This window comes from Vibrio ostreicida, from assembly GCF_013074385.2.
Lineage (GTDB): Bacteria > Pseudomonadota > Gammaproteobacteria > Enterobacterales > Vibrionaceae > Vibrio > Vibrio ostreicida.
In genome coordinates, this window is record NZ_JABEYA020000001.1 from 576,715 (window position 1) to 634,385 (window position 57,671).

Here is a 57,671-nt window from a genome sequence, read left to right on the forward strand (position 1 = left end):
GATAATGTTAACGTCTTCAACAGGCTTACCTAAAATATTGGCACATTCACGTGTAATAAATAGGTGTGAGGTGCCATGCATGCCATAACGACGAATGCCGTGTTCTTTATAAAGATGGTATGGCAGGGCGTATAGGTATGACTCTTCAGGCATTGTTTGGTGGAACGCCGTGTCGAAGACGGCGACATTTTTCAGTGCGGGGAATGCTTTTTGCGCCGCTTTAATACCGATAATGTGAGCAGGGTTGTGAAGCGGTGCTAACGTTGCACAGTCTTCAATGCCTTTAAGAACATCAGCAGTAATCAGTGCTGATTGAGTGAACTTCTCACCGCCGTGGACAACACGATGGCCGATTGCAGCTAGATTTTCTGAGAGTTCTGGTTTCGAAGCCAGAATAGTTTCTACCATAAATGCGAGCGCCTCTTCATGCGCTGCGCCGTTACCTAGTTGGGCTTCATGTTTGCCATCAAGCTTCCACTTAATTCGAGCTTCTGGAAGGTGCAGACACTCTGCGAGACCAGTGAGATGCTCATCACCGCTTTGGGCATCAACAACTGCAAATTTAAGAGAAGAACTACCGCAGTTTAAAACTAAAACTAGCTTAGACATGAGTGACTACCTGTAATAATCGGTTTAGATAAAAATTAACCACAAGAATAGACGAAGCGTAAAAATACTGCGTACTAACCTTGGTCAATAAAACGTCGAATTCCGTATATAAGAGCCAGTAACCGTGGTTAACTGGCCTTGCATCCGCTGCAGAAAGGTCCCTAGAGTTGCTTAAATTGCAAATTACGGCAACAATGAGGTTGTGGGCCTGCAAAGGATAACGACAATTGCTAATGATAACAAAAAAATTTTAAATAATATTAATTTTCGTCAATTTATTGCGGTATTAGTTGAAGTTTTCAACTAAATTTTAGGTTCAGGCCTTGAGCTGGAGTGAGGGAGTGCTATGAGTAATAAAGTCGGTTTAGTTCATAACTTACGTGATGGGCAGAAGTACATGGAAATTTGGCCGATGCGTAAGGAGCTTAATATGTTGTTTCCTGAACAACGCATCGTTAAGGCGACTAAGTTTGGTATTAAGGTTATGCCAGCGAGTGCGGCTATTAGTCTGTTGACCCAAATGGCGTTCAATAACTATCAGGCGATGCCTCAATCCATCATCATTGCCCTGTTTGCGATTACCATGCCCATTCAAGGTATGTGGTGGTTAGGTAATCGTGCCAATACCCAGTTACCGCCGTCTTTAGCGGGCTGGTATCGTGAAATTCATCAAAAAATTGTTGAAAGTGGTTTTGCGCTGGAGCCGTTGAAAACTCGCCCACGCTACAAAGAGTTGGCCAAGATACTCAATCGGGCGTTTAACCAATTGGATAAATCGGCGTTAGAACGTTGGTTTTAAAACAGCACGTCAGTCTCAAACATGCCGTTGCGCTCAAGTTAACTCAGTGAGAGGTTGGCGGGTCAATCAGAGACGCTTACGCCACTGGATCGTCGCTGGACGGACACTTGCTGTTGATTGCTTGAAGCGAGATTATCTTAGAGGAATAAAAAAAGGCGCTAAAGTGAGCTTTAGCGCCTTTTTGATGTCTATGAATAATTAATTAAACATCGCGATAGCGTCAGCGGGATCGACGTACTCTAAATTAAAGCTTTCTGCGACCTCTTTACATGTAACCTTACCATGGATAACGTTAAGACCTTCTAGGAAGCCACCATCAGAAAGTAGGGCCTCACGGTAACCTTTGTTGGCCAATTTGACGATGTAGGGAAGAGTGGCATTATTCAGCGCAAATGTGGAGGTTCGGGCGACCGCACCTGGCATATTCGCCACACAGTAGTGTACGACTTCATCGACAATGTAAGTCGGTTCTGCGTGAGTGGTTGCGTGTGAGGTTTCGAAACAGCCACCTTGGTCGATGGCGACGTCTACTACCGCGGCACCAGGCTTCATCTTAGCAATGTGCTCTTTCGTGACGAGCTTAGGCGCTGCTGCACCTGGTATAAGAACCGCACCGATCACGAGGTCTGCCTCGAGTACGTGTTTTTCAATGGCGTCTTCCGTGGAGTAAACCACTTTCGCGCGGCCTTGGAATTCTTCATCAAGACGACGCAGTGTATCGACATTGCGATCAAGGATAGTCACATCAGCGCGAAGCCCAACCGCCATCCGTGCAGCATTAGCACCGACGACACCACCGCCGACAACAACAACTTTCGCTGGCTCAACCCCTGGCACGCCACCAAGCAACAGACCGCGGCCACCATGCGACTTTTCTAGAGTTTGTGCGCCAGCCTGAATGGACATACGACCTGCGACCTCAGACATAGGAGCAAGTAGTGGTAAGCGACCCATATTATCTGTTACAGTCTCGTAAGCGATACAGACGGCTTTGCTTTTGATTAACTCATCAGTTTGTGGGAAATCTGGAGCGAGGTGCAAATAGGTGAATAATATTTGTCCCTCACGGAGCATGGCTCTCTCAACAGCTTGAGGTTCTTTGACCTTTACAATCATTTCTGCTTGCGCGAAAACGTCGGCAGCGGTAGGAAGAATGGATGCACCGACAGCGATGTAATCATCGTCTGAAAACCCGATGCCAGAACCGGCAAGGGTTTCTACAAACACTTGGTGTCCTTGCGAGATTAGCTCGCGAACGCTTGCTGGAATCATACCAACACGGTATTCGTGGTTTTTGATTTCCTTAGGTACGCCAATGATCATCCTGAATCCTCATTTTATATTGGTTGTATAAACTATATTAGTTGTATTAACTGTGTGTAGGGTAATTCTGTCGAATTAATGCCTAGTATAGATACGATTAAATAAAATTTGATACTGAATATTAAAAAGTTGTAGTATATTTTTTTGCAAGGAAGTAATAAGGTGGAATAAAAAATGGCAGACAACAATAAGAAGCCGTCTAAGGATCTAGACCGTATCGATCGCAACATTCTTAACGAACTGCAGAAAGACGGTCGAATTTCAAACGTTGAATTGTCTAAACGTGTTGGTCTTTCGCCCACACCATGTTTAGAACGTGTTCGTCGTCTTGAGCGTCAAGGATACATCAATGGCTATACAGCGCTGTTGAATCCGCAGTTTCTTGACGCGTCACTGTTGGTTTTTGTAGAAATTACGCTTAACCGTGGTGCGCCTGACGTGTTTGAACAATTTAACTCAGCGGTTCAGAAACTTGATGACATCCAAGAATGTCATTTGGTGTCAGGTGATTTCGATTACCTGTTGAAAACTCGGGTTTCGGACATGAGTGCTTATCGAAAGCTCCTTGGCGATACGCTTTTGCGTCTTCCTGGTGTTAATGACACACGTACGTATGTTGTTATGGAAGAGGTGAAGCAAACAAACCAGTTAGTGATCAAAACTCGTTAATGAGTCATAGATAGCGAAATACCTTTCGATATTCTGACTCAAGGCAATTGGGTTTTAAGTCCTGATATGGTTAAATCAATAGTCCTAGTGGCATCGCCACTAGGACTATTTTTTTTATTGACTGATTTGCACGGTATCATTTTGGTTTTGAGAGAAGCATCGAGCTTTTATCAACCATACCTATCAAGCAAACTGGTATCACGAAGCAGAAAGTGAGTTATGCTCAGAGAGAATAAGAAAACAGTTGAAACCATAGTCAAAACCGGAGAAGAGCCTCAGTCTTCTCGTCTTAATGGCCCTCAACGTCTTAAAGAGTCCAGTCTGATAGTGATTGTGCTGTTTTCGATATTAATGTCGGTCGCATTACTGACCTTTAGCCCCGCTGATCCTTCATGGTCTCAGACGGCATGGGGGGGAGAGATCGCTAATGCGGGCGGAATCGTCGGTGCTTGGATAGCGGATACGTTATTTTTTACATTGGGGTCTTTGGCATATTTTATGCCCTTTGTTCTTACGTTTACTGCTTGGGTTATGTTGAGAAAACGCGGTGAGAATGAATCGATTAACTTGATGTTGTGGGGAACCCGCTTGCTTGGACTGACCATCCTGATTCTAACCAGTTGCGGTTTAGCGGACATTAACTTTGATGATCTGTGGTATTTTTCCTCAGGGGGGGTGATTGGTGATGTGCTGACCAGCTTGGCGCTACCGACATTAAATGTGCTGGGGACTATTTTAGTTTTCTTGTTCTTGTGGGGAGCTGGCTTTACATTGTTAACGGGGATTTCTTGGTTAACCATTGTTGACTGGATTGGGGAGCGCGTGATAAATGCGATCACTCAAGGGGTGAATAGACTGCGAGGGGAAACAGGAGAAGAAGTCCTTGAACCACAACTGACCAGCCAGCACGTGAATGCCTCAGAAGACGAACAGACTCAGATAAGCAGTGACGTGGATAGCCCTTTCAATGAGATTCGACCACGCCGTTTTAATATCCATCTACCTGAGACCCCTGTGCAAGCAGAAACTAGGTTCGTTGAGCGTACAGAACCCGCGGCTGAACTCCTTCTTAGTGACACTGAAGAGCAGCCAGTGCCGACAAAGATTGACTCTCTACCGGCCCCAGAACCCGCGCTTACTGAACAACTAAATGCCACCATAGAACAACTTGAAGCCGCTGCACAAGTTGATGATGATTACGCGATACAAGAGCAAGACCTTGACCACAGCGATGACGAGGAGCTGTCGATTTCAAAGGTCACCGATCCCGTTGAGACTGATCAGCTCGTAGAAAGTATGCCTTGGCGTCGAGAAGAGCCCCTGTGCCTTGATGAGGTTAAACCGGCAGTGACCCCGACAGATTTGGCCCCAATATCGGCAGAACCTCAACCTGAGCTTCAGCGTCAGGAACCGTTGATTTCGACTTTTGATGTCAATGAAGACGATGAAGATGTGACTGCTTTTCAAAATATTGTGGCTGAGGCGCAGGACAAAACTGTCGCGCAGCAGAATCCATTCCTTGTCCAGAAAGGCACTGATTTACCGATACCTAAAGAGCCAATGCCAACACTCGAATTGTTATATCACCCAGAAAAGCGTGAAAACTTTATCGATCGAGCCGCGCTAGAAGACATTGCTCGTCTTGTGGAAGCAAAATTGGCCGATTACAAAATCAAAGCAGAAGTGGTGGACATCTTCCCAGGACCTGTCATTACACGATTTGAACTGGATTTAGCACCGGGTGTTAAGGTTAGCCGTATCTCGGGACTTTCTATGGACTTAGCCCGTTCGCTATCTGCAATGGCAGTGCGTGTGGTTGAAGTGATTCCTGGCAAGCCTTATGTGGGTCTTGAGTTGCCCAATATGAGCCGTCAAACCGTGTATTTCTCAGACGTTATAGGTAGCCAACACTTTATTGAAGCCAAATCACCAACGACGGTGGTTTTAGGGCAGGACATTGCTGGCGAAGCCGTGGTCGCTGATTTAGCAAAAATGCCTCATGTTCTTGTGGCGGGGACGACAGGTTCTGGTAAATCGGTTGGGGTCAATGTGATGATCCTTAGCATGCTCTACAAATCGACACCAGAAGACGTGCGCTTCATAATGATTGACCCGAAAATGCTGGAGCTTTCTGTCTACGAAGGGATCCCTCATTTGTTGTCAGAAGTGGTCACAGATATGAAGGATGCGTCTAACGCTTTGCGTTGGTGTGTAGGAGAGATGGAACGACGCTATAAGTTAATGTCCGCTCTCGGGGTCCGTAATATTAAAGGCTTTAACGATAAGCTAAAAATGGCCGCGGAGGCTGGTCACCCTATCCATGATCCGTTGTGGCAATCAGGGGACAGTATGGACGAACATGCCCCTCTTCTGGAAAAACTGCCTTACATTGTCGTGATTGTTGATGAATTCGCTGATTTGATGATGGTCGTGGGCAAGAAAGTTGAAGAACTTATCGCACGTCTTGCTCAAAAGGCGCGGGCTGCGGGCATTCATTTGATTCTCGCTACTCAACGCCCATCGGTCGATGTTATCACTGGTCTTATCAAAGCAAATATTCCAGCGCGTGTTGCTTTCACCGTATCAACCAAGACAGACTCGAGAACTATCCTTGACCAAGGAGGTGCAGAGTCACTATTGGGTATGGGGGATATGCTTTATTTACCGCCGGGTTCGAGTCATACCGTGCGTGTCCATGGGGCTTTTGCATCCGACGATGACGTTCATGCGGTAGTGAACAACTGGAAAGCACGCGGTAAACCTAACTATATTGAAGACATTATCAGTGGCGATCAAAATCCTGAGACGCTTTTGCCCGGTGAAAAACCGGATGGTGAAGAGGAGATGGACCCATTATTCGATCAAGTTGTCGAACATGTTGTTCAGTCACGACGTGGTTCGGTTTCAGGGGTTCAGCGTCGCTTCAAAATTGGTTATAACCGTGCGGCGCGTATTGTTGAACAACTTGAAACTCAAGGAATCGTTAGCGCACCCGGCCATAACGGTAACCGAGAAGTACTTGCCCCAGCCCCGGGACGTGAAATGAACTAACTCAGGTTTAATGGTACCAAATAAAAAAGCGCAGGTTTGTTGACCTGCGCTTTTTTGTTATCCGCCCTGAGTTACCGTTTTTGAGCGATAAATTGTGCGATTACAATGACCGAAAAGACAACCAAGTTGGTGGCGAAAATGATGACCAGCCATTGCGGCATTGATAGTGAAAGGAATTGCCAGACAACTTCACTGCAATCGCCAAAGGCTTCAAAGATGGAAGGGAACCAAGTATTGAGCGGAGCCCAATCTGGGAACCTGACAAAAAGATCACAGGTTGCAAAGGGTGAGGGATTGAATTGGTAATCAACATGTTCCTGCGCGAGCATAAAACCTTTCAATGAACTCAAGCCCCATGTTGCTAAGCCCAACCATCGAACGCTTTTGTTTTGAGGTGATAGCAAGCCAATCACAGCCGCGAGGCCAATACCAAACATTGCCACGCGCTCATAGATACACATCACGCAAGGCGCGAGCATAGTGACATGCTGAAAGTAAAGCGCCATGGCTTGGAAAAAGACCACAAATGCGAGCAGTAGTAACCAAGACTGACGAGTTTGTGAGAATGACTTGATTCGATTAAGAAGGTTCACAGCAATATCCTGTATATAAAAAAGCTCTGACTAATCAGAGCTTTTTAACGCGTAAAAGTTTCCCTTTCAACTGAAACTTTTCAATATTAGCGATCAGTGACCAGCTGATACGGCGTCGATGACCTCGCCAGTATGCTGAGAAATCCATCCTGCATCATAAAACCAGATGGTCATCGGTTCGACTAAAAAGACGATGCCTGCCAGTCCAACGAGTGCAAGAACAATCGTATAAGGCAACGCCATAATGACCATGCGTCCATAAGACAGTCGAATCAGCGGCGCGAGAGCTGACGTCAGCAAAAATAGAAACGCCGCTTGTCCATTGGGTGTTGCTACTGAGGGAAGGTTTGTCCCAGTATTGATTGCCACGGCGAGCAGATCAAACTGATCACGTGTAATCAAGCCCTCAACTAAGGCGGTTTTGACTTCATTGATATAAACGGTGCCGACAAACACGTTGTCTGAGACCATAGATAACACGCCGTTGGCCATATAAAATAGCGCGAGTTGCATTCCTTTGTCTTCAACATGCAGTACCGCGTCTATGACGGGTTTAAACAATGATTGATCAATGATCACGGCCACAACGGAAAAGAACACCGCCAAAAGAGCGGTAAAAGGTAAGGCTTCTTCAAACGCTTTCCCAAGGGAATGCTCTTCAATTACGCCCGTGAAGGCGGTTGCGAGGATAATCACGGATAGACCGATAAGCCCAACCGCGGCAAGATGAAGGGCTAAACCTACGATCAACCAAACTGCAATCGCCCCTTGAACCCACAGCTTAGCGACATCTTGTTTGGTGCGGTTGCGTTTTTCTGCGTTATTGAAGTCAACCAGAATTTTGCGAACGTTGTCTGGCAGACGAGCACCATAACCACAAATCTGCAATTTTTCGACCATGACACAGGTCATTAAACCACAGATAAAGACGGGAACGGTCACGGGCAGCATTCGAACGATAAACTCCCCAAACTGCCAGCCAGCTTGGTCAGCGATAATCAGGTTTTGAGGCTCGCCAACCATGGTCATAACACCGCCAAGCGCCGTGCCGACACCAGCATGCATCAATAGAGAACGCAGGAAAGATCGATAGTTTTCAAGATCGTCTCGAGTCAGTTCACAAAGGTGTTCGTCGCGAGTGTGGTCGTGGGAAGCGGTTGAACCTTTACCCGAAGCGACTTTGTGATAAATGGCGTAGAAACCGACGGCAACGCTTATGACGACCGCTATCACGGTTAACGCATCGAGGAAGGCGGAAAGAAAAGCAGCGGCAAAGCAGAAAGCCGCAGACAGAAGGCTTTTTGAGCGAATACCCAACAGGATTTTCGTAAAAATGAACAGCAACAGCTGTTTCATGAAATAGATACCCGCCACCATAAAGACAAGAAGTAATAAAACTTCAATATTGGCGACCAATTCGTGTTTCACTTGTTCCGCACTGGTCATTCCGATTGCTACGGCTTCTATTGCCAGCAATCCGCCGGGTTGAAGTGGGTAACACTTTAGGGCCATCGCCAAGGTAAAAATAAACTCTGCGACCAGCAACCATCCTGCCATAAATGGGTCTACGAAGAAGAAGACAAAAGGGTTGATAACGAGAAATGAAATAATGGCAACTTTATACCAATCTGGGGCTTTTCCTAAGAAATTCTTAATGAAAGCATTCCCGAGCGACATCGGCATGATACTAATACTCTTAAATGTTGTAATGATTAGACACTGCGTGTGCTTGTATCTATGTGTTTGCGTAACGGATTCGGGATCATCGCGCGAAAGGATGAGCCTTGAAACAATGGTTAGCAATACATTTAATTCAACAGTGACTTAGAAAAACGACACGAGGATATGTGTTATGTGGTTTTACTAAGTTACTCCCTGAGAAAGACAAGCACTCCTTACTTTGGTCGCAACTCTACTCCTCAAGTTAATTTAGTCAATAATTAACTTTATATTGATAAAAGACTCATTGGACTTTTGTTTGAAAACGGGATCTGAGTGGCGTAAAAGTGAGGTGATAGTTGTGAAAAAAGACAATTCGTGAGACTTGCTTGATGAAGAGCTTAAATTCCCATTGTTATGTCATAATAATGCATGAAAACAACGACTACATACTGTTATTTTTAGAATAGACATCAGGACTGCATTTCATTTAAATTCGGTGCCTGTGGCGTATTTTAAAAAAAATAAATGCTCAAATCTAGGCATTGGCTGTCAGCCATAAAAACGCAAACGCTCAACTTATTTTAGAGCAAATAAACTACTGGTAAGAAGCCTTCACTTTCATTGAGCATGGTTTCCGATATCCGTTAACTAGTGGTATGATGAGTGCTATCCGAACCCATAAGTAAAAAGATTGGACAAATAAATTAATGGTCATTAAGGCAAAGAGCCCTGCAGGTTTTGCAGAAAAATACATCATTGAAAGTATTTGGAAAGGGCGCTTCCCTCCTGGTTCGATACTTCCCGCTGAGCGTGAACTCTCTGAACTCATTGGTGTTACCCGCACCACGTTGCGTGAGGTACTTCAACGTCTTGCCCGTGATGGTTGGTTAACCATTCAACATGGTAAACCGACTAAGGTGAATCAATTCATGGAAACGTCGGGGTTGCATATCCTCGATACGCTGATGACATTAGATGCAGAGAACGCGACCTCTATTGTTGAGGACCTGCTTGCTGCGCGCACCAATATTAGTCCCATATTTATGCGTTACGCTTTTAAGGTCAATAAAGATAACGTAGAGAGAACGATAACCAGTGTGATTGACTCTTGTCAAAGTCTACTGGCTGCGGATTCTTGGGATACGTTTATGGCGTCTTCGCCTTATGCTGAAAAAATTCAGCAGCATATCAAAGATGATGGCGGCAAGGATGAAGCGAAGCGTCAGTCAATACTGCTAGCTAAGACGTTCAACTTTTATGACTACATGCTGTTTCAACGGTTGGCGTTCCATTCAGGAAACCAAATTTATGGGCTCATTTTTAATGGCCTGAAGAAATTGTATGATCGGGTTGGCAGTTTCTATTTTTCCAACCCACAGGCGCGTAATCTGGCGCTCAAGTTCTATGCTGATTTATTGGACGTTTGTGAAACAGGTGAGCGTGAACGCATTACGACTGTGGTTCGCCAATACGGTCTGGAAAGTGCTCAGATTTGGAATGAGATGAAAACCTCTCTCCCTACTGATTTTACAGAAGACGATTGTTAAGTCTCAGTTGAAATAAAAACCGCCTTATCAAAAGGCGGTTTTTTATCGTACGGCACGTTCTGAAGAATTAATAGACGGTCTCCTCACCACCGCCTGCGGCCTTAAACCAAAGTGATAAATTAGTGTAGAGGTCTTTGAGCTCATCAGGGCCAATTAACGCGAGGCCGAGATCTTCTGCTCGGGTGATATCGTTATAACGCAGCGGACGAAAGCTGACTAGCATGGCGCGGGCCTGCAATCCACCTAATAAATCACGCAAAGATTCGAGTTTGTAAAGGGTGTCATCACCATCGTCTCTCATCCCCTTGGTTTTACACTCTATAATATGCAATTTATTGTTAACAACCGAGGCGACGTCGAGCTCATTGCGTACTTCCCGATCCCCAAGTTGACGATATACTTGGACGTTGAGCGAGTGGTCCTGAATCGTCGGCATATCTTTTTGTATCTGACGCACGGTGCTATGAACCAGTGTCTCCAGCCATTCTCCGTTGGAGAAACGGCGAGCATCTTCGTTGGCAAATGTCAGTATTCCCTCATCATAAATTGCGATTTCCGCTTCGACCAAATCATTGATGAGCATATTGAGTTCGCGGTAGCCCTGCTGTTTCTCAGACAAGGCAACGTTGAGTTTCTGTTCTTTTCGGCAAGTCGTGGCAAGGTAGTTCAAGGTTGCAAGCCCGGGTCCGAGCTCAAGAGCATTGCTCGCCCAGCGTTCGCCCAGCTGGTAGAGCTTACGATCCAATTGGGGGGGGAGTTGCTGCTGGTTGAACTCGCCTCTTGCACCAAAAATAGTCAGATAGTCTTCGATTGTAATCCAATCTTCGACTTGTATATCCTCTTTTCCATCAGGATAGAGCCAGCATAGGCGATCACTACTCGGCTCGACAACAAAGATAGGCCAGTGAAAAGTGCGGAACACTTCATAAACGGACAATAGGCGATGACGTAGGCCGCAGCTGGCATTTAACTTTACATCTTCGCCCCGTGCATTGAGATCGTCGGCCAAGATGCCGATAGCACGCTTTATTCTTGAGGTATTTGCAACATGAGGTATTTCGAAAAACTCTGATGTTATGCTTCGTTTGGCGAGCACACTGTTCAGACGTTGATAGATACCTATTTGATCTTTGACGCCGATAAAAACGATATGACGGCTGACGGTCCGAAGATCGAGAAGTGGGGTGATGAGACGAATCGGATCTTGATCAATAATGCCAACATGGACGGCCATATATTTTCCTCATGGTTGGCTTGCAATAGGGGGTGAGTTAAAAGTGGGCAAGCCTCAACAACGGATATAACGATACGAGCCCTAAAAAACAAGGCCATTGAAAAAAATTAACCGTGTTCGGGAAATTATTTGCCGTATCTTTACAAAGAAAAGATGAGAAACTCTCTTTTTGGTTTTTCGATGGGTTGCTGTCAAATGAGGTGTAAAGGTCAGTCGTTTGATTTACGGCGTTATTTGAAATAATAGAGTCAGTCGTATTGAAAGTGAGACCTAACGTGTTCTATTAGTAGGAAATGCGTCACTATTGATGAATAAGAGTAGGTTATTTGCTCGAAGTGAACACTGTTTTTATTGTGATCTTGCTGAGCTTGGCGCATAATTCTGGCAAACGATTAATGAAAACAATACCTAATGGAGTCCTTCATGGCTGAAGAAACCATTTTCAGTAAAATCATACGCAAAGAAGTCCCTGCCGATGTCCTCTATGAAGATGAACTGGTGACCGCATTTCGTGATATTAACGCTCGTGCACCTAGTCATATCTTGATTATTCCGAACAAGCTGATACCAACAGCAAATGATGTTGAACAAGAAGATGAAGCCACCATGGGGCGGATGTTTACCGTGGCGCGTAAGTTGGCCAAAGCAGAGGGGATCGACCAAGATGGTTACCGACTGATCGTCAATTGTAATGCACATGGTCGCCAAGAAGTATACCATCTTCACATGCATTTAGTTGGCGGACGCCCTCTTGGTCCTATGCTCATGAGTTAAGTTCGATTCTGTGTCTGGGGCAGTGTTGAAATCCGTTTTTCAACGTGCTGCTTATCGGAAACGACGATGAATTAATGTCAATATTTAACTTGGAATACGAAGTGCATAAACCCATTCGGCTCGCATTAGTGGTGCTTAGTTCTGCTGTGCTCTCTGCATGCGCCAACCTTTCGGCAGGCAATTTGTTTAGCCACTATAGCGCGCAAAATAATCAGGTATACCAAGCTGTCAAGATGGGACAGTATCAAGAAGCTCAGGAAGCTTTGCCCGAAGACGTCGCCGGAGATATCCTTGATAGTTTTGAAAAAGGCAGGGTATATCTACTCAATCAGCAATATCCACAAAGTAAATCTGCGTTTGAATTAGGTGATAAAGCGGTTCGAGTTCAGCAGGATAGCGCCACGATTTCTTTGTCCGAGACGGCGGCGAGCGTGACAGCTTTAGCGGTAAACGACAATCTAAGCATTTATCAACCCGCAGATTATGAACTGGGTTTTTTGCACCTTTACCTCGGACTCAATTACCTGAAAAAGAACAGTTTAGAAGGGGCTTTGATTGAGATGAGACGCGCCAATAAGGTGCAAGAGCAGGCTCGTAAAGATAGGCAAAAGGAGCTCGAATCGGCGCAAAAAGATATGCAAGCTCAAGGTTTAACATCAAATCTTGGCAGTGTATTGTCTCATTACCCTGATGCGGGCAAGACGTTACAAGCGGTGCAGAATGGTTATTTGTTGTATCTATCGGCGCTATTGTATGAGGCCGACAATGCATTAAATGATGCCTACGTCGATTATCGACGAGCATTGGCGGTGATACCGAATAATGCCGAGGTGATTGACGGGGCAATGCGTGTTGCCAAGCGGCTCGGTATGAATGACGATCTGGCCAAATTGCAAAAGCGTTATGGTCAGGTCCATTTATTGGATAAAAGTAAAGGTCGGGTGATTGTCTTGCAAGAACAGGGCATTGTTGAAGCTCTTCAGGGCTGGAAACAAGCTTTACCTCTCTATGACAGTCACGGAAAATCGGCTGTCTATACTCTCGCCATTCCCTACTATCCGGATGCGATTAGTGAGTCTTATTCGGCGGTTCAATTGGATCAACAACCGCTTAAAAGCCACTTGTTGACCGACGTTAATCTGATGGCGCAACGTAATCTGACCGAGCGCATGCCCACCATCATCATTCGACAGGCGCTGCGAGTTTGGGCAAAAGATGAACTGCGAAAGTCAGCCGTGCAAGATGACCAACTTGCTAATGCTCTAATGAATATCTGGAACACGCTTACTGAGCAACCCGATACGCGAAGCTGGGTGACCTTACCGAGCAACATTAGAAGCAGCAGTTCGGTGGTTGACGCTGGTGATCACTCTTTGTCTTTGGGTGAGAAAACGTATCAATTTAATGTAGAGGCGGGGCAGACCGTCTTAGTTTGGGCCTCTCGTCAGGGCGGCAACGCAACAATTTGGCATAAACAACTAGGAAAAATTAGATGAAAAAATGGCTAATCACAGCAATCGCTGCCTTAATGATAGTGGGCTGCGCTAGCAACACGTCTGGGCTTCGTATCGATGGAGCGTCACAGACCGTCTTATTCGGTGACAACACGCTTTCGGGGCGTTTACAAATTGAAGACATTTCCACGGTAGAGGCCGAAGGAAGAACGCGTGGTATCGTGCGCTTAGCCAGCCAATATAAGGGGAATCAATCTATCCAGTATCGCTTTTATTGGTATGACGATAATGGTTTGGAGGTCAATAATAAACCGGGTCCTTGGCGTCAGGCTATTGTCCGTGGTTTAGAAACAATGGCAATTTCTGAAGTTTCTGTGAATCCGCAAGGGACTCAATTCCGAGTTCAGATTCGTGAAAACAACAACTAGATAGAACCAAGGTTGTCAGCTTTAGTTCTATATTTACAACATAAAATCTTACACAACTTTGAGGAACCAAGAATGAAAAAAGGTGTTATCGCATTACTTGGCTTGGCGGTTATTTTGGGCGGTTGTTCAAATAAAGTCAGCTATGGTGATGCACAGGCAGTGGAAACGACCACGATTGATTTTGGTTCGACAGATTTGCAAAAAATCGCCGGTGAAATGGTCGACAGCATGTTGTCATCTGGATCGGTGACCGCTATCACGCGCAATGCTCGCCCTATTGTTTTTGTCGAGCGTATTAAAAATAAGACCAGCGAGCATATTGATACAGAATCGATTACCGATACCATTAGCACTAAGATGCTGAACTCTGGCAGCTTCCGATTTGTTGATATGGGGCGTGTTGAGTCTGTTCGTGAACAATTGAATTTCCAGAATAATGACCAACTTGTTAATCAAAGCACGGCGATTCAGTTTGGTAAAATGGTCGGTGCACAGTATATGTTATACGGTAACTTATCCAGTATCGCTAAAGCGGATGGCAGCGATAAGGACGTCTACTATAAGATGACTATGCGCCTTATGGACTTGGAAACGGGCTTGATCGAATGGGCTGACGAAACTGAGATCCGTAAACAGGGCTCAAAGAGCTTTTTAGGCCTTTAAGGAATAAGGGGTGATTTATGGCTAGAATGTCTTGGCATGAAGCATGTCAGCTAGACCATTCATTAGTGTCACTTAATCACTTCTTTACGCCCGCACCGGACTATGCTCAAACGCTGGCCGGAGGGCTAACCAATCGCTGCTGGAGGGTCGTCACCCTCAGCGGCGACAGTTACGTTTGGCGGCCAACCACCGCTATCACTCAAGCCTTTTCTCTTTCGCGTTTCCAAGAATATCAAATATTATCGGCAATAGAAGATTGCCATATCGCACCCAAGGCCATTCATATTAACCCACAGGGTTTGCTGGTTGAGTGGCTAGAAGGAGAGTCGATGACCGAATCGGTATCGTTTGATTCGATACTCAAGGTTTTGTGCGATATTCATAATTTAGAGACAGGTTCAATACCGGTGGCGCCGTTCAATTACACCGCGCGAATTGATCACTATTGGATGCGCTTAAAAGATCAATTTAAGTCTGAAGAGTATGCCCAGCTTTACCATCAGTGGCGATCAGCACCAGCCTTAGCGGATATTGGCCAAGCCTTATGCCATTTTGACCTTGCTGGATATAACATGGTGAGACAGGATGATGGCCCTAAAGTGATTGATTGGGAATATTCAGCGATTGGCGACCCTCGACTTGATCTGACACTCAGTATTGCCAGCTCGGGAGAGCCATTACTTGAATCCGTATACCGCTATTGCCAGCTTAGAAGTGTTGAGGGGGTGGATGACTGGGTTGAAGGCGTCATGGCTTGGCAACCTCGAGTGACGATGATGACCATGCTGTGGTACTTGCTGGCGTATCAGTTATGGGGAGAAGAAGACTACTTGATTCAAGCTGAGAAGTTACGTGATACATTTTGTCGTTAACTTCACGGTTCGAATACCTGAGCGAGAGAAATCCCTTCTTTGACTGTAAAGCCCTACTTTTTTTGCTAGATTAAGTGGGCAGACAATAGAGGGTAGGAAAAGGATTGTTTATTTACACGACTTTGACGCAACCGGTTCAAGCAACGACGAAAAAATCCATCAATTACAGTTTATTGACGATGAAGTGCTCATCTGTGGGGTTGGGCTAGGTGGTTATTGGTCCGAGCAAGTTGGATTTTTGTGTGGAATCAAACAGGTGATGATTGACCCGAACCTTTATCCGGAAAAGACCATGATTGGCCTTATTGATAGACCCGAAGAGTATCAGGATATAGGCACCAAATGTATCGAAGGCTTTCGTTTTAAAAACACAGGGCGCGCTTTGGTGATCCTATCCAACAACGATGAAATTGACGACAACATTCACAGCGAGCAAGAGCTTGAACGTTTCTACGATATCATCTGGGATAGCAATCAGTCTCATCAATTTCCCAGTCTGACTAAGCATTTACAAGCAATTAAAGCGTTTAAACTCGCCAATTAATTATTCCTTCTTATCAGCGGTATTCCTGCTTTTCTGCTCTTCACCACCCCTTTCCAATCTTTAGTTGCGTGACGTATTTTGGCCGATATAATGGCTAGGTTCTCACATTCTAATAATTAAGAGTAAGTCGTAAACTTACCCAATTGGTTCATACATGCCGAGATGTTTGGCGCCGAGCCTCAAGATGACTTTACCCAAATAATGTGTCTTAGATAAACCTCTGTGGTCCCCAGCTCGTAAGACTGAAGTATGTTCAGCCGACGGACCTAAAATGTGCACTATTTCATCATGCTGACGGATTAGCGTGATACAGATTTATTTATTTTTAGAGGAAAGTTGCTATGACTCGAATTATCGTAGTAGGCGGTGGGGCAGGTGGATTGGAGCTTGTGACGAAACTTGGTCGTACACTGGGTCGGAAAAGACGTGCACAAGTCACCTTAGTTGATCGCAAGTCCAGTCATTTATGGAAACCCTTATTGCATGAAGTTGCGACAGGTTCATTGGATGAAGGTGTGGACGCGCTTAGCTATCGAGCTCATGCGAAAAATCATCACTTTGACTTTCAATTGGGCAGTGTGGAGGATGTCGACAGAGAACGGAAAGTGATTAGGTTAGGGGAGCTCAAAGATGAACACGGTGAACTGCTTATGCCTTGCCGTGAACTGGAATATGATATTTTAGTTATGGCGCTCGGGTCTACGTCAAACGATTTCAACACTCCGGGCGTAAGAGAGCATTGTATTTTCCTTGATACGCCTGATCAGGCTCGTAAATTCCGCACGGAAATGAACAACGAATTTCTCAAACTCCATGCCAAAAATGGCCATGGTACGGTAGATATTGCCATTGTTGGCGCTGGTGCGACAGGTGTAGAACTGTCTGCCGAATTGCATAATGCGATTAAAGAACTTCGCACTTATGGTTTTGGCGACTTAGATTCAAGCAAACTCAAAGTGAATTTAATCGAAGCCGGTGAACGCATTCTTCCAGCGTTGCCCCCTCGAATTTCTAGCGCTGCCCATCATGAATTGACCAAATTAGGTGTTAATGTCCGGACCATGACGATGGTCACCGAAGCGAATAGCCAAAGTTTGCTCACAAAAGACGGTGAGAAAATACCGGCGCAAATCATGGTCTGGGCCGCGGGCATAAAAGCCCCCGATTTTATCAAAGATTTAGCTGGGCTCGAAACCAATCGTATTAATCAGTTGGTGGTCAAAGATACCCTTCAAACGACGCGCGATGATGATATATTTGTGATTGGTGATTTGGCTCAGTGTGCTCAAGCCGATGGTTCCTTCGTCCCTCCACGAGCCCAAGCGGCCCATCAAATGGCCAGTTGTGCGTTTTCTAATATTGTGGCTAAATTGAATGGCCGTGATTTACGGTCTTATGTGTATAAGGACAAAGGCTCTTTAGTGTCATTGAGTCGTTTTTCGACCGTCGGCAGTCTAATGGGGAATCTGACCAAAGGGTCAATGATGGTCGAAGGGCGTATTGCACGTATGGTGTATATTTCACTGTATCGTCTTCACCAAATGGCTCTGCATGGTGTGTTTAAAACCGCATTGATCATTTTGATGGGTCGAATTAATCGGGTGTTACGTCCCAACCTTAAATTGCACTAAAGTGTATCGGTGGTTCGACACGATTAAACATGAAAGAGTACGTAAGTACTCTTTTTTGGTTTAAGGTATGAGCGAATAAACTAAGCCTTCTTTGGGCTCGCCATTGAAAAGGTATCGGTTGTTCGCTCGAACTTCAAACTGACCACCACAGGATTCAATCAATTTTTGACTGGGCAGATTCGTTGGATCACAGACCACCTCGATCCGAGTGACTTTTAGCTGTGAAAAGCAGAATTCGACCAGGGCGTTAGCGGCTTCTTTAGCGTATCCCTGATTTTGAAATGCGTCACTTATCCAGTAACCCAAGCTTGCCATATTGAACGTATGATACAGTTCGTTGATCGCAACCATTCCCAGTAAGGCATTGTCACCTCGCCGATATACGCCAAACCCGTACGCTTGGGCTTTAACCCAGTTGAGCCGAGTGGCTAAAATAAAACGCTCTGCCTCTTGTTGTGATAGTGCCACATGGCACCAATCAACCCAGCGGTGCAGGCTGGGTGATTGAGAGATCAGAGCCTTCAATGCGCCGGCATCTTCTTGTGTGATCATCTTCAACACTAATCTGGGCGTAACAATCTGATAGTCTGGGCTCAAATCGTTTCCTCACTCCTATGGCGTTGCAGGTTTGGTCTCACGGCCAGTTAACTGCCTACTCGACGTACCTGAATAATCATGCCGAGTAGCGGATGATCTAAGAAATGGGTTTCAGTACTGCGCATACGGCGTTTTTGATCCATCCGATAGCTTTTCAGAAATTCTTCACTACGTACTGTGGGCGTCACATCCTCCATTAAGCCGACTTGAACGATACCCTCGCCTGAAGGTTGAGTGAGCTCAAACGGTTTGGATTCCAACGAGATGTTGCGTACGCTGGGAGCTTTGAGGTCTAACTGAACATCAGCGTAGAGGTAGTGCTCGACATACACTTGCAATGTGCCGTCCAGCTCATACAAGGGTTTCGCGATGCTTTCTTCGGTGACACCCTCAATGATTTCAGGGGTTGGCTCCCAACCACGTTGTGAGCCGTCGGGATTAAATTGTTCTGAAAAGTTCCGGCCAGCTTGAAAATGAAAAGTGGGCGCCCTATGCCGGTTACCATCGCCTTGACGCCATGCTGTATGGAGCAACACTTTGAAGCCGGCATGGTTTGTCAACTTTTGGACTTGGGAGTTCAGTTCATAAGAAGAGGACGGCAAACGCATTACGCCCTTTCTTTTGCGGTAGTTGGTATCGCCTAGGCTACCAACATTTTTCAGCGATATTTCTGGGACAGAGTTGGGCCAAGACTCGGCGGTCTGCTCAGGATTTAGTGCACGCTTAAAAATGATCACTTCTATATCGAATTGGCGCTTAGCCCAAGACGGCATCGCGACAAAAAGAAGTAGTAGCGGGATCAGTTTTTTCATTACAACTCCATTATCAGGTGGTTTCACCTTGGTAAATTAATTAAGCCTGAACCGTTTCAGGATTGGGGTAAAAGGTTCTGTTGGAACTCGCCCAACAGTTCACCAACAAATTGAATTCTCTTTCGTCTGTCCGTCAATGTTACCCCAAACTTAAACTTAGTTGGGCCTTCCATCGAAAATTTTTGTGGTTGAGACTGCAAGAGTTTAACCAAGTACGTTGGATTTATGTCAGCATCGGGATAGAACTCAATAAATCCGCCCTTATCATGTGCTTCTATTTTTTTAACTTTCAAGTTTGCCGCTTTTAGCTTCATTTCTGAGACGCAAAGTAAATTTTTTGCGGCGTCAGGTAAAAGCCCAAATCGGTCGATCAGCTCAACCTTGAGATCATCCAGTTCCGATTTCACAGACACACTTGCGATTTGCTTGTACATGGATAAGCGAGTATTAATGTCTGGGATATAATCATCTGGAAGTAGAGCGGGCAGTCGCATTTCAATTTCAGTTTGATCTCGCAGTAAATCGTCTAACGCAGGTTCCTTACCTTCTTTGAGTGCATTGACCGCTTGTTCTAGCATCTCCATGTAAAGGGTAAAGCCAACCGATTGGATTTGGCCACTTTGCTCGTCACCCAATAGTTCGCCCGCCCCGCGTATTTCCAAATCATGGGTAGCGAGGGTAAACCCTGCGCCAAGATCTTCGAGTGACGCGATGGCATCTAACCGTTTGATTGCATCTTTGGTCATGGCTTTGGGATGCGGAGTTAAAAGATAAGCGTAGGCTTGATGATGAGAACGGCCGACTCGCCCGCGTAACTGATGAAGTTGTGCCAAACCCAAATGGTCGGCCCTATCCATGATGATGGTATTGGCTGTTGGTACATCAATACCCGTTTCAATAATGGTGGTACAGACTAGAAGATTGAACCTTTGATGGTAAAAATCGTTCATTATTCGCTCAAGCTCACGCTCGCGCATTTGCCCATGCGCTACGGTAACTCTGGCTTCTGGGATAAGCTTTTCCAGATCGGCAGCGACTTTATCGATTGTTTCAACCTGATTGTGCAGATAATAGACTTGTCCCCCACGCATGATTTCCCGCAATACTGCTTCTTTTATCGTGGCATCATCACTTTGTCTCACAAACGTTTTTATGGCCAAACGCCTTGCGGGTGGTGTCGCTATGATTGAGAGATCACGCATCCCACTCATGGCCATATTGAGGGTGCGTGGTATCGGTGTGGCGGTTAAGGTAAGGATGTCTACGTCGGTCCGTATTGCTTTCATCTTTTCTTTCTGGCGGACACCAAAACGATGTTCCTCATCGACGATAAGCAGCCCTAGATCTTTGAATTTAATGTCATTTGATAACAGTTTATGAGTACCAACGACGAGATCAACTTTACCATCCTCTATATCCTGTAGGACTTGTTTTTGCTCTTTAGCCGTTTTAAAACGGGACAGAACTTCCACTCTTATAGGGAGATTTGCAAATCTATCCCGAAAATTCTCAAAGTGTTGTTGAGCCAATAGGGTCGTTGGGACTAATACGGCGACTTGTTTCCCGTTATCTGTAGCGAGAAAGGCAGCGCGCATGGCCACTTCCGTTTTGCCGAAGCCAACATCACCACAGACGAGTCGATCCATCGCTTTTGCTTGGCACATGTCAGACATGACCGCATTGATCGTCATCGATTGGTCTTCGGTTTCTTCAAATGGGAATCCTGCCTTAAAGGTCGCGTACTGACCGCGGTCTAGGGCAAATTTGTACCCTGGTTTGAGCTCGCGCTTTGCATAAACGTCAAGCAGTTCAGCCGCAACATCACGCACTTTTTCAGCGGCTCTGCGGCGTGCTTTCGTCCAAGCTTCCCCACCGAGCTTATGGAGCGGAGCGGAATCCTCGGCTCCACCCGAGTATCGACTGATCAAATTGAGAGCGGCAACGGGTACGTATAGCTTTGCATCACTTTGGTATTCGAGTGTGACGTATTCGGTGATAAGTCCGCCCGCCTCAAGGGTTTGCAGGCCGATGTAGCGACCAATGCCGTGGTCGATATGAACCACGGGTTGACCCGGTTTAAGTTCTGCCAGATTTCGTATTACGGCATCGTTGTTGGTGGATTTACGGTCCTTGCGTCGGCGTTGATGAACGCGGTCTCCCAATAAATCGCTCTCACAAATCAATGCGACTTGTTCATCGCCATAGAGAAAACCGTGCTCAGCGGAACTTAAAATCAAACTAAGTGGGTGTTGACTGCTGACAGCAGCAAAGAAGTTTTCTTGCTCGACAGGGCGTAACTTAATTTGACTCAGTAACTCAAGCAGCGCTTCACGTCGTCCTTCAGACTCGACAGAAAAAACCACCTTACCTGAGTAATGCTCACTAAACTGACGCAGCGCCGACATTGGCTCCTTGTGTTGGTGCTGGACGGCCAATTCGGGCAAAGGGCTAATGGCAGGGTTGATTCGGCCTTGTTTTTCAGCAATGGCCTGAGTGGAAAGTTGAACCTGAGGTAACCGTTTAAAATGACCAAACAATTCATCTTTTTTTAGCCACAGATCTTCTGGGGGTAACAAAGGACGGAGAGGATCAATTTTTCTCTGATCGTAACGATAATCAACGTCATGCAAAAAGTGGTCAATTGCAGAATCGAGATCGCCAACGGTAATCAGCTGGCTGTCATCAGCAATATAATCAAATAGGGTGCCAGTTTGTTCAAAGAACAAGGGCTGCCAATATTCAATGCCTGCTGGCCATGTGCCTTTTGACACCTGCATATAAACGGATTCTGGCTCTCGCCGCGCTTCAAATTTTTGGCGCCAGCGGATTCGAAAATCTTCTATCGCACTTTCCGTGGTGGGAAATTCGTGTGCAGGGAGGAGTCGAATGTCGGTGACTTCTTCTATGGAGCGTTGATTGTCCGGATCAAAAGTACGTATCGTATCGATTTCGTCATCAAAGAAATCAATACGGAATGGGTGCTTCGTACCCATAGGAAAGAGATCCAAAATCGAGCCACGGCTGGCGTATTCCCCAGGGCCAAAGACCTGCTCCACTTGCCGGTAGCCCGATTTTTCCAACTGAATGCGCAGTTTTTCAAGGGAATATTGAGCACCGATTTCAATCATCAAGGTGTGTTGCATAAGGAAATCTCTGGGAGATTGCCTTTGCAAAAGTGTATTGATGGGAACAATGGTGATACCACTGCGTTGGGTGGGCAATTGATAAAGTTTGGCGATTCGGTCAGAGATGATCTCTTCATGAGGAGAAAAATTATCATAAGGAAGCGTTTCCCAATCTGGGAAAAGAGTCACTTGCTGATCGGTGAACGGTTCGACTTCTTGTAAAAGTTTTAAAGCCAATTGAGGATCGGGCACAGCCAAAAGTGTGTGGCTAGAATGTTGGTTAGCAAGTTCAGCGATGGCGAGAGCCAAACTGGCTCCGTGCAAGTTACCGACTTGTTTTTTATCTGTGGGTCCTGTTGGGGAAACCAAGTTTAAAAGCGATGTATTAGGCATAGTTTAATTTTTTTTGTCGCGATTAAGCGAGCGCTGGCGAAGTAATTTTTGTTGTTGAAAGAGTGCTGCCTTGATCAGTAAATCTTCATCCTGATCACGCAGTAAATCAAACTTAATGGTGATGTGGTGAGAATCACTTTCTTGCTCACATGTTTCCACATGGCCGTAACCATAAATGGCGGCAGGTGGGTGCTCCAAAAAGAGCTTCACTCGAGTTTTTGTCCCGACTGGCAATGCGGTTTCAGCGTTATAGCTGAACTTACTGGCGCCAAAAGAGAGCGTTTGCCGACGATACTGAATATCGTCTTGCTGTGAAAGCATAAAGGTTAGAAGAAGATTGAGCTTGGCATTTTGGGTATCGAGTAATTCGATGACGTGCTTGAAATCACTGTTCTTAAGTTCTGAACGGGCATTGTCATTGAGAATATCGAGGTGGCTAAACTCACTGGCCACAATAAAAGGGGCGGGAATTTCGCCTTCAAATTGCTCGAAGCTGGGCAAACACGCGTCTTGAGCAAGAGGCTCGACGTTAATCGTCATTTGGTGATGTACGGTAAAATATTCTAGCTCAGCCATGCGATATTTCCTTTAAGTTATCTTCTGATTATCGCTATACGAGTCAACTAATCAAGATATGTCCTTGTTTATGACATATTTTGACGTTTAATTCGCAAATCGGGGCTACAACCGAAGAGGATAAATCGTTAAAGTAACGGCTATCAAACGTTATTGGTCTTTTATATGTTCCATCCGGTTTCCACCTTTATCGGTTTACGCTACTTGCGCGGGCGTTCTGGTGACAGGTTCAGTCGCTTCGTTTCCTATATGTCTACAGCTGGCATCACGATTGGTGTGATGTCGTTGGTCACTGTGCTTTCTGTCATGAACGGTTTTGAAGCTCAGCTTAAAGGGCGGATACTCGGCGTTTTACCTCAGGCGATTGTATCGCAAAGCGCAGGGGGCACACCGAATACGGAATCTGCTCCTGAATTTGCACAACAGTTATCGGATGCGGCACATCCTAAACCTGTGGTCCAGAGCGAGGCCATTATTCAAAGTGCCGATAATCTCTCCGCTGGCCTGTTGTTGGGGATAAAGCCCAATGGCCATGATCCGATTCAGTCACATCTCATTGCTGGCAGTTTGTCGTCGATGCAGCCGGGCACCTATCAAATTTTTATTGGACACAGTCTCGCGCGGACGCTGAATGTTTCCCTTGGCGATAAACTTCGCCTTATGGTCACCAGCGCAAGCCAATTCACGCCTCTAGGGCGGATACCAAGCCAGCGTCTTTTTACGGTGGCGGGGATTTATAATACTGGCTCTGATGTCGATGGGCAGTTGATACTGACCCACATAGAGGATGCAGCGCGCCTACTGAAATTGAAACAAGGGACGATCTCCGGTTGGCGGTTATTCTTCGATGACCCGTTTGTGGTGGGTGATCTCAGTCAGCACACGATGCCTGATGGCTGGAAATGGCAAGACTGGCGCGATCAACGTGGTGAATTATTTCAAGCGGTCAGAATGGAAAAAAATATGATGGGCTTAATGCTAGGGCTGATTGTCGGCGTAGCAGCGTTTAATATCATCTCCGCATTGATCATGGTTGTGATGGAGAAACAATCGGAGGTGGCGATTCTTAAGACTCAGGGCATGACGAGCAGACAAGTACTGGCGATTTTTGTTGTGCAAGGGGCAAGCAGTGGTGTTGTAGGGGCACTTATCGGTGGCGCTTTGGGTATTTTGCTGTCCCATTCTTTAAATCCCCTTCTTGAAAGTGCTCGCATTCAATTATTTGCTGTGGGTGGTCAACTGCCTGTCGTTATCAACCCCATGCAAGTGATGATTGTTGTCCTATTGGCGATTACATTAAGTTTGCTGGCAACTTTATTTCCGTCATACCGTGCGTCTTCTGTTAAACCCGCTGAGGCTTTAAGATATGAGTAAACTGATTCAATGTCAGAACATTTGTAAAACTTACCGTGAAGGGACACTCGACACATCCGTCCTTAAAGGAGTGAGTTTTGCGCTTCAAAAAGGTGAACTCGCCTCTATCATCGGTTCTTCCGGCTCTGGAAAAAGTACGTTATTGCATATTTTGGGGGCATTGGACTCTCCTTCTGAAGGGGAAGTGACTTTCCTTGGTCAGAAGTTCGCTGGGTTAAGTTCAAATAAGCAAGCCCGACTCCGGAATCAGCATTTGGGCTTTGTTTATCAATTTCATCACTTATTGAGTGATTTTAGTGCGCTGGAAAATGTGGCCATGCCGCTTTTGATTGGTGGTAAGAAAGTGTCTGTAGCGAAACAAGCCGCGAGTACATTACTTGAGAAGGTCGGGCTGTCGCATCGGCTTGAGCACAGACCATCAGAGTTGTCTGGTGGCGAGCGCCAGCGAGTGGCGATTGCTCGTGCGTTAGTCAATAACCCTGATTTGGTTCTGGCTGACGAACCAACAGGTAATCTTGATCACAAAACCGCGCATGGGATATATGACTTGATGCGTGAATTGAATAAAGAATCCGCGACGGCGTTTTTGATCGTCACCCACGATGGAGAGCTGGCTGGAAAAATGGACCGTCAGTTGCATATGAAAGATGGTCTATTGTTGAATTCTGGGGAGTCTTGATTTGCTTTCACTATTAATCGGCCGTCGATTTAGCCGCGCTAAACAGCGCAATAAAATGGTCTCCTTTATCTCTCTTTCTTCGACATTAGGCATTGCGGTGGGTGTGGCCGTGATCATCATTGGGTTATCGGCCATGAACGGCTTTGAACGAGAGTTAAAAGATAGGGTGCTGTCTGTTATTGCTCATGGTGAACTTGAAGGGGTTCGTGAGCCCATCGGCGAGTGGCGCAAGGTCATCAAGCAAGCTCAGGTTCACCCCCAAGTTGAAGCCGCGGCGCCATACGTCAAAATGACCGCTCTGGCCGAAAAAGGACACAGCCTGAAAGCATTAGAGATTCGAGGGGTGGAGCCAGATTTAGAGTCCCAAGTTTCGAATATGAGCCAATACATTGATGCTCAGGTATGGAAGGCATTTGAGCCCGGAAAGCAACAGGTTATTTTAGGTAAAGGTGTGGCTGATCGCCTTGGTGTTGCGCAGGGGGACTATATTACTTTGATGATACCTACGTCGGGTTCAACCACTAAAGTCCAAGCTCCTAAACGTGTTCGTGTCAAAATATTAGGGCTGCTGGCGCTCAACGGGCAGATTGATCACAATCTTGCTTTAGTCCCTTTAGCTGATGCGCAAAAGTACGCCAAACTGGGGAGTGCCGTCACGGGTGTGTCGTTGCGTGTCAGTGATGTCCTTAAAGCGACTCAAATCGTTCGGGAAGTGGGCAGGACTCTTGACGTGTATGTGTATCTTCACAGTTGGCAACAAAAGCATGGTTTTCTCTATCGAGACATCCAATTAGTAAGAACCATTATGTATCTAGTGATGGTCTTAGTGATTGGTGTCGCCAGTTTTAATATAGTTTCTACGCTAATGATGGCAGTTAAGGATCGCGCCGCCGACATTGCTATTTTGCGTACGATGGGTGGCACAGATGGTTTGATTAAGCGTATTTTTATTTGGCAGGGGGTTTTCTCGGGTGTTTTAGGCAGCGTTGCTGGTGGTCTAATCGGGGTCATCGTCGCTTTAAATTTGACGTCATTGATACAAGGATTGGAATCTCTGGTCGATCATCAATTTCTTTCGGGAGACATCTACTTTGTCGACTTTCTTCCCTCTGAAGTCAGTGTCACGGATGTTCTATTGGTTTCTACGACGGCTATCATTCTCAGTTTATTGGCCACCTGGTACCCAGCCTCTCGGGCCAGTCAGCTTCAGCCTGCCACCGTGTTGAGTGCGAAATAGAATAAACCACTAAAAAAGGCCCAACGGGGCCTTTTTTAGTCATGGGCAGACATGTCAATTACATCCGCGACGTCTTATGGGTTGTAATGATCAAAACATTACTTTTTCTTCTTCAGTAAACGGCTTAATCTGATTTTTCGCTGTTGCCAACTCCGAACCACAGAGTATCGCCACAAAGTTTGAATACCAAAGTAGCCAGTGATGGCGGAGATAATGCCGCAAATAAGACATCCGAGTAAGAAAGGGGGTCCGATAGTGTTCATTTGCTGCAGAATAAACTGCCACGAGAGCTCAAAGTGAAAGGCTTGTGGTGGGGTGTGCATCACCCAAGCTCCAACTTTATACGCAAAATAGAACAGAACGGGCATGGTGATAGGGTTGCTTACCCAAACCAACGCCACTGAGAGTGGCAGGTTGACACCACAAAGAATCGCAAGTCCGGCAGACATCAGCATCTGACTTGGGAGAGGTATAAAAGCCATAAACAGGCCTACAGCGAAAGCGCCTGAAGCGGAGCGGCGATTAAGACACCAAAGGTTTGGGTTGTACAAGACATTACCAAACACTTTAAGGGCTTTTTGGCGCTTTATTAATTCGGGATCTGGCATAAAGCGCTTGATGAATTTTCTCGGCATAGGGAAATATGACTCTCTATTTTAATTACTGGACGCTTATATCGTTTTCTTTCCTTATTTCAACCTCTCTTTTATGGCATAAGATGCCTTCATGGGAGTGGTTGTATCCCTGTATTTTGACCCTGCTACTTAGTATAAGATCAAAACGATTAAGGTGGTTTATTGGTCCTGTACTTGGGAGCGCGGTGCTGATTATTCACGGTAATCTTTTACGTGATCAACACGCGTGGCTTTTTCAAGCAGGTCAAGATATTACCATAAAAGCGGAGGTTGACAGCTTTTTTAAAAAAATAAGTCACGGTTTTCAAGGGGAAATCGTGATAAGAGCGATAGGTGATGAAAATACCAACATATTGGCGGCACCCCGTGCACTGTTTGTGTCTCCAGTGAGACTTCATCCCGGAGATGAGATAGGGGGGCAGGTCATCCTGAAACCCATGAATGGCCAACTCAATGACGTCGGTTTTGATGTTGAACAATACGCGCTTCAGCGGCGGATTGTTGGTCGACTGAGTTTAAAGCGTAATACACATTATTGGGTGCGCCATTTTGGCTCACAACGTTATGAGTTCTATCGTCGGGTTGCGGACAGAATTGAACCATTGGTGGGTAAGGGGTTCATTCTCGCGTTGGCGTTTGGTGTCAGGGACGCGTTAACCGCCGAGCAGCGCTTGGAACTCAAAGCAAGTGGGCTGAGTCATTTGATTGCGATATCTGGGCTGCATATCGGGATTGTGTCCTACATTGGTTGGGTGTTAGGCCGTGGTTTGTTGCGATTACTTCCTATGGCCACTTGGACCCCTTACCTATTGGCTTTGCTGACAGGGTTCGGTTATGCCTGGTTGGCTGGATTCGCTCTCCCTACTCAAAGGGCTTTGTGGTCCATGTGTCTTGCTCTGATATTGCTGACTTCAAATCGTCAGATCCCTTATAGCTACACTTGGCTATTGATTCTGGCTTGGTTACTGGCCATTGACCCTTTTTCGGCCGTGTCTACTAGCCTGTGGCTTTCAATGGGGGCTGTAGGGGTTATCTTCGTTTACCTGTCGTTGACCCATACAGACCAACCTCAGTGGAAAACCAGCCTTGGGTTACAGATGGTTTTGATGGTTGGAATGACCCCGATCATTGCGATGTCGTTCGACGGTATGAGCCTGAGTAGTGTTATCTATAACTTGGTTTTCGTCCCCTGGTTCAGTTTTGTGGTGGTGCCGACGGTTTTGCTTGCACTCACGGTTGATGGGTTGTATCACCTAACTTGGGTCTGGACGCTGGCTGATAAGACGATTCAACCCGTCCTGTGGGCGATTCAATTTGCCGACGTGAGCTGGATAAATTTAAACCGAAATCAAATTCGACTCTTGTTGTTAGTGTCGTTAGCTGCGTTATTGGCCCCCTATTTGAGCAAAAAAGGTCACTTATCCATGATTGCCTGCATGTTGGCCGTAGGGATCAATTGGCGGCCTTCTTCCGACTGGCAAGTAACGGTTCTTGATGTAGGGCATGGGCTGGCGATTGTTGTGATTCAAGGTGATAGGGCGATTGTTTATGACACGGGTATTGCGTGGAAAAACAGCAGTTTTGCTCAGCAAATCATTACGCCTTATTTGTTTTATGAGGGGGTCCGTCAGCTAGATATGTTAATCATTAGCCACGGCGATAAAGACCACTCGGGAGGCATGCAGTCGATGATCGATGTGTGGCAACCTGAAGCTTTGATCACAAGCCAACGTAACCTCGGTTCTCAAAGCTGTGTTCAAGGTCGTGATATCGATTGGCACGGGCTCAAATTGGCGTTTATTTGGCCACCTCGACTTGTGACCCGAGCGTACAACCCTCAGTCATGCGTCGTCAGAATTTCCCATCCCGATTACAAGCAATCCGTGCTGTTAACCGGTGATATTAATCGAATGGTAGAATGGATGTTGATTCGAGATCCAGATGCCTTACGCAGTCAAATCTTGATAGTGCCCCATCATGGCAGTAAGACCTCATCGCTTCTGGCTTTCATTCAAGCCGTAGACCCTGAATTGGCGATAGCCTCAACCGCAAAATTCGGAAGATGGCGCTTGCCTGATGAGAGTATCGTGAAACGCTATCAAAAACAGGGAATTCAATGGTTAGACACGGGCAGCCATGGCCAGATTACTATCCGCTTCTCTTCATCGGGATGGGAGGTGGAAGCGCTTCGAGGGCGGAAAGGCGAGGCATGGTATAGGCAGATGCTCCGTAAGGGAGTAGAATAGTCGGAATACTGTAAGAAAAATAAGCATTTCTATGTCTCTCAATCAAGATGAAACAACTTGGCAAACGTTCAAGCGCCTTTGGACTTATATTCGTCTGTATAAAGCCGGTCTTGCTGTTGCTGTCGTTGCGCTGATCATCAACGCTGTTGCCGACACCTACATGGTGTCATTATTAAAACCCTTGCTCGATGAGGGCTTTGGTAGCACAGAATCAAATTTCCTTCGTATTCTGCCTTTTATTGTGTTTGGGATGATGTTGTTAAGAGGGGCAAGTGGTTTTGTTTCCTCCTATTGCCTGAGCTGGGTTTCGGGGAATGTTGTGATGTTAATGCGGCGGGGTATTTTTAGCCAATTTATGCATATGCCCGTTTCTTATTTTGATAAAGAGTCAACGGGTGGCCTTCTATCGAGAATAACGTACGACTCTGAACAGGTCGCAGGGGCAACCAGCCGCGCGCTGGTTAGTATTGTCCGTGAAGGAGCAAGTATTGTTGGCTTGCTCGTACTGATGTTTTGGAACAGTTGGCAGCTCTCGTTGGTACTTTTTATCATTGCTCCCGTTGTTGCTTGGGCGATTGGTGTCGTTTCGAAGCGTTTTCGTAAAATTTCAAAAAGCATGCAGGATGCAATGGGCCACGTCACAGCTTCTGCAGAGCAAATGCTGAAAGGCCATAAGGTCGTGCTGAGTTACGGTGGACAGGAAGTCGAACGTGAGCGATTTGATATGGTGAGTAACCAGATGCGTCAGCAGTCTATGAAGCTGGTTGCTGCACAGTCAATTGCTAATCCTGTAATTCAAGTCATTGCTTCTATCGCTTTGGTCGTTGTTCTATTCCTAGCCAGTGTCGATTCGATCAAAGATCAACTGACACCGGGAACATTTACCGTCGTATTTTCGGCGATGTTTGGTTTGATGCGGCCGCTAAAAGCCCTGACCAACGTCACATCTGATTTTCAGCGAGGCATGGCGGCGAGCCAAACACTATTTGCTCTAATGGACTTGGAAACAGAGCAAGATAAAGGGCAATTTACAACGCAGACAGTGCTCGGTGATGTAAAAGTGAGGGACGTCACTTTCACTTATCAGGGTAAAGAATCGCCAGCGCTGCGTAATGTGACGTTTGAAATACCCAAAGGGAAAACAGTCGCGCTAGTAGGACGATCCGGATCTGGTAAGAGTACCATTGCCAACTTGTTTACTCGATTTTATGACGTTGAAGCAGGCACCATTGAGCTTGATGGGCATGATGTACGTGACTATACACTGAGGAATCTAAGAAGCCATTTTGCGATTGTTTCACAGAATGTCCATTTGTTTAACGATACGATCGCGAACAATATTGCGTACGCGGCCACCGAGGATTTCAGCCGTGAGCAGATAGAAGAAGCGGCTCGTCTTGCCTATGCAATGGATTTTATTGATCACTTGGATCAGGGCTTAGATACCGTGATAGGTGAGAATGGCACCAGTTTGTCCGGCGGTCAGCGTCAACGTATTGCGATTGCACGGGCTTTACTGCGTGATGCGCCCGTATTGATTTTGGATGAGGCAACATCGGCGTTGGATACGGAGTCGGAAAAAGCGATCCAGTCTGCGTTGGATGAGTTGCAGAAGAATAAAACGGTTTTAGTGATTGCGCATAGGCTCTCTACCATAGAAAGTGCCGATGAAATTCTGGTGGTGGATGAGGGTGAAATAGTTGAACGCGGTAACCATTCTGTTTTACTCGAGAAAGAGGGGGCGTATGCTCAGCTTCATCGTATCCAGTTTGGTGGATAAACCGTGATAGAAAAGATCTGGTTTGAAAAACATTGGCTGGGCTATGTGTTGTGGCCTATTTTTTGGCCGCTTAGTGTGTTATTTGGGGTGATAAGCCGTAAGAGAAGACGCCGTTATCAATCCAGAGAGAAAGCCCGCTATCGTGCGCCAGTCCCTGTGATTGTTGTGGGGAACATTACCGCGGGTGGGAACGGCAAAACACCAGTTGTTATTTGGTTAGTCGAGCAGCTAAAGGCACTGGGTTACCAACCCGGTGTTGTGTCTCGTGGCTATGGAGCGAAGGCGCCCAGCTACCCGCTCTTGGTTGAAGCAAACACCTTGGCCAAACATTGTGGCGATGAGCCTAAATTAATATTTGAACGGACAGGCGCTCCTGTGTCGGTCTCTCCTCAACGAAGTGACGCGGTTCAAGCGTTACTGGGTAAAGGGGTAGATATAGTGATTGCAGATGATGGTTTGCAGCACTACGCTATGGACCGGGATATTGAATTTGTCGTGGTTGATGGCAAACGCCGTTTCGGTAATCAGCAATTGTTGCCATTGGGGCCACTGCGTGAATCGGTTCAAAGATTGAATGATGTTGACTTTGTCGTCACTAATGGTGGGGAAGCGTGTTTGGGTGAAATAGCAATGACCTTGACACCCAGTTTAGCGGTAAATCTAAAGACCCAGAAGCAAGTGCCAGTTAATCAATTGGATTCGCTCGTTGCGTTTGCGGGTATTGGCCACCCCCCCCGATTTTTTAAGACATTGGAAGAATTGGGCGCAAAGCCTTTGTTGACAAAAGGGTTTGCCGATCACCAGGATGTTGACGTGTCGCAATTAGAGCAGTTAGCCAGTTACGGGGAACATCTGATTATGACCGAGAAAGATGCAGTAAAATGCGCCCGTTACGCGGAAGATAACTGGTGGTATCTCCCTGTTACCGCGACCTTTTCTTCTCAAGATGAAGCGCGTGTTTTAAGTAAAATTGAAGAGGTTATAGAAAAGTATGGATCATCGTCTACTTGAGATTGTGGCTTGCCCTGTATGTAAAGGTAAGCTGACTTTTGACAAAGATAAACAGGAATTGGTTTGCAAGTTTGATCGTCTTGCTTATCCAATTAAAGAAGGGATCCCTGTGCTGTTGGAACCGGAAGCACGCCAAATGAATATGGATGAGGGGCGATAATGGCATTTACAGTTGTCATCCCCGCCCGCTACGAATCAACGCGTTTGCCTGGAAAACCCTTGGCAGATATTGGCGGAAAGCCAATGGTTCAATGGGTCTATGAGCAGTCATTACGCAGTGGTGCAGAGAGTGTAGTGGTTGCGACGGACGATGCACGGGTTGAACGTGCTGTTAAGGCTTTTGGTGGTCTTGTTTGTATGACGTCTGCATCGCATCAATCAGGCACCGAACGCTTGGCTGAAGTGGTTAAAGTGATGAACATCCCTGACGAACATATTATTGTCAATGTTCAGGGAGATGAGCCTTTAATTCCTCCTTCAAATATTGCTCAGGTTGCAAAAAACCTGTCTAGCAGCCAAGCGCCTATGGCAACGCTGGCAGTACATATTACTGATGAGGCCGAAGTATTTAACCCTAATGCGGTTAAAGTGCTGGCAGATAAAGACGGTTATGCGATGTATTTCAGCCGCGCGACGATTCCTTGGGATCGTGATAATTTCACTCAGACCAGTAAAACCATCGCACAACCTTTAATGCGTCACATTGGCATCTATGCTTATCGGGCTGGTTTCATTAATACTTACATTAATTGGGAACCCACCGTTCTCGAAAAAATTGAGTCTTTAGAACAGCTTAGAGTCCTTTGGTATGGGGAAAGGATTCACGTTGATATTGCTACAGAAGCACCAGCCGCCGGGGTGGATACACCGGAAGATCTGGATGCGGTAAGGCAGTATCTTAGCCAAAAAGTGAATGAAATTAAGGCCCCTTAGGGCCTTTTTAACGTTTAAATTTGGCTGTCGTAATCATTGCGCTTAGGGCAAGTCCCTAAAATTTCTCGCCGACCCGACTCCTTCATTTCTTCAAGAACGACATCAAAGCCCCACAGTCTGTAAACGTGCTTTAGGACCTCGTCATAGCTCTCGTCAAGAGGGATGCGGTCATGAGCGATGTACTGAAGTGTTAATGAACGATCACCACGAACATCAACACTGAACACTTGAATATTCGGCTCTAGACTGCTGAGATTATACTGCCCAGCCAGTTTTTCTCTGATGTCTCTGTACCCGACATCATTGTGAATTGCGGTCACTTCTATATAGTTTTTCCTGTCATCGTCTGCAATCGCGAACAGTTTAAAATCTCTCATTAATTTTGGAGACAGGTATTGGCTAATAAAACTCTCATCCTTAAAATTTTTCATGGCGAAGTGAACGGCTTCTAACCAATCTGTGCCGGCAAGATCGGGAAACCATTCTTTGTCTTCATCAGTAGGCTCTTCACAAATCCGGCGGATGTCTCTGAACATAGCAAACCCCAAAGCATAGGGGTTGATACCACTAAAGTACGGACTGTTGTAGGCCGGCTGAGCGACCACACTGGTGTGACTGTGCAAGAATTCTAGAATAAAACGTTCGCTCACCAAGCCCTCATCATACAAATGATTGAGAATGGTATAGTGCCAAAAGGTAGCCCAGCCTTCGTTCATTACTTGAGTTTGTTTCTGTGGGTAAAAATATTGGCTCACTTTTCTGACGATACGAACAATCTCACGCTGCCATGATTCGAGCAGAGGGGCGTGCTTTTCAATAAAATAGAGGATGTTTTCTTGCGGTTCCGCAGGGAATCTGATTTTTGATTCCTCTTGTTCTACTTTACCTTTAGGCACGGTTCTCCATAGATCGTTGACTTGAGACTGAAGGTATGACTCGCGTTCCTCTTGGCGCATTTTTTCTTCCGCAATCGAAATTTTTTCTGGACGCTTGTATCGGTCGACACCAAAATTCATGAGTGCATGACAGGAATCCAGTAATTCCTCGACTTCTTTTACACCATATTTTTGTTCACACTCGGCAATGTATTTTTTGGCAAACAGGAGGTAGTCAATAATTGAACTGGCGTCTGTCCAAGTTTGAAAAAGATAGTTGCCTTTAAAAAACGAGTTATGTCCATAGCAAGCGTGAGCCATGACAAGCGCTTGCATGGTGACGGTGTTTTCCTCCATCAGGTAAGCGATACAAGGGTCCGAGTTAATGACAATCTCATAAGCGAGTCCCATCTGACCGTGCTTGTAGCCTTGCTCAGTCTGGATGAATTTTTTGCCGAACGACCAGTGGTTGTAGTTGATAGGCATACCAATGCTGGAATAGGCATCCATCATTTGCTCTGAAGTGATCACTTCTATTTGATTGGGGTAGGTATCAAGGCGATAGTGTTCGGCGACGCGTTTGATTTCATCATGGTATTGCTCTAGAAGTTCAAATGTCCAGTCAGGGCCATCTACCAAGGTCTTTTTTTTGATGGTTTTTTTGGTTTTTGTTGCCATAGTGGCCTCCTAAGCAGTTTCTTTTTTGAAGAGCTCCCGAAAGACTGGGAAAATATCTTCAACACTACGAATATTTTTCATCGCGAAGTTATCAAAGGTATCCTCCAGCTTTTCGTACTCGTGCCACAAGGTTTGGTGAGAACGTCGAGTGATCTCGATGTAGGAGTAGTACTGACAATTATTGAGCAGGTTTTTGGTGAGTAGTTCACGGCACCGGGGTGAATCGTCTGCCCAGTTATCTCCATCAGAAGCTTGTGCTGCGTATATGTTCCACTCGTTGATTGGGTAGCGGTCTTCAACGATCTCTTTCATCAGCTTCAGGGCGCTGGAAACGATGGTTCCACCAGTTTCTTGAGAATAAAAGAACTCATGTTCATCGACTTCTTTCGCTTGGGTATGATGGCGGATAAACACAACGTCAACATTCTCATAAGTGCGGGTGAGGAATAAATACAGCAACACATAAAAACGCTTGGCAATATCTTTAGTGGCTTGATCCATTGAACCTGAAACGTCCATTAAACAAAACATGACCGCTTGGCTGGATGGGATTGGACGTCTCTCATAGTTCTTAAATCTCAGATCAAAGGTATCAATGAAGGGGACCATGTCGATCTTTCGTCTGAGATCTTCAATTTCTTTTTTCAGTCTTTTTTCTTCTAACATCTGAGCGGGTTCACTCATTTTGACTTCATCTAGCTCGTGTTCCAACGCTTTCAACATGCGCCTTTTTCCCGAGGTCATTGCAGTACGACGAGCAAGAGACTGCTGAAGTGATTTCACGATCGCGATGTTAGCTGGAACCCCCGCAGTCTGATAGCCAGCTCGGTGTGTTTTCCATTCGGTGATTTTGTTAATTTGACTTTTTTCTAGATTGGGAAGTTCCAAATCCTCAAACAGGATATCCAGGTATTCGTCTTTGGAAATCTGGAATACGAAATCATCCTCGCCTTCACCATCTTGACTGGCATCCCCTTCGCCTGACCCATTGCCCTGACCCCCTTTTGGCCGCTCAATTTTGTCCCCTGAGATAAATTGGTCATTGCCGGGATGAACACGTTCCTTTAACCCACCCTTACCTTGGTGAAACGCAGGCTCTGTGATGTCCTTGTGTGGTATCGACACGTCTTCGCCCGTGTCCGTATTCGTGATAGAACGACGATTGACAGCGTCTGCGACAGATTCTTTGATTTGCTCTTTGTGACGACGTAAAAAGCGCTGACGATTTACCGCACTTTTATTTTTCCCGTTCAGTCGACGGTCAATAAATTGCCCCATGAGTCATCCCTCGTTTGGTACATGCCCGATGAAGGAACATGCATCTAGTTCGAATCCAATGCACTGACGGAGAATGCTCTCCGACAGTGGCTCCATTGGCTTTCCTCTACTCAAGAGGAAGGTTGTCTCAGCTATTAAGAGGATTTACGAACACGTAAATACCATTCAGATAGCAAGCGTACTTGTTTCTCTGTATAACCTTTCTCCATCATACGAGCGACAAAATCATCGTGCTTCTTCTGATCTTCTGAAGATGTTTTGGCATTGAAGGAGATCACAGGTAACAGCTCTTCTGTATTGGAGAACATTTTTTTCTCAATCACAGTACGAAGTTTCTCGTAGCTGGTCCAAACCGGATTTTTTCCTTTGTTATTCGCTCTGGCTCGCAATACAAAATTGACGATTTCGTTACGAAAATCTTTTGGATTGCTTATCCCTGCGGTTTTTTCGATTTTCTCTAACTCGTTGTTGAGTGCTGAACGGTCAAATAACTGTCCCGTTTCTGGATCTCTGTACTCCTGATCCTGAATCCAAAAATCTGCATAAGTCACATAGCGGTCAAAAATATTCTGACCATATTCAGAGTAGGATTCCAAATAGGCCGTCTGAATTTCTTTACCGATAAACTCGACGTAGCGGGGCACCAGATACCCCTTGAGGAACTCCAAATATTTCTCGGCAGTTTCTTGTGGGAATTGCTCACGCTCAATTTGTTGTTCAATGACGTAAAATAGGTGCACTGGGTTGGCTGCAACTTCTGTTTGGTCAAAGTTGAAGACGCGGGAAAGAATTTTAAAAGCAAAGCGAGTGGAAAGCCCTGACATGCCCTCATCCACGCCAGCAAAATCGCGATATTCCTGATAGCTTTTCGCTTTAGGATCGGTATCTTTCAACGTTTCCCCATCGTAGACTCGCATCTTTGAAAAGATCGAAGAGTTTTCTGGGTCTTTCAAACGAGACAGAATACTGAACTGAGACAGCAGTTCTAACGTACTGGGTGAGCAAGGTGCTTTGGACAGCTCTGAATGGTCGAGCAGTTTTTGGTAAATACGTACTTCTTTAGAGACGCGCAAACAATAAGGTACTTTAACAATGTAGACTCGGTCTAAGAAGGCCTCATTATTCTTATTATTGCGGAAGGTTTGCCACTCTGATTCGTTGGAGTGGGCGAGTATCATGCCATCGAATGGTAAGGCAGAAAGCCCTTCTGTCCCGTTGTAGTTACCTTCTTGAGTGGCGGTGAGTAAGGGGTGAAGCACTTTGATTGGGGCTTTAAACATCTCAACAAATTCCATCACGCCTTGGTTGGCTCGGCAGAGGGCGCCAGAGTAACTATAGGCATCAGGGTCATCCTGAGAATAATGCTCCAATTGACGAATATCGACTTTACCGACCAGTGACGATATGTCCTGATTATTTTCATCCCCGGGTTCAGTTTTCGCGATAGCGACTTGATCCAAAATGGATGGGCGAACTTTAACGACTTTAAACTTAGTGATATCGCCACCAAATTCGTGTAATCGCTTGGCCGCCCATGGGGACATAATCGAGCGAAGATACCGCTTTTCTATCCCATATTCTCGGTGTAGAAGTTCGCCATCTTCGCCGACATCAAAAAGGCAAAAAGGGTGATCATTCACTGGGCTTCTCTCGCCGTTAACTGAGAGGACATAAATAGGTACCTGTTGCATCAAGGCTTTGAGTTTTTCAGCAAGCGATGACTTACCACCCCCAACTGGGCCAAGTAGATAGATGATCTGTTTGCGCTCTTCCAAACCCTGCGCAGCATGTTTGAGGTAAGAGACAATTTGCTCTATGGCTTCTTCCATGCCATAAAAGTCTTTAAAGGTTTCATATTGAGAGATCACCCGATTGGAAAAAATCCGGCTTAGACATGGGTCTTGTGCTGTGTCGATCAGTTCTGGTTCACCAATGGCCATTAACAAACGTTCCGCGGCATTGGCATAGGCACTTTTATCGTCTTTACATAGCGTCAAGAATTCCTGTAAAGATAATTCTTCATCCTTGGCGGCTTCGTAACGCGCTTGATAATGGTCGAAAATACTCATAATGAATTCCCCTTTGAACTTGTCTTATATAGACAATCTACCCGCTTAGAAAAAACAAATCCTTTCTACTAAAGTCTAGTGGGTTATTCGAATTTTGCTTAAAAAATATGTGTTTATTTGCAAATTGTGATATTTGACCCGTTGCTTAAAAGGGGTGAATAGTCTGTAGGCTGCACGCAATTAATTGGGTGCCACGCTAGACAAGCATTTTCTGTATTTGGATTCATGGGCCTGCGAAAAAGTTGTCTAGTATGATCAATTCACTTTTCGATTAAATGAGGAACTCAATGTGAAATCTTTTGGGCTATGGCTCGCTGTTACCACCGCAGTGCTCAATGCCTTCAGTGTACATGCGAAAATGCCTTCGTGGTCTCTAGGTATTGCAGCCTCCTATTCGCCAGCGGTTTAGAAGGAAACGCTGAGTCATCGGGCTGTTATTCCTTTTATAGGCTACGAAGGAGAGCATTTATTTTTGCGCGGTTTTCGTGCGGGTTACCGCTTTTTCCCTGTTGGTTCTGTACAAAATATTGTAGTACGTGCGGCGTATGATCCACGAACGCTGAACCCCAGTGATTCTGGCAGCCAAGCGATTCAACAGATGGATAAAAGAAAATCAACGATATTGGGAGGAATCAGCTATCAATGGTTTACCAAAGTGGGGATGTGGGAAGCCACGGCTGAAACGATCTAGGTGGAGTGCACCATGGTCTTTACGCGGAGGCGGTATGGCGTTTTCCTTTTCGACACAAAGTGTGGGGGATAACACCATCACTGGGTTACGCTATACCAACCTCCAAGGGGAGATTGATAATAGCCCGTTGATCGAAAGTGGTGTAAGTACGTCGGCCAACATTGGTATTGCCTATGTGTTTTAGCCTTTGAGCATAGAAGGAGCGACAATCTCTACGTGATGTCACACATTGATAATGTTTTCGAGCTCATTGTTACACAAATGGTAAGGACGCGGACAGTCGCGCCAGACACTTAACATCCGTCGATATTTTTCTATCATGGGCACATGAGTATTAAAATCATGGCCACCTTTAAGGAATTGCGTGTAGCGTCCCTCTGACGTAATGATAAACCGCACGTAATGGACATAGCGTGATTCCATGTGAGTATCAAAGCCCAGAAATGAGAGCCGCCTTTGATCTATTGCTGGCCGAGCTTTGTCATTATGGAGGCTAGCGGATACTTGCATGGCATGGAACATCTCCATGATATCGATGACTTCTTGGCAATCCGATTCACTCAAACAGTCGAAATCTTGACTGAGCTGATTGAGCTGAAGGGTATAGCCTCGCTCGACAATCGTTTGAAGTCGGCTGTAGTTGATAGCATTTTCAGGGTCTAACTTGGCCATCAGTTGATATTGATTTGATAGAATTAAACGTTGGGTATTGGATATTTGCATCATCAGCTTATCTACCTATTTCGCGGTTCCTTTTGGCATAGATTACCGGTTAGCAATGTTGATAAATATGATCTCAGCACATATTTCTAGCGGAAAATGTAATTTGATGGCAGTTTTATCACTATTTTTTGTGAGAGTGGTTATAGATGTAGTCTCTGTCAGAAAAAACACGCAGCCACTCTGGTTTAAATACCGTCAACATGGCCATTGTCATACCATTGAGTAGAGCTTCAGGAAAGGCAATCAGTGGCATAAAGATAAGGTAGTTGTCGACCACTGTTTGCCAATCATATGAACCTTGTAGATATTGGTAGACGGCATTGACGAGAAGGTGAGCACTGCCTGTCAACGCACCGTTGAAAAAACCAGCCACAAAAATGAAGACAAATACGTTTCTCGGCAAATAACGGTAGCTCAACATAAAGAGGGAATGACTGATAACAATGGGGATTAGGCACGACACGATCAGGTAGCTGGGGAGTTCGCTCAAACTTAATTGACCAAACAAAGTGAGCAGTGTGGTAATGATGATCGCAATGGCGTAAGCACTTCTCGCGCCATACATGAGCGTCAATGAGGTGAGCGCCAAAAAATGAATGTTTAGCTGTTCTTTGATCCCAGCTTGTGCTGACCAAAGCAAAAACAGGGACAAAATAGTGGCAAAAGTGAGGTGTTGAAAAGAACGTTCAGCGAGTAATTTTGGTCGAAAAACACCCCACACGTCTTCCCAGATAAAACGCATAGAGATCAGGGCAATGCACAAAATGAGCCATTCAGACAGCAATACCAAGCTCCTCAGTGTTATATCCACAAAATGATCAGTCTATTACCTACGAAATGCTGGACTGATGATATCAATATTTTACGTTTGGGTGATACAGCTCAAGTATTGAGACAATATTGTCCATCGTTGTTGTTGACGGTGGATTCGTGCCATTTAAAGGGTAATCTAAGCCCATGGCTTCCCACTTGTGTGCACCGAGTTTGTGATAGGGCAACAACTCAATCTTTTCCACATTGCTCATCTCTTTAACGAATGCGCCAAGTTTATGTGCGGCTTCATCGTGATCTGTAAACCCAGGCACAACGACATAACGAATCCAAGTTTTTTGGTTAATCTTGTGCAAATAGCGGGCAAAATCTAATGTCCGTTTGTTCGATACACCAATAAAGTCATGGTGGATGTCATCATCCATGTGTTTGAGATCAAGCATCACAAGGTCCGTAACTTCCAGTACTTCATCAATAACCTCACTATGTTTACGAATGTAACCATTGGTATCTAAGCAAGTGTGGATTCCTTCATGTTGGGCCGCACGGAAAAAATCACGGACAAATTCAGGTTGGAGCATAGCCTCTCCGCCCGAACACGTGACGCCACCACCCGAAGCATTCATAAAATGCCGATAGCTTTTTGCTTCTATCATAATGGATTCAACGGTCATTTCTTTCCCGAGATGGCTATCCCAAGTGTCTCGATTATGACAGTACATACACCGCATCAAACAGCCTTGTAAGAAGACAATAAAACGGATTCCGGGGCCATCGACGGTACCGCAGGACTCTAAAGAATGAACACGGCCAATTGTTGACATGGGTTTGTCTCGAATAATCAAATATGGGTTATTTTATTACAAAAAGTAGGGTTTAAATAGTGTTCATGGGAGGATAGTGCAAGATAATCTCAAGGGTGGGCCAAGCGCCTAATCGTGGTTCTAACATTTTTAGTCGGATATGGTTGTATAATAAACAATGAATAGGCACATGAGGCGGATTATCACTCCATTTGATGATAAGGATTCTTTATGGATATATTGGCATTATCTCGAAAGCAAAAGGTTACCGCTTTTTTAGTGATTCTTACGGTTGGTTTTGTCTCGCTCGCGGTGTTTACTTCTTCTAGGTTGGCCCATATGAGTAACCAATATCACTCTAGTGCTGATATTTCCGCAGGCGCTATCTCTATTTATCAAACGCAAAGTAAAATTCTTACTGTTAGCAGTGAATTGGACAACTTGATGGGTGCTCAGGTCGGCCAAATTGAGCAAGATATTGCGCAAATCGTTGTAGATGTCAACAAAGATGTCTCGTTTCTTACTCTGGTAAATATGGGTGGTGAGGCGAACAAATTGAGCCAGAGTATTGGAGAGTTTGAAGCGGCCGTCAACCCATGGCTAACTTTAAAGCAGGAGCTTGGATTCAATATCGATGAAGGTCAACTCGGTCAACTGAAAACACTGGCTAACGTGATTGAACAGAAGATCGCTGAAACGGGTATGGTGTCCCTCAATTCTGACTTTCAGGCGATGGTCAAATCTCAGCAAAATTATCTATTGCAGCCAAATCAAGAAAACCTGAAATTATTTAACCGAGCGATGGGTACGTTTGAAAACATGTCCAATGTATACGCCATGCTTGACCTCTATGAAAAAGAAATTGATCAGTTTAAAGCAACCTTTGTCCGTGTGAGCGAATTGTCTAAAAAGCTCAATGCGGTTGAACAACAACTGATTACATCTAAATCTCAGCTTACGCGGTTGATTGCCACGGTGACGACTGAGTTGGATAGGATAAGCACGCAGTACCAACGCTCGGCCGAGCAGTCATCCGAACAAACGCTTTGGTCTATTTTAGCGGCTTGTATCGTCTTGGCGGTCTTCACTATTGCTATCTTTATTTTGCAGAGTCGTTCTTTGTCTCGCTCACTGAGCAATACCCGAGAAATACTCGGCAATGTGTCGTCGGGCAATCTATCGAAGAGAATGCGTCTGACGAACAACCCAAACGATGAATTTAATCAGCTTGCTGAAAGCATTAATGAAAGTTGTCAAAGTCTCGGCAAGCTTGTCTCTGGAGTTCAGGAAAACAGTCAGGCGTTATCGGGTAATGCGGCCGATCTGAATCAGGGTTTGGATTTACTTTCTCATAACCAAAGTGAGGTGCTTGGACAAACACAATTACTGGCATCGGCGACCGAAGACGTCAGTCTCACGAGTCAAGAAGTCTCAAACTCACTGGAGTCTGTCGCGGAGATCAGTCGTTCGTCAACAGAGTCTGCGGAGAAAGGCTCTCAAGTGATTGGGGCGGCTATCGGTTCCCTTGAAGACGTCGCGTCGATACTGACTTCTGCCGCTGGGCATATTCAGCAGTTGGAGCAAGCGTCGACCAAAGTGGATTCGGTTATGGACATTATTAATGGCATTGCCGAACAGACTAATTTGTTGGCGTTAAATGCGGCGATTGAAGCGGCAAGAGCAGGAGAACAGGGGCGTGGTTTTGCGGTGGTCGCTGATGAAGTTAGAAACCTTGCCGTCAGGACGGTAGATGCGGTCGCGGAGATCTCGGATACGATAGAAACAATGAAAAAGGAAAGTGCTGAGGTCATTCAGTATATTGGTCAATCGGAAACGTCGATGAAAGCCGGCCAAGAGCGTGGGCATGAAGCAATGCGTGCGCTGCACACTATTACGGAAAAAACCGACGAAGCGGCCCAAAAAACGGATGCTATATTTACTTCAATAAAAGAGCTGGCCTCAACCAGTCAGTCAATGGCCAACAATATGACCCAAATGTCCAGTGCAATGAAAGAATTGGAACACAACAGTGAGCAATTACGCTCGGTCAGTCAATTGGTTGAACAGCGAGCAGGCAGTTTGAGTAGCGACTGCCAACGATTCACTATTTAGAAAAATGCGTAGAGCGATAGGCTACCTGTACCGTAAATGGACTCTTTCGCTTCTTCGTAGTCTGGCGTTTTAGCTGTGGCCGTTAACGTGGCGCCAAAATAGGCGTTGTACCAAGCAAATCCAGTCACGGCGCTGGCTTGTTGGTTTTCCAATGTGACGTCGTATATGCTTGGGCTTTGCCCATTACGTATCGCATAGTCATTGACCCCTGAGCGGTCACCCTCAATGGTAATATCATTGAATCGATAACGGGCCTCTAAACCCGCGAAGATAAACCAGCCTGTTTTCGATGCCCCCAGCATACCCGCCCGAAACGGATTTTCGTTGTCGATATTGGCAGCGCCCATGTTGCCGGCCAGATCGACGCCCCACCGAAACATAAAACCCGTTGAAATATCGCTTCTAAAATTACCCGCATTAAGCTCAGAAATGTTAGAGATTTCCCAGTCTGTATTGGCCGCTAATACGTCGCGCCAAAGAGCAAAGTGGCTAAGGTAGCCAATGCTCCCGACAAACTTATCGTCCACTTGATAAGCCCAGCCGTTGGGCTCATCTGATCCAATGATACCATGGACGATATCCTGAGCCTCTTCGGCCAAGGAACTTTCTCCGACGCTCCCCAAGGTCAGATTAATTCTTTGCGCTTGCTGAGGATGAAGACTGATGTAGTTGAATTCTGTGTGCAGATACCCAGCATAAGGACGCTCATTGATTAAGGGAATGCTCGCGTCAATCTCAGAAGGGGTATACATCTTATGGCCAAGGGTGAATTCATACTTGTCTAAGGCAGCACCGCCCCAAAAGGAGAGGCTGAGTGGCTCAGTAAGCCAGTTGGGGGTAACCGCTCCCGATGTATAGGTAAGAAACAGACCGTTAGTGTAGTCTTGGTCAACGCCAAATATGCCGTCATTGTCAATTGAAAACGACACGGTTGATTGTTCAGACGCGTTTGCGTTAGTGGCAAAAACGAGCACGATAAGGGCACGTAATAGATTCATTTTATTAGATCATTTATAAATTCCATCTAAATACTACTCCATATCTTTTCCTTTGTAGATTTTTGAGAAGGATTTTTGCCTCGGACTGTGAAGCGTTTCATTTAGAGACAAAAAAAGCCCGGGTTCATTGAACCAGAGCTTGAGATTTTTAATGGGTATCAGGGCCTCAAAGAGCGTCAGTGAAAGTGCGCGCAATTACGTCTTGCTGTTGTTCTTTGGTTAGTGAGTTGAAACGCACCGCATAGCCAGAGACTCGAATGGTCAATTGCGGGTAATTCTCTGGATGCTTGATGGCGTCTTCTAACGTTTCGCGGTTCAGCACATTCACATTGAGATGCTGGCCGCCTTCGATTCCTGCCTCATGGTGAAAATAGCCATCCATCAATCCGGCGAGATTTCTTCGTTGTCCATCCTCTTCTTTGCCCAGCGCGTTTGGCACGATGGAGAATGTGTAAGAGATTCCATCTTTTGCATGAGCAAAGGGTAATTTGCCCACTGAGGTCAAGGATGCGACAGCGCCTTTTCCATCACGGCCATGCATTGGGTTGGCACCTGGAGCGAATGGGGCTCCTGCACGACGACCATCGGGTGTATTTCCTGTCTTCTTTCCGTAAACGACGTTGGACGTAATCGTTAGGATTGATTGAGTCGGGACCGCATTACGGTAGGTTTTTAGTTGACGAATCTTGTTCATAAAGCTTTCGACAAGTTGGCAAGCGATGTCGTCAACGCGAGCGTCATTGTTGCCGAATTTCGGGTAGTCTCCTTTGATGTCGAAATCGATAGCGATGCCATCCTCATCACGTACGGGGGTGACCTGAGCATATTTTATGGCTGACAATGAGTCCGCAGCGACTGAAAGACCGGCAATGCCGCAAGCCATGGTACGTTGGACATCTCTGTCATGCAGTGCCATGAGCGCCGCTTCGTAGCTGTATTTATCGTGCATAAAGTGAATACTGTTGAGAGCGGTCACATACTGTTTGGCTAGCCAGTCCATGAAGTGGTCAAGTTTGTTCCAAACGTCATCAAAGTTGAGCACCTTATCAGAAATTCTCGGCATATTAGGACCGACTTGGATCTTTAATTTTTCATCAACCCCGCCATTAATCACGTAGAGCAGCGTTTTTGCCAAATTGGCTCGTGCACCAAAAAACTGCATATGTTGGCCAAGAATCATGGGGGAAACGCAACAAGCAATGGCATAGTCGTCAGACTCGAAGTCTGGCCGCATTAGGTCATCGTTCTCGTATTGGATGGATGAAGTGTCGATAGACACTTTTGCACAGAACTTCTTAAACCCAGTAGGTAACTTTTCAGACCACAGTACGGTAATGTTTGGTTCTGGAGAAGGCCCCATCGTATATAGACTGTTAAGAAAACGGAAGTTAGATCGAGTGACAAGCGTTCGTCCATCAAGGCCCATGCCGCCCATCGATTCCGTTGCCCAAATTGGGTCCCCTGAGAACAAGTCATCATACTCTGGCGTCCTCAGGAATCGAACCATACGCAATTTCATCACAAAGTGATCGATCATTTCTTGCGCATCGATTTCATTGATTTTGCCCGCGGCAATATCGCGCTCTATGTAAATATCGAGGAAAGTTGACGTACGCCCCAAAGACATCGCCGCGCCGTTTTGAGATTTGACCGCAGCGAGATAACCAAAGTAAGTCCATTGAATAGCTTGTTGCGCTGTTTGTGCTGGGTAAGAGATGTCGTAGCCATATTTGCTTGCCATCACTTTCATCTGAGCGAGTGCACGATGTTGCTCTGCAATTTCTTCACGAAGTTGCATCGTCATCTGAAGATCTTCACCGTTCTCGAAACGTTCTTGCAAAGAGGCGAACTGTTCCAGCTTGTCTTCCATTAGGCGATTGATACCGTAAAGGGCAACCCGACGATAGTCGCCAATGATGCGTCCGCGTCCATAGGCATCAGGAAGACCGGTAAGCACACCAGATTTACGGCACTTTAAAATATCGGGAGTGTAGATATCAAAGACACCTGCATTGTGTGTCTTACGATACTCGCTGTATATTTTGGATAGTTGAGGATCCAGCGTTTTGTCGTAAGCTTTACACGATCCTTCGACCATGCGTATACCGCCGTTAGGGATGATGGCACGCTTAAGTGGGGCATCGGTCTGCAAACCCACGATGGTTTCGAGGTCTTTCTCAATGTAGCCCGCTTCATGAGCGGTAATCGTTGAAATCACAGAGGTATCAAAATCGACCGGTGCGTGGGTCGCATTTTCCTGTTTAATACCTTCCATGACTTTAGCCCAAAGCTGATTTGTCGCTTCAGTAGCTTCCGAAACTAAGAAAGATTCATCTCCTTCATAGGGTGTGTAATTATTTTGAATAAAATCACGAACGTTCACCTTGGTTTGCCAATCACCCTGATTAAAACCTTGCCAAGCTTTAGTCAATTGTTGTGCCATGAAATACCTACCTTTTTATATAAAAAACAATTACTACCTAGCTTTTATGTCAGCTTATGGCCCCACAATAGGGTTCAGTATATTGTTAAGAAATTGCCATATGTATCGTCTTTGTTTGGTGCGACAAGCACCTCTAGCAAATCGATTGATATCGAGATTTCTTGTTTCCTCGCTCACTGACTTAAACAATAAACTTAAAAAAAACTGCAAACCTTAAACTAAATCAATAAAACATCGAATAAGAGGCCGCTTAGAGGAAACAAAACAAACTTTTGTTAGGTTGAGTGTTTACAACCAAGCTTCAACACCATATTGGCCCTCGAGCATACCGACGGCGAACATCGCTAATATACAAATCACTAGGACGCCAGCAGGGACCACAATTCTGTCGATAAGAGAGAGGCGCGCGGCACGTTGTTTGTCACCGATGAGGCCATTGTTATCTAACAACATAGTGAATGCCCAAGCGAGGACTGGGTTAACGATAGCGGAAGCGAAAATACAAATGCCCGCGGCTTGTGAACCTTTGGAATCTTTGACCATTTGCATACCCGCCTCAAGTAAGGGGAGTGACACCCCCACGAGCAAAGCGACCCGCATAACAGGCGGCCAAACAGCAATATCCATTGGGAACCCCAAAACAGCAATGACCATGACCATGACGCCAAGCAAAATGGCGCCTGCGGGAATCGGGCGTTTGGCGATCGCGGCAGGAATCATGTAAGTTCCCCAAGATGAGGTAATATTGCCACCGCCGACGGCGGTACCCACCATTTGGCGAAGTGAGCACATTGTCATGGTATCGTCGACATCCATAAGGACCTTTTCGCTTTTTTTGGGGTAGTTCAATTGTTGAAAGATACGATGGCCAAGAAAGTCAGGAGACCACATAGCGACCGCTAAAATTGCAAAAGGCAACGATGCAATGAAATGCGCCATGTTCGGTAAACCAAGCATCCAGCCTTGATCAGTACTTCCCCACCAATAGAAAGGGTTTAGGTTAGGTAATCCCATTGACGTTTCAAACTGAATATCAAAACCAGCCCCCAAACTTAATGAAACGATAAGGCCAACCAAAGCACACACGGGGATCGCTAACCAGCGTTTGTTCATTTTTGCCAAAACCGCATAAAGCGATACCGTTACCGTGAGTACGATCAGACCCACATAACCTAAGCTGCCAGCTTCAATCGTGGAGGATTTCAGATTGATGGCCCAGTGTTGGATAGATTCGATCTGACTAACGGTGCCGGTTAAACCGAGAAAAATAAGCAATCCACCTGCTGTTCCTTCTGAGGTGAGGTTGACGAGTTTCGACCCCCCTTTGAAAAAGCTAAGAAGCAGCCCGAATACACCAATCAAAATCGCGAGGGCAAGCGGATGTGCACCCGCTAACGCGATGGTTCCAATCAGTGGGATCATCGGCCCATGATTACCGGCCAGATTCGCCTTGGGGTTGATGAACCCAGAAGCTAAGATACAAAATAGAAAAGCGGGAATGAGCATTTCTACCCGCGCAACCTCGATAGCAAAGTCTTTGCCCAAATGGATATGCGGCCAAGCCTCTGTTAGCCCTTCAGCCCAAGACATCATGACGGCAGAATACATGGCGATAATACCAATAGTCCCAGCCAAAGCAGGGACCAGATCTTCCAACTCGAAACGAAAGTCACGTCCTGGTAGGTTCAAGCCGAAGCGGCGAGGTTTCATAATCTGCAGCTCATGGTTTAAGTAGTCGCTTCGACTGGAGAATTGGCGTGCTGGAAGGTGTCGCTCCTGATAGGTTTGATTGTCCAAATCTGAATCAAGGGGGGTGATTGCGTCTGTCATAGTTGTCCTCACATTTTATCGTTGTTCATTCTCTGGGGCGCTAATGGCAATAATAAAGTGGCCACTTTTACCTCTTGATTTCGCTTTGCATGTCGATACGTCACTTGAACGGTATTGGTTTTGACTGAGCGAAAAAAAGCAAAATCTTCTTATTGAGTTTTTTGTTTTTTGGAGTGTAACGTGCTGTTTATCGCCAGAGATTGATTTAGATCAGTCAATGAATCGATGTGTAATAAAATTACAAAATGTTCTGAGTTATCTCGATGAATAGGTACGCAAATGAAAAATTATTGTCTTTGAGAGACTTTTTTCTACTCGACGTCTCTCAGGCCAGTATCGATAAGGTAGAGTATTGATAAAATTATTGAGGTGGATCAGGTATTTTACAAAAATGTTAACAATAGGTTCGGGTGAAGGAGTGGGTAAAAAGTCTTTTTATGCGGCATTTTTAGAAAAAGTAGCCATAAAGTGCATTTTTAATCATATATATCGTCTTGATATACTGCTTTTTAAGGTTGATAATTTGTTGCATGTTGTTTGGCGTAGTGCTAATTTGAAGCCAAATGTGGGGGACCCCAGCTGTTAGCTAACGACTATACCGTGTGGTTTGCTGGCTAGAATAATAACATCAAGGAGTATGAGTGCATGAGTGATGTACCCGCGCTGGACATTAATGAACTTCACAAAACCTTTGGACAGAATCAAGTCTTAAAAGGTATCTCGCTTGAAGCACATAAAGGGGATGTGATTTCCATCATTGGCTCGTCTGGGTCGGGGAAAAGTACCTTTCTGAGATGCATTAATCTGCTTGAAACGCCGACATCCGGAGAGATCTGGGTTAACGGTGAGAAAATTCAAATGAAAACCAATCGTCAAGGTGAAGCCGTTCCAGCGAAAGAAAAGCAGGTTCAGCGCATTCGCTCGAGACTGGCGATGGTTTTTCAGGGTTTCAACCTTTGGTCACATCTTACGGTGTTGGAAAATGTCATTGAGGCGCCTGTCCATGTATTGGGTGTGCCTAAATTACAAGCCATTAAGAATGCCAAGTTGCTGCTTCAAAAAGTCGGACTTTATGAACGTAAAGATTACTATCCTGGGCACTTATCCGGAGGCCAGCAGCAACGAGCAGCGATTGCACGTGCGCTGGCCGTCGATCCAGAGGTTATGTTGTTTGATGAACCTACCTCTGCCTTAGATCCTGAGCTTGTTGGAGAAGTGCTTGGGGTGATGCGAGATTTGGCCGAAGAGGGGCGCACTATGTTAGTTGTGACACATGAAATGGCGTTTGCACGTGATGTTTCGAATCATGTCATGTTCTTACATCAAGGTCGAGTGGAAGAGCAAGGCGAGCCTGCTAAGCTATTCACAAATCCAGAGTCAGAACGTCTCAAACAGTTCATCTCATCGATTTATTGAGCTAGCACCTAATGCAAGCTTCCAATAGAAGAAATATCAATTACAGGAGTATGGAAATGAAAAAGTGGTTAATCGTTGCTGCCATGGTTGCGAGTACAGCAACAGGCATGGTCCAGGCGAAAGATTGGAAGACAGTTCGTTTTGGTATTGAAGGTGCTTATCCTCCGTTTAGTTGGACTGAATCTGATGGTTCTTTAAAAGGTTTTGACGTTGATATGGCTAATGCGCTATGTCAGGAAATGAAAGTAAAATGTAAAATTGTCGCTCAGGATTGGGATGGCATTATACCTTCGCTCCTTGCACGTAAATACGACGCCATTATCGCGGCGATGTCGATCACTGAAGAACGAAAAAAGAAAATAGACTTCACGGGAAAATACGCGTTAATCCCAAATAAGTTTATTGCTAAAAAAGGGGCGAACTTAGATTTTGACAACCTAAATGGTCAGAAAATAGCGGTTCAGCGTGCGACGACTCATGATAAGTATCTAACGGATAATTATGGTGACAAGATTGAAATCGTTCGCTATGGCTCTTTTGATGAAGCCTATCTTGACCTTGCCAATGGCCGTGTGGCGGCAGTTTTAGGTGATGCATCTGCGCTTGAAGAAGGAATGCTCAATAAGCCTGGGGGTGAAGACTATGAGTTTGTTGGCCCATCATTGACCGATCCAAAATGGTTTGGTGAAGGGTTTGGCATTGCAGTACGCAAGCAAGACAAAGATTTGACCCAAAAACTCAATTCCGCCATCGACTCACTTCGTGAAAAGGGTGTGTATCAGGAGATTGCGTCTCAGTACTTCAATTATGATGTGTATGGCCAGTAAATATTAACGTTCGACCGTGGGTTCTTTTTCCAGAGGTAGCCCGCGGTCGAACTCTATCTAAGGTCAAGTCATAGTGCTTTAGAGATCAGGAACTCACTTATGCTCGATTTACAAGGATATGAGGCCTCAATATTGAAAGGGGCGATGGTAACCATAGAAGTGGCCTTGCTTTCGCTGTTACTCGCCGTTGCGCTGGGAATGCTGGGAGCCTTGGCAAAATTGGCGCCATATCGATGGGCAAGGGCGATAGCGACACTTTACACCACGGTCATTCGTGGCATCCCCGATCTTGTGTTGATGATGTTGATTTTTTTTGGTGGACAGATATTGCTCAACAATAGTCTTTATGCCATCAATGAGTCCCTCAATGAATGGTTTGCGGCTAGTGATGCGAATCATGAATGGACCGCTTACCTGCCTGATTACGTTGATGTCAGCCCTTTTGTCGCTGGAATTTTAACGATTGGTTTCATTTTTGGTGCCTATATGGCGGAAACTTTTCGTGGTGCGATCATGGCTGTAGATAGGGGGGAGCTGGAGGCGGCAAGAGCCTATGGAATGAGTCCTCTACTGGCTTTTAGACGCATCCTTCTGCCTCAGATGATTCGACATGCTTTGCCAGGTTTTGGCAACAACTGGCTGGTGTTATTGAAAACAACGGCGTTGGTTTCGATTATTGGATTGGAAGACATGGTACGAATCAGCACACTGGCCGCAGGCTCGACTAAAATGCCCTTCACTTTTTACATGACGGTTGCCGTCATATTTCTATTTTTTACCAGCGTATCGACAGGGTTACTTAAGCTTGTAGAGCGTAAATTTAGTATTCATGCGAGGTAACAAATGGACGTTACACTGATTATTGAAAGTATGCCTATTTACCTAGACGGTCTTTGGACGACCGTTTGGTTGGTGAGTTTGTCTTTGATAATAGGTTTGATGGTCGCTATACCTCTGGCGATCGCGCGCAACAGTTCATCTATTTTTGTGAGTGCGCCTAGCTGGGCGTTCATTTATTTTTTTCGAGGTACGCCCCTACTTGTGCAGTTGTATTTGATTTATTACGGTATGGATCAATTTATCGCGGTAAAAGATACTCTCTGGGAAAATGCGTGGTTTTGTGCATTGGTGGCTTTTATTCTTAACACTTCAGCTTACACCTCAGAAATTATTCGAGGTGCAATTAATGGCCTACCAAGGGGGGAAGTTGAAGCGGCGAAAGCGTACGGAATGAGTCTGTTTAAGACGTACCAAAGAATTATATTGCCCAGCGCACTTAGGCGAGCGTTGCCCGCCTACAGTAATGAAGTGATCTTTATGCTTCATGGTAGTGCGGTGGCGGGTATTGTTACTATTATGGATTTAACGGGCGCTGCACGTTTGGTTAACTCGCGATACTATGCACCCTTCGAATCATTCGTGACGGCAGGCCTGTTTTATATGGCCCTTACCTTTATTATTTTGTGGTGTTTTAAAAATGCAGAGAAGCGTTTTCTCGCATATTTGAGGCCGCTAAAATAAATGATTGGTGAGATTGCTTGGGCGAGGAAAGGCTTCTAGATAATGGAAGCCTTTTTTGTCAGTGGAGTCAGCTCAATATAATCAGAATGGTCCCTGCTAACGTCATTAGAATATTGGCAATCGCATAAGTGCCAGCATAACCCAAAGCAGGTATTGTGGATTTAGCGTAGTCATTGACGATGTCCATCGCTGGGGCACAGGTTCTTGCGCCAATGATAGCACCGAGAAGAAGCGCTCGATTCATTCGCAGTACGTAGGCCCCAACCAAATAGGCAAATACTACTGGCACAACGCTGACTAAAAATGCGAGCCCGATAACCTGAGGTCCAACTTGCGCGAGGTAGTCGAACATTTTACCGCCCGCACTCAGCCCAATACCAACCATAAAGAACATTAGTCCGAGATCTTTGACCATATTCAGTGCCCCCTGTGGAACGTAGCCAAATGTTGGGTGATTCGCGCGTAGAAAGCCCAGAGTGATGCCCGAGAGCAATAGCCCGACGGCATTGCCCAAACCAAACGAGACTTGACCAAAAGACATCGTGATAAGGCCAAACAAAATCCCAAGGATAAAGAAGCTGCAGAAAGCCAGCAGGTCCGCCATTTGACTATGAATCGAAATAAAACCAATTTTTTCGGCTAAGCCGTGGACACGACTTTTCTCTCCACTGACTTGAAGCACATCACCTTTAGCGAGAACAATATCTAAGTCCATTGGCATCTCAATCTGCGCTCTAACCACACGATTTAGGAAACAGCCGTATTCTGATAAGTTCAAGTCGGACAAACGCTTTCCTGCAATAGAGTCACTTTTGACAACAATTTCTTCTTCCACAATGCGCAGATCCAGCAAATTACGGTCGAAGACTTCTTTACCATTTCTAAAGCTGGGGTCGAGTCGCGCGTGACTATCGGGGAAACCAACCAAAGCGATTTCATCGCCTTGTTGTAAGATAGCATCCCCATCAGGATGAGCGAGGATACCATTTCGCCTAATTCGTTCGATATAGCAACCCGTTTGACGATAGATCCCAAGTTCACGAAGGTTTCTTCCATCTATCCAGTCGATCAACTCTTGGCCGACTCTGTAGGCACGAATGATAGGAAGGTAAACTTTGCGTTGTCCTGAGCGACCCAGCCCTCTTTCCTGAGCAATTTGTTGGGCTGAGTCGGAGAGGTTTTGCTTTTGTAGCTTAGGCAAAAGTTTAGCGAAGGCAATCATGCTAATTAAACCAATCAAATACGCCATGGCGTAGCCGACAGAAAGGTTTTCGATAACCTGAGAAATGTCCATGTCGCTCGGTATGGTTGCCAGACCCGAGTTGAGCGCATCTTGAGCACCCACCAATACAGGGGTTGCAGTGAGTGCGCCTGCCATCATGCCAGCAGACAAACCAAAGTCTAACCCAAGGCTATGGCTGGCAAAGTAGGTAATGGTCAGCGCTGTGGTGAGGACCACCATGCTCAGAATGAAATAATGTTTTCCATCGCGGAAAAAAATACCAAAAAAATTCGGACCGGCTTCGATCCCCACACAATAAATAAACAGCATAAAGCCGATAGTTAATGCATCTGCATTAAAGTCAAAGCCTAAATGTCCCATGACCAAAGAGGTAAGCAGCACACCAATTGAGTTGCCAAGCTGAAGGTTACCAAAGCGAATTTTACCAATGGCTAAGCCAATAGCAAGGACGACAAAAATAAGAAGGATAGGGGTTTGCTCAAGCAAAAATACAACGTCGATATTCACGGGCAATTCTTAAGTCAGTGCCATAGATAAGATAATTGTGGGAATTGTAACTTAATAATGCAAAATGATAAGTGAAACTTTTCATTATTGACATAGTTTTGAAATTGTTAGGTGAATGCCAGACATTAAAAAAGCCGCATCATGCGGCTTTTTTAATGATTGGTTACTTGATTAGTCAAATAGGCCCAAATTTTCTTTTGCGTAGGCTTCAAATTCATCACAGCCACCAATATGATCTTGGTCGATGAAAATTTGAGGAACGGTCTCTACTGGTTTGCCGACTGTTTTCTCAAGGTCGGCTTTTGAAATACCCTCAGCATGAATATCAACGTATCGGTAGTTGAAATCGTCACGCTTCTCTTTCAATGTCTCAGCGTGCTCTTTGGCACGAACACAGTATGGGCAAGCCGGGCGACCGAAAATAACGACGAACATAATGTCTTTCTCCTTAATCTGATGGATGCAACTATGCCCGATCCGTAGCCGAAAATAAAGTCACAATAGCCTCTTAGTTTGATAGGTAGAACCTATTGTTGTGATTTTGCCCATTCTGTTGGAAGTCGACACTCGTGATGGCGAGTAATGATGTGATTTATAGCGGTGTTGGTACAGTCAAAAAGAGGAGCGCCAGCGCTCCTCTTACTTAAAATTGAGAAAGTTTGTCGTATCGAGAGTCTTTAAGGGCATCTTTGACTCGCTTTAAGTTTTCCCTAAAACCTGAACCTCGGCGAAGGGTAAAACCTGTTGCAAGTACGTCAATCACTGTCATCTGTACGACTCGGCTAGCCATTGGCATATAGACATCGGTATCCTCGGGTACATCGAGAGAGATCGAAAGGGAACTCGCTTTATCCAGAGGGGAGTCTTTGGCGGTAATCGCAATCACAGTGGCACCGTTTTCACGCGCAAGATTAGCAATTTCAACCAAACTTTTAGTACGACCTGTGTGTGAAATCAGTACGATGACATCGTTGTCAGTGCAGTTAATGCAGCTCATACGCTGCATGACTATGTCGTCAAAACAGGTAATGGGTATGTTGAAACGAATAAACTTGTTCTGCGCATCGCGGGCAACGGCTGAAGAGGCGCCAAGGCCAAAAAATGAGATTCGTTTTGCCTGAGTGAGAAGATCGACAGCGCGATTAATCTGCATCGCATCTAGGCTGTTTTTCGCTACATCCAAACAAGCCATGGTTGATTCGAAGATTTTATGGGTATAGGCATCGGGGCCATCATCTTCTTCGACATTGCGATTGACATAAGGGGTGCCATTCGCAAGGCTTTGAGCAAGGTGAAGTTTGAAATCAGGGAAACCTTTTGTATCTAGACGCCGACAAAAGCGATTGACGGTAGGTTCACTGACATCGGCCATTTTTGCCAATGTCGCGATGCTAGAATGGATAGCTGTCTGAGGAGATGCCATGATCACTTCAGCGACTTTTCGTTCTGACTTACTGAAATTCTCTAGATTTTTCTGTACTTTTTCTAATGTATTCATAGTGTTCACGAGGGTATAAAGAACCACTCACTGGATATACTTGATATAAAAGTGGCAACAAGTCGTCACCTAATGGCAATACTATCCAGTGCCACGGCCCCAGTATAAACCTAAGCAAAAGGTTTACAGTAATTATTATACAGTTCAATGAGTGAGAATATGACAAGCCTCAAACTAAACTGAGTCAAAACGACAAAAACGCGCGTATAGGTATTCGTTTTCTCTCTATGTGACGTGTAATGTTGTGCCAGTTACCGCTTTTCAGAAAGAAATTTTCAATGGTCTTGAATGTGTTGTGTGACCGATTGAATTTTAGCGAGTAACTTTGGTGCCTGCTGGGCAATATCCCTTTGTTCATCTAAAACCTGACCCAAGATATCATGTCCTGTCAACGGGTTTGCCAAGACAACCCGAAAGACAATCGTATTAAGTCGATTCCACTGAACTGGGTTCAGTCGAGTTCGAGACACGAAGGATTTTCCAGTTTCCCGCTGGCGTTTTTGAATAAACTTGGTCAGTTCATTGAGCAGTTCGTTAAGTTGTAACTTCTGCTCATCGTTCGCTTGTTCGAGTGCTGACAGAACGTTAGCTGGGAGGTAGCGATAGGTGAGTATACATAACTCAGGTTCTGACACCAGCTCGAAATCACTTTGCTTTTCAATTAAAGCGGCAAAATACTTGGCTTTTTCAATGCTCTGGTCGATTAGGAGTTCGTACCCCGGACGACTGATTATATGCATCGCTGCGTACACAAGCATGGCCATGCCTGAGCGAGAGCCTTCCAATGTGTGACTGCCAAGATCTTTGGAACCTTGGCGTAAGATATACTGAGCGTGGTGTTCAATAGATTTCATTGCATCCGGGTCTTTGAACAAGACCATGCCTGCACCCATAGGGATGTACAGCTGTTTGTGGGCGTCGATAGTCAGGGAGTCAGCTAACTCGACACCATCAAGAAGGTGACGGTAGTTATTCGACATCAGAGTTGCACCGCCCCACGCTGCATCAATGTGGAAATGGCAACCTTCTTGACGACAGATGTCCGCCATCTCAGAGAGAGGGTCGACCGACCCCGTTTCGGTTGTGCCGGCGACACCGACCACGGCGAAAGGCTTAATGTTGTTGTGTTTGAGTTCGGTGATTTTTTCTCGGAGCGCTTGTGGACAAATACGATTCTTTGAATCTGTCTTAACTAAGACCAACCCTTCCTGACCTATACCGAGTACATCCGCCGCTTTTTTGAGGGAATAATGACCGCGTTCGGATATCAATACGGCTAGACCGTCATAGCCATAATGTTTCATGGCTTTAAACAGGCCTTCTTTTTCCACACCTTTAAACCGTCCCTGCGCGCGTAAGGCATTATTTCTTGCAACCCACAGGGCCGTGATATTTGCAATGGTCCCGCCAGAGCAAAATGCTCCAAGTGAATGATTAGCACTGTGCATCCATTGGGTGTAAAAAGCGTCATTTTGTTGGTAGATCAGACGATGAAGCATGCCCAACACCTGACGCTCTAAAGGCGTAAAAGCCTTTGATGTCTCGATCTTTACTAAATTCTGGTTAAGCGCGATCATGATTTTTGACAGGGGCATGAGAAAGTACGGAAGTGCCGAGGTCATGTGGCCAATGAAGCTGGGTGCTGAGGTGTGTACAGACTGCGAAACCAAAGTATCAAGCAGATGTTGGGTGTGCTCGGAGACAAACTCAGGTTGTTCGGGCAGAGAAGCGTAGGAGAAATCTTTTTCAATCTCACGCAACGGCTTTTCTTCAGCGACAATATGTTCGCGCAGAAATTGATTGAGATTCCTCGACAGTTTCTCTTCAATTTTGGTCAATGTTGAATCTGGCCCTTCAGGTACAGTGAAAATCCGGAGTAAACTCTCGAGACTCACATCAGCCGTTTTGTGTTCCGATACCATACCGCTTTATTGCTCTTATCTTTTTGTTGCAGCGGGACAATTTAAACGAATTTGAAAGCAAAGTCTTGTTCTAATTGTCCAATTTTGGTGTCACTAATTCAATGGGCCACTACCAACGTAGCGGCACATGATTAGGAATCGCAAGAAAGTTTTTCCAACTCTTTGATTGCTTGATTATAACGGTTTAGCGCTGAATCAATTTTCGTTGGGTGGCT

50 protein-coding genes (2 of these 50 only partly in view) are annotated in these 57,671 nt (G+C 45.6%); 26 read left to right on the plus strand and 24 right to left on the minus strand.

What is annotated here, in order from left to right:
- Window positions 1-609, minus strand: the 5' portion of a protein-coding gene (locus tag HLM86_RS02405) for an acetate kinase (RefSeq protein ID WP_076585019.1). 588 nt of this gene lie to the left of the window's left edge; only the first 609 of its 1,197 coding nucleotides appear in the window; its start codon is at window positions 607-609; the stop codon falls past the left edge of the window.
- A gap of 346 nt (window positions 610-955) precedes the next feature.
- On the opposite strand from HLM86_RS02405, the gene yfbV reads away from it, so the two are divergent.
- Complete coding sequence (gene yfbV, locus HLM86_RS02410; RefSeq protein ID WP_170882041.1) at window positions 956-1,408, plus strand: terminus macrodomain insulation protein YfbV; 453 nt, start codon at window positions 956-958, stop codon at window positions 1,406-1,408.
- Window positions 1,409-1,606: 198 nt separating this feature from the next.
- On the opposite strand, the gene ald is transcribed toward yfbV, so the two are convergent.
- Complete coding sequence (ald, locus tag HLM86_RS02415; protein WP_076585015.1) at window positions 1,607-2,731, minus strand: alanine dehydrogenase; 1,125 nt, start codon at window positions 2,729-2,731, stop codon at window positions 1,607-1,609.
- Between the two features lie 174 nt (window positions 2,732-2,905).
- Between ald and lrp the strand changes: the two genes are divergently transcribed.
- Window positions 2,906-3,400 carry a leucine-responsive transcriptional regulator Lrp gene (gene lrp / locus HLM86_RS02420; protein ID WP_076585013.1) on the plus strand — a complete coding sequence of 165 codons (495 nt, stop codon included), beginning with the start codon at window positions 2,906-2,908 and terminating at the stop codon, window positions 3,398-3,400.
- A gap of 219 nt (window positions 3,401-3,619) precedes the next feature.
- A complete protein-coding gene (locus HLM86_RS02425; RefSeq protein WP_170882040.1) occupies window positions 3,620-6,451 on the plus strand; it encodes a DNA translocase FtsK in 2,832 nt (943 codons plus the stop codon).
- Between the two features lie 71 nt (window positions 6,452-6,522).
- Here HLM86_RS02425 and dsbB read toward each other — a convergent pair whose 3' ends face one another.
- Complete coding sequence (gene dsbB / locus HLM86_RS02430; protein WP_076585008.1) at window positions 6,523-7,044, minus strand: disulfide bond formation protein DsbB; 522 nt, start codon at window positions 7,042-7,044, stop codon at window positions 6,523-6,525.
- A gap of 93 nt (window positions 7,045-7,137) precedes the next feature.
- Window positions 7,138-8,727 carry a Na(+)/H(+) antiporter NhaB gene (gene nhaB, locus HLM86_RS02435; RefSeq protein ID WP_076585006.1) on the minus strand — a complete coding sequence of 530 codons (1,590 nt, stop codon included), beginning with the start codon at window positions 8,725-8,727 and terminating at the stop codon, window positions 7,138-7,140.
- Window positions 8,728-9,413: 686 nt separating this feature from the next.
- Here nhaB and fadR point away from each other — a divergent pair.
- Window positions 9,414-10,253 carry a fatty acid metabolism transcriptional regulator FadR gene (fadR, locus tag HLM86_RS02440; protein ID WP_076585004.1) on the plus strand — a complete coding sequence of 280 codons (840 nt, stop codon included), beginning with the start codon at window positions 9,414-9,416 and terminating at the stop codon, window positions 10,251-10,253.
- 67 nt (window positions 10,254-10,320) lie between these two features.
- Here the strand turns inward: fadR and HLM86_RS02445 are convergent, their stop codons facing one another.
- Window positions 10,321-11,487 (minus strand): DUF1887 family protein, encoded by a 1,167-nt coding sequence (locus HLM86_RS02445; protein WP_076585002.1) that lies wholly within the window; start codon window positions 11,485-11,487, stop codon window positions 10,321-10,323.
- Window positions 11,488-11,910: 423 nt separating this feature from the next.
- Here HLM86_RS02445 and HLM86_RS02450 point away from each other — a divergent pair, with 423 nt between their 5' ends.
- The 7 genes from HLM86_RS02450 to HLM86_RS02480 all read left to right on the plus strand — a co-directional run bounded on the left by HLM86_RS02450 (window position 11,911) and on the right by HLM86_RS02480 (window position 17,853).
- Window positions 11,911-12,261: an HIT domain-containing protein gene (locus tag HLM86_RS02450; RefSeq protein ID WP_076585000.1), complete on the plus strand. Its 351-nt coding sequence runs from the start codon at window positions 11,911-11,913 to the stop codon at window positions 12,259-12,261.
- Between the two features lie 74 nt (window positions 12,262-12,335).
- Complete coding sequence (locus HLM86_RS02455; RefSeq protein ID WP_076584998.1) at window positions 12,336-13,757, plus strand: COG3014 family protein; 1,422 nt, start codon at window positions 12,336-12,338, stop codon at window positions 13,755-13,757.
- Window positions 13,754-14,143, plus strand: coding sequence for a YcfL family putative periplasmic lipoprotein (locus HLM86_RS02460; protein ID WP_076584996.1), 390 nt, complete (start codon window positions 13,754-13,756; stop codon window positions 14,141-14,143). Before HLM86_RS02455 ends, HLM86_RS02460 begins: the two co-directional genes overlap by 4 nt.
- A 72-nt stretch (window positions 14,144-14,215) precedes the next feature.
- Window positions 14,216-14,806 (plus strand): penicillin-binding protein activator LpoB, encoded by a 591-nt coding sequence (gene lpoB / locus HLM86_RS02465; RefSeq protein WP_076584994.1) that lies wholly within the window; start codon window positions 14,216-14,218, stop codon window positions 14,804-14,806.
- A 17-nt stretch (window positions 14,807-14,823) separates the two neighbouring features.
- Window positions 14,824-15,678 carry a phosphotransferase gene (locus tag HLM86_RS02470; RefSeq protein WP_076584992.1) on the plus strand — a complete coding sequence of 285 codons (855 nt, stop codon included), beginning with the start codon at window positions 14,824-14,826 and terminating at the stop codon, window positions 15,676-15,678.
- 103 nt (window positions 15,679-15,781) lie between these two features.
- The gene (locus tag HLM86_RS02475) at window positions 15,782-16,222 is read left to right on the plus strand and encodes a YqiA/YcfP family alpha/beta fold hydrolase (protein ID WP_076584990.1); all 441 of its coding nucleotides are present in this window, start codon (window positions 15,782-15,784) and stop codon (window positions 16,220-16,222) included.
- A gap of 341 nt (window positions 16,223-16,563) precedes the next feature.
- Window positions 16,564-17,853: an NAD(P)/FAD-dependent oxidoreductase gene (locus HLM86_RS02480; RefSeq protein ID WP_076584988.1), complete on the plus strand. Its 1,290-nt coding sequence runs from the start codon at window positions 16,564-16,566 to the stop codon at window positions 17,851-17,853.
- Between the two features lie 60 nt (window positions 17,854-17,913).
- Here the strand turns inward: HLM86_RS02480 and HLM86_RS02485 are convergent, their stop codons facing one another.
- From HLM86_RS02485 to HLM86_RS02500, 4 genes are read right to left on the minus strand one after another with little or no spacing between them, the layout of a single operon-like run.
- A complete protein-coding gene (locus HLM86_RS02485; RefSeq protein ID WP_076584986.1) occupies window positions 17,914-18,450 on the minus strand; it encodes a GNAT family N-acetyltransferase in 537 nt (178 codons plus the stop codon).
- A gap of 47 nt (window positions 18,451-18,497) precedes the next feature.
- Window positions 18,498-19,262: a peptidoglycan binding protein CsiV gene (locus tag HLM86_RS02490; protein WP_076584984.1), complete on the minus strand. Its 765-nt coding sequence runs from the start codon at window positions 19,260-19,262 to the stop codon at window positions 18,498-18,500.
- Window positions 19,263-19,318: 56 nt separating this feature from the next.
- Window positions 19,319-22,780, minus strand: a complete 3,462-nt coding sequence (gene mfd, locus HLM86_RS02495) for a transcription-repair coupling factor (protein ID WP_170882039.1) — start codon at window positions 22,778-22,780, stop codon at window positions 19,319-19,321.
- Window positions 22,781-22,783: 3 nt separating this feature from the next.
- Window positions 22,784-23,356: a PilZ domain-containing protein gene (locus HLM86_RS02500; RefSeq protein ID WP_076584980.1), complete on the minus strand. Its 573-nt coding sequence runs from the start codon at window positions 23,354-23,356 to the stop codon at window positions 22,784-22,786.
- A 165-nt stretch (window positions 23,357-23,521) separates the two neighbouring features.
- Between HLM86_RS02500 and lolC the strand changes: the two genes are divergently transcribed.
- The 3 genes from lolC to lolE are packed head-to-tail and all read left to right on the plus strand — an operon-like array spanning window position 23,522 to window position 26,646.
- Entirely contained in the window at window positions 23,522-24,730 is a 1,209-nt protein-coding gene (gene lolC, locus HLM86_RS02505) for a lipoprotein-releasing ABC transporter permease subunit LolC (protein WP_170882038.1), read from the plus strand.
- Complete coding sequence (lolD, locus tag HLM86_RS02510; protein WP_076584976.1) at window positions 24,723-25,409, plus strand: lipoprotein-releasing ABC transporter ATP-binding protein LolD; 687 nt, start codon at window positions 24,723-24,725, stop codon at window positions 25,407-25,409. Before lolC ends, lolD begins: the two co-directional genes overlap by 8 nt.
- 1 nt (window position 25,410) lies before the next feature.
- Window positions 25,411-26,646, plus strand: a complete 1,236-nt coding sequence (gene lolE / locus HLM86_RS02515; protein WP_170882037.1) for a lipoprotein-releasing ABC transporter permease subunit LolE — start codon at window positions 25,411-25,413, stop codon at window positions 26,644-26,646.
- Between the two features lie 98 nt (window positions 26,647-26,744).
- Here lolE and HLM86_RS02520 read toward each other — a convergent pair whose 3' ends face one another.
- Window positions 26,745-27,281: a DUF2062 domain-containing protein gene (locus tag HLM86_RS02520; RefSeq protein WP_076584972.1), complete on the minus strand. Its 537-nt coding sequence runs from the start codon at window positions 27,279-27,281 to the stop codon at window positions 26,745-26,747.
- 185 nt (window positions 27,282-27,466) lie between these two features.
- Between HLM86_RS02520 and HLM86_RS02525 the strand changes: the two genes are divergently transcribed.
- From HLM86_RS02525 to kdsB, 5 genes are read left to right on the plus strand one after another with little or no spacing between them, the layout of a single operon-like run.
- Window positions 27,467-29,527 carry a DNA internalization-related competence protein ComEC/Rec2 gene (locus HLM86_RS02525; protein ID WP_367947038.1) on the plus strand — a complete coding sequence of 687 codons (2,061 nt, stop codon included), beginning with the start codon at window positions 27,467-27,469 and terminating at the stop codon, window positions 29,525-29,527.
- Window positions 29,528-29,558: 31 nt separating this feature from the next.
- Window positions 29,559-31,307 carry a lipid A ABC transporter ATP-binding protein/permease MsbA gene (gene msbA, locus HLM86_RS02530; RefSeq protein ID WP_076584968.1) on the plus strand — a complete coding sequence of 583 codons (1,749 nt, stop codon included), beginning with the start codon at window positions 29,559-29,561 and terminating at the stop codon, window positions 31,305-31,307.
- Between the two features lie 3 nt (window positions 31,308-31,310).
- Entirely contained in the window at window positions 31,311-32,318 is a 1,008-nt protein-coding gene (lpxK, locus tag HLM86_RS02535; RefSeq protein WP_170882035.1) for a tetraacyldisaccharide 4'-kinase, read from the plus strand.
- On the plus strand, window positions 32,299-32,478 hold the full coding sequence (locus HLM86_RS02540; protein WP_076584964.1) for a Trm112 family protein: 180 nt from the start codon (window positions 32,299-32,301) through the stop codon (window positions 32,476-32,478). The genes lpxK and HLM86_RS02540 overlap by 20 nt, the downstream gene beginning before the upstream one ends.
- Window positions 32,478-33,251: a 3-deoxy-manno-octulosonate cytidylyltransferase gene (kdsB, locus tag HLM86_RS02545; protein WP_170882034.1), complete on the plus strand. Its 774-nt coding sequence runs from the start codon at window positions 32,478-32,480 to the stop codon at window positions 33,249-33,251. Before HLM86_RS02540 ends, kdsB begins: the two co-directional genes overlap by 1 nt.
- Before the next feature lie 14 nt (window positions 33,252-33,265).
- On the opposite strand, the gene HLM86_RS02550 is transcribed toward kdsB, so the two are convergent.
- From HLM86_RS02550 to HLM86_RS02560, 3 genes are all read right to left on the minus strand, one after another.
- Entirely contained in the window at window positions 33,266-34,804 is a 1,539-nt protein-coding gene (locus HLM86_RS02550) for a SpoVR family protein (RefSeq protein WP_076584960.1), read from the minus strand.
- A 9-nt stretch (window positions 34,805-34,813) separates the two neighbouring features.
- Entirely contained in the window at window positions 34,814-36,082 is a 1,269-nt protein-coding gene (locus tag HLM86_RS02555; protein ID WP_076584958.1) for a YeaH/YhbH family protein, read from the minus strand.
- 134 nt (window positions 36,083-36,216) lie between these two features.
- Window positions 36,217-38,151, minus strand: coding sequence for a PrkA family serine protein kinase (locus HLM86_RS02560; protein WP_076584956.1), 1,935 nt, complete (start codon window positions 38,149-38,151; stop codon window positions 36,217-36,219).
- 472 nt (window positions 38,152-38,623) lie between these two features.
- Between HLM86_RS02560 and HLM86_RS20135 the strand changes: the two genes are divergently transcribed.
- Window positions 38,624-38,842 carry a hypothetical protein gene (locus HLM86_RS20135; RefSeq protein ID WP_254868737.1) on the plus strand — a complete coding sequence of 73 codons (219 nt, stop codon included), beginning with the start codon at window positions 38,624-38,626 and terminating at the stop codon, window positions 38,840-38,842.
- A gap of 34 nt (window positions 38,843-38,876) precedes the next feature.
- On the plus strand, window positions 38,877-39,026 hold the full coding sequence (locus HLM86_RS20140; protein ID WP_254868738.1) for a MipA/OmpV family protein: 150 nt from the start codon (window positions 38,877-38,879) through the stop codon (window positions 39,024-39,026).
- A 38-nt stretch (window positions 39,027-39,064) separates the two neighbouring features.
- Here the strand turns inward: HLM86_RS20140 and HLM86_RS02570 are convergent, their stop codons facing one another.
- The 3 genes from HLM86_RS02570 to pflA all read right to left on the minus strand — a co-directional run bounded on the left by HLM86_RS02570 (window position 39,065) and on the right by pflA (window position 41,160).
- A complete protein-coding gene (locus HLM86_RS02570; protein WP_076584954.1) occupies window positions 39,065-39,565 on the minus strand; it encodes a YfbU family protein in 501 nt (166 codons plus the stop codon).
- Between the two features lie 121 nt (window positions 39,566-39,686).
- Complete coding sequence (locus HLM86_RS02575; protein WP_170882233.1) at window positions 39,687-40,307, minus strand: energy-coupling factor ABC transporter permease; 621 nt, start codon at window positions 40,305-40,307, stop codon at window positions 39,687-39,689.
- A gap of 112 nt (window positions 40,308-40,419) precedes the next feature.
- Window positions 40,420-41,160 (minus strand): pyruvate formate lyase 1-activating protein, encoded by a 741-nt coding sequence (gene pflA / locus HLM86_RS02580; protein WP_076584952.1) that lies wholly within the window; start codon window positions 41,158-41,160, stop codon window positions 40,420-40,422.
- Between the two features lie 210 nt (window positions 41,161-41,370).
- Here pflA and HLM86_RS02585 point away from each other — a divergent pair, with 210 nt between their 5' ends.
- Entirely contained in the window at window positions 41,371-43,251 is a 1,881-nt protein-coding gene (locus HLM86_RS02585; protein WP_076584950.1) for a methyl-accepting chemotaxis protein, read from the plus strand.
- On the opposite strand, the gene HLM86_RS02590 is transcribed toward HLM86_RS02585, so the two are convergent.
- The 3 genes from HLM86_RS02590 to HLM86_RS02600 form a co-directional block, all read right to left on the minus strand.
- Window positions 43,248-44,249: a lipid A deacylase LpxR family protein gene (locus HLM86_RS02590; RefSeq protein WP_170882033.1), complete on the minus strand. Its 1,002-nt coding sequence runs from the start codon at window positions 44,247-44,249 to the stop codon at window positions 43,248-43,250. The two genes, HLM86_RS02585 and HLM86_RS02590, sit on opposite strands and share 4 nt — an antisense overlap.
- A 166-nt stretch (window positions 44,250-44,415) precedes the next feature.
- On the minus strand, window positions 44,416-46,692 hold the full coding sequence (gene pflB, locus HLM86_RS02595) for a formate C-acetyltransferase (RefSeq protein WP_170882032.1): 2,277 nt from the start codon (window positions 46,690-46,692) through the stop codon (window positions 44,416-44,418).
- A gap of 288 nt (window positions 46,693-46,980) precedes the next feature.
- A complete protein-coding gene (locus HLM86_RS02600) occupies window positions 46,981-48,522 on the minus strand; it encodes a DUF3360 family protein (RefSeq protein ID WP_170882031.1) in 1,542 nt (513 codons plus the stop codon).
- A 645-nt stretch (window positions 48,523-49,167) separates the two neighbouring features.
- Here HLM86_RS02600 and HLM86_RS02605 point away from each other — a divergent pair.
- The 4 genes from HLM86_RS02605 (at window position 49,168) to HLM86_RS02620 (ending at window position 52,286) form a co-directional block, all read left to right on the plus strand.
- Entirely contained in the window at window positions 49,168-49,938 is a 771-nt protein-coding gene (locus HLM86_RS02605; protein WP_170882030.1) for an ABC transporter ATP-binding protein, read from the plus strand.
- Window positions 49,939-49,994: 56 nt separating this feature from the next.
- Complete coding sequence (locus HLM86_RS02610) at window positions 49,995-50,765, plus strand: ABC transporter substrate-binding protein (protein ID WP_076584941.1); 771 nt, start codon at window positions 49,995-49,997, stop codon at window positions 50,763-50,765.
- A gap of 99 nt (window positions 50,766-50,864) precedes the next feature.
- Complete coding sequence (locus HLM86_RS02615; protein ID WP_076584939.1) at window positions 50,865-51,605, plus strand: ABC transporter permease; 741 nt, start codon at window positions 50,865-50,867, stop codon at window positions 51,603-51,605.
- A 3-nt stretch (window positions 51,606-51,608) separates the two neighbouring features.
- A complete protein-coding gene (locus HLM86_RS02620; RefSeq protein WP_076584937.1) occupies window positions 51,609-52,286 on the plus strand; it encodes an ABC transporter permease in 678 nt (225 codons plus the stop codon).
- 67 nt (window positions 52,287-52,353) lie between these two features.
- Here the strand turns inward: HLM86_RS02620 and HLM86_RS02625 are convergent, their stop codons facing one another.
- The 5 genes from HLM86_RS02625 to HLM86_RS02645 form a co-directional block, all read right to left on the minus strand.
- Window positions 52,354-54,036 (minus strand): aspartate:alanine antiporter, encoded by a 1,683-nt coding sequence (locus HLM86_RS02625; RefSeq protein WP_076584935.1) that lies wholly within the window; start codon window positions 54,034-54,036, stop codon window positions 52,354-52,356.
- Window positions 54,037-54,207: 171 nt separating this feature from the next.
- On the minus strand, window positions 54,208-54,471 hold the full coding sequence (locus tag HLM86_RS02630) for a GrxA family glutaredoxin (RefSeq protein WP_076584933.1): 264 nt from the start codon (window positions 54,469-54,471) through the stop codon (window positions 54,208-54,210).
- A gap of 208 nt (window positions 54,472-54,679) precedes the next feature.
- Window positions 54,680-55,534: a MurR/RpiR family transcriptional regulator gene (locus HLM86_RS02635; RefSeq protein WP_076584931.1), complete on the minus strand. Its 855-nt coding sequence runs from the start codon at window positions 55,532-55,534 to the stop codon at window positions 54,680-54,682.
- 275 nt (window positions 55,535-55,809) lie between these two features.
- Complete coding sequence (panP, locus tag HLM86_RS02640; protein WP_076584929.1) at window positions 55,810-57,456, minus strand: pyridoxal-dependent aspartate 1-decarboxylase PanP; 1,647 nt, start codon at window positions 57,454-57,456, stop codon at window positions 55,810-55,812.
- A 131-nt stretch (window positions 57,457-57,587) separates the two neighbouring features.
- Window positions 57,588-57,671: the final stretch of a hypothetical protein gene (locus tag HLM86_RS02645; RefSeq protein WP_076584927.1), read on the minus strand. Its footprint extends 432 nt past the window's final position; 84 of the gene's 516 nt are visible here — the last part of the coding sequence; the start codon falls outside the window, past its right edge — the gene reads right to left on this strand; the stop codon is at window positions 57,588-57,590.

What these genes read in the sequence shown, in the direction of transcription:
- HLM86_RS02445 (WP_076585002.1), bottom strand. Translation starts at nt 11,487, where the DNA reads ATGGCCGTCCATGTTGGCATTATTGATCAAGATCCGATTCGTCTCATC.
- yfbV (WP_170882041.1), top strand. Translation starts at nt 956, where the DNA reads ATGAGTAATAAAGTCGGTTTAGTTCATAACTTACGTGATGGGCAGAAG.
- lolD (WP_076584976.1), top strand. Translation starts at nt 24,723, where the DNA reads ATGAGTAAACTGATTCAATGTCAGAACATTTGTAAAACTTACCGTGAA.
- HLM86_RS02450 (WP_076585000.1), top strand. Translation starts at nt 11,911, where the DNA reads ATGGCTGAAGAAACCATTTTCAGTAAAATCATACGCAAAGAAGTCCCT.
- HLM86_RS02620 (WP_076584937.1), top strand. Translation starts at nt 51,609, where the DNA reads ATGGACGTTACACTGATTATTGAAAGTATGCCTATTTACCTAGACGGT.
- HLM86_RS02490 (WP_076584984.1), bottom strand. Translation starts at nt 19,262, where the DNA reads ATGAAAAAACTGATCCCGCTACTACTTCTTTTTGTCGCGATGCCGTCT.
- HLM86_RS02605 (WP_170882030.1), top strand. Translation starts at nt 49,168, where the DNA reads ATGAGTGATGTACCCGCGCTGGACATTAATGAACTTCACAAAACCTTT.
- HLM86_RS02615 (WP_076584939.1), top strand. Translation starts at nt 50,865, where the DNA reads ATGCTCGATTTACAAGGATATGAGGCCTCAATATTGAAAGGGGCGATG.
- HLM86_RS02500 (WP_076584980.1), bottom strand. Translation starts at nt 23,356, where the DNA reads ATGGCTGAGCTAGAATATTTTACCGTACATCACCAAATGACGATTAAC.
- msbA (WP_076584968.1), top strand. Translation starts at nt 29,559, where the DNA reads ATGTCTCTCAATCAAGATGAAACAACTTGGCAAACGTTCAAGCGCCTT.
- HLM86_RS02575 (WP_170882233.1), bottom strand. Translation starts at nt 40,307, where the DNA reads ATGCGTTTTATCTGGGAAGACGTGTGGGGTGTTTTTCGACCAAAATTA.
- HLM86_RS02600 (WP_170882031.1), bottom strand. Translation starts at nt 48,522, where the DNA reads ATGACAGACGCAATCACCCCCCTTGATTCAGATTTGGACAATCAAACC.
- HLM86_RS02635 (WP_076584931.1), bottom strand. Translation starts at nt 55,534, where the DNA reads ATGAATACATTAGAAAAAGTACAGAAAAATCTAGAGAATTTCAGTAAG.
- lpoB (WP_076584994.1), top strand. Translation starts at nt 14,216, where the DNA reads ATGAAAAAAGGTGTTATCGCATTACTTGGCTTGGCGGTTATTTTGGGC.
- HLM86_RS02555 (WP_076584958.1), bottom strand. Translation starts at nt 36,082, where the DNA reads ATGGGGCAATTTATTGACCGTCGACTGAACGGGAAAAATAAAAGTGCG.
- HLM86_RS02570 (WP_076584954.1), bottom strand. Translation starts at nt 39,565, where the DNA reads ATGCAAATATCCAATACCCAACGTTTAATTCTATCAAATCAATATCAA.
- HLM86_RS02455 (WP_076584998.1), top strand. Translation starts at nt 12,336, where the DNA reads ATGTCAATATTTAACTTGGAATACGAAGTGCATAAACCCATTCGGCTC.
- HLM86_RS02610 (WP_076584941.1), top strand. Translation starts at nt 49,995, where the DNA reads ATGAAAAAGTGGTTAATCGTTGCTGCCATGGTTGCGAGTACAGCAACA.
- HLM86_RS02560 (WP_076584956.1), bottom strand. Translation starts at nt 38,151, where the DNA reads ATGAGTATTTTCGACCATTATCAAGCGCGTTACGAAGCCGCCAAGGAT.
- pflA (WP_076584952.1), bottom strand. Translation starts at nt 41,160, where the DNA reads ATGTCAACAATTGGCCGTGTTCATTCTTTAGAGTCCTGCGGTACCGTC.
- HLM86_RS02585 (WP_076584950.1), top strand. Translation starts at nt 41,371, where the DNA reads ATGGATATATTGGCATTATCTCGAAAGCAAAAGGTTACCGCTTTTTTA.
- HLM86_RS02425 (WP_170882040.1), top strand. Translation starts at nt 3,620, where the DNA reads ATGCTCAGAGAGAATAAGAAAACAGTTGAAACCATAGTCAAAACCGGA.
- lrp (WP_076585013.1), top strand. Translation starts at nt 2,906, where the DNA reads ATGGCAGACAACAATAAGAAGCCGTCTAAGGATCTAGACCGTATCGAT.
- nhaB (WP_076585006.1), bottom strand. Translation starts at nt 8,727, where the DNA reads ATGCCGATGTCGCTCGGGAATGCTTTCATTAAGAATTTCTTAGGAAAA.
- HLM86_RS02540 (WP_076584964.1), top strand. Translation starts at nt 32,299, where the DNA reads ATGGATCATCGTCTACTTGAGATTGTGGCTTGCCCTGTATGTAAAGGT.
- HLM86_RS02460 (WP_076584996.1), top strand. Translation starts at nt 13,754, where the DNA reads ATGAAAAAATGGCTAATCACAGCAATCGCTGCCTTAATGATAGTGGGC.
- ald (WP_076585015.1), bottom strand. Translation starts at nt 2,731, where the DNA reads ATGATCATTGGCGTACCTAAGGAAATCAAAAACCACGAATACCGTGTT.
- HLM86_RS02630 (WP_076584933.1), bottom strand. Translation starts at nt 54,471, where the DNA reads ATGTTCGTCGTTATTTTCGGTCGCCCGGCTTGCCCATACTGTGTTCGT.
- lolC (WP_170882038.1), top strand. Translation starts at nt 23,522, where the DNA reads ATGTTCCATCCGGTTTCCACCTTTATCGGTTTACGCTACTTGCGCGGG.
- HLM86_RS20140 (WP_254868738.1), top strand. Translation starts at nt 38,877, where the DNA reads ATGGCGTTTTCCTTTTCGACACAAAGTGTGGGGGATAACACCATCACT.
- panP (WP_076584929.1), bottom strand. Translation starts at nt 57,456, where the DNA reads ATGGTATCGGAACACAAAACGGCTGATGTGAGTCTCGAGAGTTTACTC.
- kdsB (WP_170882034.1), top strand. Translation starts at nt 32,478, where the DNA reads ATGGCATTTACAGTTGTCATCCCCGCCCGCTACGAATCAACGCGTTTG.
- fadR (WP_076585004.1), top strand. Translation starts at nt 9,414, where the DNA reads ATGGTCATTAAGGCAAAGAGCCCTGCAGGTTTTGCAGAAAAATACATC.
- HLM86_RS02520 (WP_076584972.1), bottom strand. Translation starts at nt 27,281, where the DNA reads ATGCCGAGAAAATTCATCAAGCGCTTTATGCCAGATCCCGAATTAATA.
- HLM86_RS02590 (WP_170882033.1), bottom strand. Translation starts at nt 44,249, where the DNA reads ATGAATCTATTACGTGCCCTTATCGTGCTCGTTTTTGCCACTAACGCA.
- HLM86_RS02470 (WP_076584992.1), top strand. Translation starts at nt 14,824, where the DNA reads ATGGCTAGAATGTCTTGGCATGAAGCATGTCAGCTAGACCATTCATTA.
- HLM86_RS02550 (WP_076584960.1), bottom strand. Translation starts at nt 34,804, where the DNA reads ATGGCAACAAAAACCAAAAAAACCATCAAAAAAAAGACCTTGGTAGAT.
- mfd (WP_170882039.1), bottom strand. Translation starts at nt 22,780, where the DNA reads ATGCCTAATACATCGCTTTTAAACTTGGTTTCCCCAACAGGACCCACA.
- HLM86_RS02480 (WP_076584988.1), top strand. Translation starts at nt 16,564, where the DNA reads ATGACTCGAATTATCGTAGTAGGCGGTGGGGCAGGTGGATTGGAGCTT.
- pflB (WP_170882032.1), bottom strand. Translation starts at nt 46,692, where the DNA reads ATGGCACAACAATTGACTAAAGCTTGGCAAGGTTTTAATCAGGGTGAT.